48 protein-coding genes and 1 pseudogene are annotated in these 57671 nt (G+C 68.7%); 29 read left to right on the top strand and 20 right to left on the bottom strand.

What is annotated here, in order from left to right:
- The first annotated feature begins 95 nt into the window (after positions 1-95).
- Both ABZU75_RS15810 and ABZU75_RS15805 read left to right on the top strand, forming a co-directional pair.
- Positions 96-653: a hypothetical protein gene (locus tag ABZU75_RS15810; protein ID WP_355554465.1), complete on the top strand. Its 558-nt coding sequence runs from the start codon at positions 96-98 to the stop codon at positions 651-653.
- 457 nt (positions 654-1110) lie between these two features.
- Complete coding sequence (locus ABZU75_RS15805; protein ID WP_355554463.1) at positions 1111-3204, top strand: C2 family cysteine protease; 2094 nt, start codon at positions 1111-1113, stop codon at positions 3202-3204.
- Positions 3205-3382: 178 nt separating this feature from the next.
- Here the strand turns inward: ABZU75_RS15805 and ABZU75_RS15800 are convergent, their stop codons facing one another.
- Complete coding sequence (locus ABZU75_RS15800; RefSeq protein ID WP_355554461.1) at positions 3383-3991, bottom strand: hypothetical protein; 609 nt, start codon at positions 3989-3991, stop codon at positions 3383-3385.
- A gap of 273 nt (positions 3992-4264) precedes the next feature.
- Positions 4265-5218 carry a LysR family transcriptional regulator gene (locus ABZU75_RS15795; RefSeq protein WP_355554459.1) on the bottom strand — a complete coding sequence of 318 codons (954 nt, stop codon included), beginning with the start codon at positions 5216-5218 and terminating at the stop codon, positions 4265-4267.
- Positions 5219-5696: 478 nt separating this feature from the next.
- Between ABZU75_RS15795 and ABZU75_RS15790 the strand changes: the two genes are divergently transcribed.
- From ABZU75_RS15790 to ABZU75_RS15730, 13 genes are all read left to right on the top strand, one after another.
- Positions 5697-8291, top strand: coding sequence for a collagenase (locus ABZU75_RS15790; protein ID WP_355554457.1), 2595 nt, complete (start codon positions 5697-5699; stop codon positions 8289-8291).
- A gap of 746 nt (positions 8292-9037) precedes the next feature.
- Positions 9038-9916 carry a hypothetical protein gene (locus ABZU75_RS15785; RefSeq protein ID WP_355554455.1) on the top strand — a complete coding sequence of 293 codons (879 nt, stop codon included), beginning with the start codon at positions 9038-9040 and terminating at the stop codon, positions 9914-9916.
- Between the two features lie 321 nt (positions 9917-10237).
- Positions 10238-11404 carry a Cmx/CmrA family chloramphenicol efflux MFS transporter gene (locus tag ABZU75_RS15780; RefSeq protein WP_355554453.1) on the top strand — a complete coding sequence of 389 codons (1167 nt, stop codon included), beginning with the start codon at positions 10238-10240 and terminating at the stop codon, positions 11402-11404.
- Positions 11405-11578: 174 nt separating this feature from the next.
- Positions 11579-12103 (top strand): helix-turn-helix domain-containing protein, encoded by a 525-nt coding sequence (locus tag ABZU75_RS15775; RefSeq protein ID WP_355554451.1) that lies wholly within the window; start codon positions 11579-11581, stop codon positions 12101-12103.
- Positions 12100-13257 carry an MFS transporter gene (locus ABZU75_RS15770; RefSeq protein ID WP_355554449.1) on the top strand — a complete coding sequence of 386 codons (1158 nt, stop codon included), beginning with the start codon at positions 12100-12102 and terminating at the stop codon, positions 13255-13257. The genes ABZU75_RS15775 and ABZU75_RS15770 overlap by 4 nt, the downstream gene beginning before the upstream one ends.
- Positions 13238-14455: an aminopeptidase gene (locus ABZU75_RS15765; protein WP_355554447.1), complete on the top strand. Its 1218-nt coding sequence runs from the start codon at positions 13238-13240 to the stop codon at positions 14453-14455. The genes ABZU75_RS15770 and ABZU75_RS15765 overlap by 20 nt, the downstream gene beginning before the upstream one ends.
- A gap of 579 nt (positions 14456-15034) precedes the next feature.
- On the top strand, positions 15035-15703 hold the full coding sequence (locus ABZU75_RS15760; protein ID WP_355554445.1) for a Crp/Fnr family transcriptional regulator: 669 nt from the start codon (positions 15035-15037) through the stop codon (positions 15701-15703).
- A 103-nt stretch (positions 15704-15806) separates the two neighbouring features.
- Positions 15807-16733 (top strand): hypothetical protein, encoded by a 927-nt coding sequence (locus ABZU75_RS15755; protein WP_355554443.1) that lies wholly within the window; start codon positions 15807-15809, stop codon positions 16731-16733.
- Positions 16717-18747, top strand: coding sequence for a hypothetical protein (locus ABZU75_RS15750; RefSeq protein ID WP_355554441.1), 2031 nt, complete (start codon positions 16717-16719; stop codon positions 18745-18747). The genes ABZU75_RS15755 and ABZU75_RS15750 overlap by 17 nt, the downstream gene beginning before the upstream one ends.
- A gap of 8 nt (positions 18748-18755) precedes the next feature.
- The gene (locus ABZU75_RS15745; protein ID WP_355554439.1) at positions 18756-19868 is read left to right on the top strand and encodes a hypothetical protein; all 1113 of its coding nucleotides are present in this window, start codon (positions 18756-18758) and stop codon (positions 19866-19868) included.
- Positions 19861-21192 carry a DUF4407 domain-containing protein gene (locus tag ABZU75_RS15740; RefSeq protein ID WP_355554437.1) on the top strand — a complete coding sequence of 444 codons (1332 nt, stop codon included), beginning with the start codon at positions 19861-19863 and terminating at the stop codon, positions 21190-21192. Before ABZU75_RS15745 ends, ABZU75_RS15740 begins: the two co-directional genes overlap by 8 nt.
- A 70-nt stretch (positions 21193-21262) precedes the next feature.
- Positions 21263-21610: a hypothetical protein gene (locus tag ABZU75_RS15735; protein WP_355554435.1), complete on the top strand. Its 348-nt coding sequence runs from the start codon at positions 21263-21265 to the stop codon at positions 21608-21610.
- A gap of 103 nt (positions 21611-21713) precedes the next feature.
- The gene (locus tag ABZU75_RS15730) at positions 21714-21836 is read left to right on the top strand and encodes a hypothetical protein (protein ID WP_355554433.1); all 123 of its coding nucleotides are present in this window, start codon (positions 21714-21716) and stop codon (positions 21834-21836) included.
- 74 nt (positions 21837-21910) lie between these two features.
- Here ABZU75_RS15730 and ABZU75_RS15725 read toward each other — a convergent pair whose 3' ends face one another.
- Together ABZU75_RS15725 and ABZU75_RS15720 are read right to left on the bottom strand one after the other, a co-directional pair.
- Positions 21911-22234, bottom strand: coding sequence for a hypothetical protein (locus ABZU75_RS15725; protein WP_355554486.1), 324 nt, complete (start codon positions 22232-22234; stop codon positions 21911-21913).
- A gap of 47 nt (positions 22235-22281) precedes the next feature.
- A pseudogene (locus ABZU75_RS15720) lies at positions 22282-22533 on the bottom strand (maleylpyruvate isomerase N-terminal domain-containing protein); the annotation flags it as partial.
- A gap of 95 nt (positions 22534-22628) precedes the next feature.
- Between ABZU75_RS15720 and ABZU75_RS15715 the strand changes: the two are divergent.
- The 4 genes from ABZU75_RS15715 to ABZU75_RS15700 all read left to right on the top strand — a co-directional run bounded on the left by ABZU75_RS15715 (position 22629) and on the right by ABZU75_RS15700 (position 25582).
- Entirely contained in the window at positions 22629-23648 is a 1020-nt protein-coding gene (locus tag ABZU75_RS15715; RefSeq protein WP_355554431.1) for a sigma-70 family RNA polymerase sigma factor, read from the top strand.
- Between the two features lie 24 nt (positions 23649-23672).
- Positions 23673-24047, top strand: coding sequence for a VOC family protein (locus ABZU75_RS15710; RefSeq protein ID WP_355554429.1), 375 nt, complete (start codon positions 23673-23675; stop codon positions 24045-24047).
- Between the two features lie 388 nt (positions 24048-24435).
- Positions 24436-24720 carry a hypothetical protein gene (locus ABZU75_RS15705; protein ID WP_355554427.1) on the top strand — a complete coding sequence of 95 codons (285 nt, stop codon included), beginning with the start codon at positions 24436-24438 and terminating at the stop codon, positions 24718-24720.
- Between the two features lie 475 nt (positions 24721-25195).
- A complete protein-coding gene (locus tag ABZU75_RS15700) occupies positions 25196-25582 on the top strand; it encodes a helix-turn-helix domain-containing protein (RefSeq protein WP_355554425.1) in 387 nt (128 codons plus the stop codon).
- Between the two features lie 13 nt (positions 25583-25595).
- Here ABZU75_RS15700 and ABZU75_RS15695 read toward each other — a convergent pair whose 3' ends face one another.
- The 4 genes from ABZU75_RS15695 to ABZU75_RS15680 all read right to left on the bottom strand — a co-directional run bounded on the left by ABZU75_RS15695 (position 25596) and on the right by ABZU75_RS15680 (position 30044).
- On the bottom strand, positions 25596-26315 hold the full coding sequence (locus ABZU75_RS15695) for a GntR family transcriptional regulator (RefSeq protein ID WP_355554423.1): 720 nt from the start codon (positions 26313-26315) through the stop codon (positions 25596-25598).
- Between the two features lie 127 nt (positions 26316-26442).
- Positions 26443-28137, bottom strand: a complete 1695-nt coding sequence (locus tag ABZU75_RS15690) for a dihydroxy-acid dehydratase (RefSeq protein WP_355554421.1) — start codon at positions 28135-28137, stop codon at positions 26443-26445.
- Between the two features lie 50 nt (positions 28138-28187).
- A complete protein-coding gene (locus tag ABZU75_RS15685) occupies positions 28188-29162 on the bottom strand; it encodes a cyclase family protein (protein ID WP_355554419.1) in 975 nt (324 codons plus the stop codon).
- Between the two features lie 18 nt (positions 29163-29180).
- Complete coding sequence (locus tag ABZU75_RS15680; RefSeq protein ID WP_355554417.1) at positions 29181-30044, bottom strand: carbon-nitrogen hydrolase family protein; 864 nt, start codon at positions 30042-30044, stop codon at positions 29181-29183.
- 153 nt (positions 30045-30197) lie between these two features.
- Here ABZU75_RS15680 and ABZU75_RS15675 point away from each other — a divergent pair, with 153 nt between their 5' ends.
- The 4 genes from ABZU75_RS15675 (at position 30198) to ABZU75_RS15660 (ending at position 35788) form a co-directional block, all read left to right on the top strand.
- Positions 30198-30953 (top strand): SDR family oxidoreductase, encoded by a 756-nt coding sequence (locus tag ABZU75_RS15675; RefSeq protein ID WP_355554415.1) that lies wholly within the window; start codon positions 30198-30200, stop codon positions 30951-30953.
- Between the two features lie 29 nt (positions 30954-30982).
- Positions 30983-32029 (top strand): ABC transporter permease, encoded by a 1047-nt coding sequence (locus ABZU75_RS15670; RefSeq protein WP_355554413.1) that lies wholly within the window; start codon positions 30983-30985, stop codon positions 32027-32029.
- A gap of 25 nt (positions 32030-32054) precedes the next feature.
- Positions 32055-33224 (top strand): substrate-binding domain-containing protein, encoded by a 1170-nt coding sequence (locus ABZU75_RS15665; protein WP_355554411.1) that lies wholly within the window; start codon positions 32055-32057, stop codon positions 33222-33224.
- A gap of 71 nt (positions 33225-33295) precedes the next feature.
- Positions 33296-35788 (top strand): ATP-binding cassette domain-containing protein, encoded by a 2493-nt coding sequence (locus ABZU75_RS15660; RefSeq protein WP_355554409.1) that lies wholly within the window; start codon positions 33296-33298, stop codon positions 35786-35788.
- Between the two features lie 87 nt (positions 35789-35875).
- Here ABZU75_RS15660 and ABZU75_RS15655 read toward each other — a convergent pair whose 3' ends face one another.
- The 7 genes from ABZU75_RS15655 to ABZU75_RS15625 form a co-directional block, all read right to left on the bottom strand.
- Positions 35876-38191 carry a TIM-barrel domain-containing protein gene (locus ABZU75_RS15655; protein ID WP_355554407.1) on the bottom strand — a complete coding sequence of 772 codons (2316 nt, stop codon included), beginning with the start codon at positions 38189-38191 and terminating at the stop codon, positions 35876-35878.
- On the bottom strand, positions 38188-39270 hold the full coding sequence (locus tag ABZU75_RS15650) for a glycoside hydrolase family 15 protein (RefSeq protein WP_355554405.1): 1083 nt from the start codon (positions 39268-39270) through the stop codon (positions 38188-38190). The genes ABZU75_RS15655 and ABZU75_RS15650 overlap by 4 nt, the downstream gene beginning before the upstream one ends.
- Positions 39271-39298: 28 nt before the next feature.
- Positions 39299-40561: a sugar ABC transporter substrate-binding protein gene (locus ABZU75_RS15645; RefSeq protein WP_355554403.1), complete on the bottom strand. Its 1263-nt coding sequence runs from the start codon at positions 40559-40561 to the stop codon at positions 39299-39301.
- A 12-nt stretch (positions 40562-40573) separates the two neighbouring features.
- Positions 40574-41380 carry a carbohydrate ABC transporter permease gene (locus ABZU75_RS15640; RefSeq protein ID WP_355554401.1) on the bottom strand — a complete coding sequence of 269 codons (807 nt, stop codon included), beginning with the start codon at positions 41378-41380 and terminating at the stop codon, positions 40574-40576.
- Complete coding sequence (locus tag ABZU75_RS15635) at positions 41373-42302, bottom strand: sugar ABC transporter permease (protein ID WP_355554399.1); 930 nt, start codon at positions 42300-42302, stop codon at positions 41373-41375. Before ABZU75_RS15635 ends, ABZU75_RS15640 begins: the two co-directional genes overlap by 8 nt.
- The gene (locus tag ABZU75_RS15630) at positions 42299-43561 is read right to left on the bottom strand and encodes an ROK family transcriptional regulator (protein ID WP_350953592.1); all 1263 of its coding nucleotides are present in this window, start codon (positions 43559-43561) and stop codon (positions 42299-42301) included. Before ABZU75_RS15630 ends, ABZU75_RS15635 begins: the two co-directional genes overlap by 4 nt.
- Before the next feature lie 125 nt (positions 43562-43686).
- Positions 43687-44706, bottom strand: a complete 1020-nt coding sequence (locus tag ABZU75_RS15625; RefSeq protein WP_355554396.1) for a metallophosphoesterase family protein — start codon at positions 44704-44706, stop codon at positions 43687-43689.
- Positions 44707-45100: 394 nt separating this feature from the next.
- Here ABZU75_RS15625 and ABZU75_RS15620 point away from each other — a divergent pair, with 394 nt between their 5' ends.
- Positions 45101-46783 (top strand): protein kinase, encoded by a 1683-nt coding sequence (locus ABZU75_RS15620; RefSeq protein ID WP_355554394.1) that lies wholly within the window; start codon positions 45101-45103, stop codon positions 46781-46783.
- A gap of 77 nt (positions 46784-46860) precedes the next feature.
- Here the strand turns inward: ABZU75_RS15620 and ABZU75_RS15615 are convergent, their stop codons facing one another.
- Positions 46861-46995, bottom strand: a complete 135-nt coding sequence (locus ABZU75_RS15615; protein ID WP_355554392.1) for a hypothetical protein — start codon at positions 46993-46995, stop codon at positions 46861-46863.
- 100 nt (positions 46996-47095) lie between these two features.
- Between ABZU75_RS15615 and ABZU75_RS15610 the strand changes: the two genes are divergently transcribed.
- Positions 47096-47872 (top strand): lytic transglycosylase domain-containing protein, encoded by a 777-nt coding sequence (locus ABZU75_RS15610; RefSeq protein ID WP_355554390.1) that lies wholly within the window; start codon positions 47096-47098, stop codon positions 47870-47872.
- A gap of 131 nt (positions 47873-48003) precedes the next feature.
- On the opposite strand, the gene ABZU75_RS15605 is transcribed toward ABZU75_RS15610, so the two are convergent.
- The gene (locus ABZU75_RS15605) at positions 48004-48201 is read right to left on the bottom strand and encodes a hypothetical protein (RefSeq protein WP_355554388.1); all 198 of its coding nucleotides are present in this window, start codon (positions 48199-48201) and stop codon (positions 48004-48006) included.
- A 24-nt stretch (positions 48202-48225) separates the two neighbouring features.
- Here ABZU75_RS15605 and ABZU75_RS15600 point away from each other — a divergent pair, with 24 nt between their 5' ends.
- Positions 48226-48555: an HAD hydrolase-like protein gene (locus tag ABZU75_RS15600; protein WP_355554386.1), complete on the top strand. Its 330-nt coding sequence runs from the start codon at positions 48226-48228 to the stop codon at positions 48553-48555.
- On the opposite strand, the gene ABZU75_RS15595 is transcribed toward ABZU75_RS15600, so the two are convergent.
- The 3 genes from ABZU75_RS15595 to ABZU75_RS15585 all read right to left on the bottom strand — a co-directional run bounded on the left by ABZU75_RS15595 (position 48542) and on the right by ABZU75_RS15585 (position 51842).
- The gene (locus tag ABZU75_RS15595; RefSeq protein ID WP_355554384.1) at positions 48542-50107 is read right to left on the bottom strand and encodes a GMC oxidoreductase; all 1566 of its coding nucleotides are present in this window, start codon (positions 50105-50107) and stop codon (positions 48542-48544) included. The two genes, ABZU75_RS15600 and ABZU75_RS15595, sit on opposite strands and share 14 nt — an antisense overlap.
- A gap of 164 nt (positions 50108-50271) precedes the next feature.
- The gene (locus ABZU75_RS15590) at positions 50272-50766 is read right to left on the bottom strand and encodes a carboxymuconolactone decarboxylase family protein (protein WP_355554382.1); all 495 of its coding nucleotides are present in this window, start codon (positions 50764-50766) and stop codon (positions 50272-50274) included.
- Positions 50763-51842, bottom strand: a complete 1080-nt coding sequence (locus ABZU75_RS15585) for a dihydrodipicolinate reductase (RefSeq protein WP_355554380.1) — start codon at positions 51840-51842, stop codon at positions 50763-50765. The genes ABZU75_RS15590 and ABZU75_RS15585 overlap by 4 nt, the downstream gene beginning before the upstream one ends.
- A gap of 241 nt (positions 51843-52083) precedes the next feature.
- On the opposite strand from ABZU75_RS15585, the gene ABZU75_RS15580 reads away from it, so the two are divergent.
- From ABZU75_RS15580 to ABZU75_RS15570, 3 genes are all read left to right on the top strand, one after another.
- A complete protein-coding gene (locus ABZU75_RS15580) occupies positions 52084-52500 on the top strand; it encodes a hypothetical protein (RefSeq protein WP_355554378.1) in 417 nt (138 codons plus the stop codon).
- A 7-nt stretch (positions 52501-52507) separates the two neighbouring features.
- Positions 52508-56905, top strand: coding sequence for a CHAT domain-containing protein (locus ABZU75_RS15575; protein WP_355554376.1), 4398 nt, complete (start codon positions 52508-52510; stop codon positions 56903-56905).
- A 326-nt stretch (positions 56906-57231) separates the two neighbouring features.
- The coding region (locus ABZU75_RS15570) for a discoidin domain-containing protein (RefSeq protein WP_355554374.1) at positions 57232-57671 on the top strand (440 nt) is incomplete at its 3' end.

The raw sequence follows: 57671 nt of genomic DNA, 5'->3' as shown, positions 1-57671 counted from the left end.
ATTGCCGACAACCGGCGGCCGGTCTCCGTACGGTCTGGATCGACCGAGCGACGCGGTGGCGTACAAGGAGCGGCTGGCGGAGCTACCTTGTCCACATGCGACGGGTCGTCGGTTTATTCGCCATCGGAGCACTTGTTTTTGGAACAGCCGGATGCACCGTTCCCAGCAACGGGATCACCGGCATCACCATTGACGCCATGGGAAACCTCGTTGTCGTTCTCACCTGGTGTGGCCGCCAGCCCGACGCAGTGATTGTCTATCACGATCGTTCCTCTGAGGGGGCCGCCGCCCCTTCAGAGTACGAACCTTCCTCTGGCGGCTCATCCATAAAGGATGCCGTCTACGTCGCTCCTCGTATTGAGGGTGGGATCGCGTCCTTCCGCCTTGACGCACCCGACAGCGGATGGGAAGCCGTGCTCAAGCCTTCGGCGTTCGATTCGACCATCACCTACAGCGCATACGGTGCGACCAATGACAACAGCTATTCAACACGTCATGTCCGGTTTCGAATAGGTGATGCGGAAGAGCTCAAGCGCAGGCCGGGCACCGTGCTCGACAATCGGTACGATCTTCAGACGGGGGAGGAGTCCAACGTGTTCGTGCCGCGGGCGGAGTTCGATCGGCAAGGCCAGGAGGAATCCTGCCTGGAGTAGAAATCCCCCAGTCCGTCGGCCGCGACACCGGAGAACGTTGATATCCGGGCGGTCCGGTGAAGAGAACCCGGCCGGGTCAGGGAGCATTCGAGGAAATGGCCCTGAAACGGGAGCCCTGTGCCGGCCGGGGTGAAGTGTCAGGGGACACCGGGCCGGAAGCCAAGGATTCTCAAGACGGAGCGCGTTCCGGACTGGCGGCGGCCACCGCCGCATCGGCCGTCGTCAGCGTGACGCCCGCCGAATCGGCCGACCCTGTTCACATGGTTGCCCGGAGTCACAAAGATGTATCCATTCATTGACCGTATACAGGCCAAGTGAAAGGATCTGCCGACTCGATCGGAAATACGCCCCGGAGTGGCCTGTGAACGGAACATTCATCAGCGAGTCTGGATTTACCCCTAATGGTAGTAAAACGCCCAAAATTCTCCCCGTCGGGATGGTCTTCACCTTCGCCGACATGCCTTTTAAGCTCGAAAATGGAAACGTCCGGATCACGATCGGCAGCGAGACCGGCTGGGTGGACGCCGCGGCGGTGGTCTCCGACGCCGACGCGGCCCAGGTCGAGGCACTCGTCACCGTCGGATCCACGCCGTCGATCCAGGACGTCACGAGCGTGCCGGAGTTCGCCGCCCACTGCGAGGCGGTGCAGTCCGCCATCACGAACCTGACCGACGCCGTTCCCGGCCGGGCGATGCTGAAGGGACAACTGGAGAAACACCTCGACCGGTTGTCGGGTCTCCTGCTGACGGTCAGCGCCGTACGGAAGGTGGCCGAGCAGGCCGCTCTGCACTTCGCCACCGAGGACAGCGCAGGACGGTGGCCGACCATGTTGCGGCTGTGGGCCGGCCGCACGAAAAAGGAGCGCGAGGCGGCGTTCAAATGCATTCCCCCCGAGCTCGCCGAGGCGCTCACCGATCTGATCGAGGTGTACGCGGACGGGGCGGCGGACTTCGACAGCGCGGAGGCGGAACACAGTGAGCTGTCCATCACCCTTCGGGTGGCGCTCGACACGGCGACGCTGCGCCCGGGGACCTTCCTGACAGACGAGATGCAGGCGAAGGCGGCGTACGCGAAGCTGCACCTGCACGGACCGAACCTCTTCTCCACTCAGAACGGTTTCATGGTCGAGCTGCCCGAGCCCCGTGTCGCCAAAGGGCTCACCGTCCACTCCAACGACGTGGTCCTCGACAAGCCGGCGGAAGTCCCCGACGAGAAGCTGCCGAAGGTGGTAAGCCTGACCCAGGAGAAGGAGAAGCTGTACCTCGGGGGCGGGCCGAGTGGCGATGACGTGTGCCAGGGAAGCCTTGGCGACTGCTATTTCCTGTCCCTGCTCGCGTCCATCGCCGACCACGACCCCGATCAGCTGAAGCGGATGATCAGGAAGAGCGAGTCGGCCTTCCTGGTCACGTTCACTCGGACGATCTCCTTCATGGATCGATCGTTCCGGCTGCCGCAGCTCGTCGAGGTCGAGCCGCTCTTCGCGCAGAGCACGACCTTGGGTGCGAAAAACATCCTGCTGGGGGCCCGAGCCAGGGCCATATGCGGGAACTCCGTGGTGCGGCGCCGCAGGACCCTGGGGGGCGACGTGTACCTGGAAGAGGCGTTCCCGGTGACGACGGCCATCTGGGTGCCGATCATGGAGAGGGCGTTCGCCGCCTTCGTCGCCGCCTACGGCCTCTACTTCACCGACGCTCCCACCGAGGACGCCCCGGAGGAGGACGGCTATCGCCTGATCCGCGAAGGCATGCAGTTCTCCGAGGTACTTTTCGCCTGCCTGTACGGTCACCGGCTCCGCTACAGCCACGGCGTGAAGGTGGAACCGTTGGGCAAGGCGGTCGTCGAGCGCCCGGAGCGGCTCGACCTGGTGACCGGCGAGCTGTTCAACATGCTGCTCATGGTGGCCGATCAGGCGGCGGGGAAATCGCCGTGCATCGCGGTGCCGACCGCCTCGGTGAGCTGGCGAAAGGTCGGTGCGGAGCTGATCGCGCTGGGAGAGCGGTACGAGGGCCCGTTGGCACAGTACTTCGCCGAGATCGGGAAGAAGCTGCGGCCCGTGCTCGACGAGGAACGTGACACCGTCGCGACCCTGACAAACGATGCCGCCTTCCAGAACGCGTGCGCGCAGGTCACGAAGACTCTGCGGCCGCTCCGGCCGAAGGACCTCTGGGCGGACAGGGTCGTCAGGCTGCTCGCGTCACTGGCGGAGCCGATGGCCGAGCATGGCCCATGCCCCTACATCTTCGCCCGCCACGAGTATGCGATCAGCGGGGTCCGCCTGGTGCTCGCGGGAGACTCGCCGGCCCCCGACTACGTGACCAACCCCGCGCTGGGCACCGCGCTGACGAACGCGGCGTCACTCGTCAAGGCGGTCGCCGCTCTCGACCTCCAGAAGTCGACCGTCACCCTGCGCAACCCGCACCACCGAGGCTCCCCCGACCTGGACGGGAACCTCCCCTTCGAACAGAACACCGGGCTGTTCACCCTGTCTCTCCAGGAGTTCCTGAACTTCTTCCACGACGTCCAGTACGCCGTCGTCAGCCGCCACGCCTGACCACACCCGCATGGCCCGCAAAGGTCCAGGCCGTCGCGGCTGAGGGGCCACGGCGATTCCGGGCGCCGAGCCGGTCGACTCGGGTGGCTCATGGGCCACCCGGCGGCATACGGCGCCCCCTGCCGGCACTGCTCGACACCGGCGAGGGGTACATGGGTCTTTTCCCGAAACGGGCGACTTACCCGCACACCCCGGGCAGGTCACACACCTTCTTCGTCATCCTCTTCGCCTGGTTGACGATTTTCTTGCCCGCTCTCGGGCCGTTCCCGATGTCGGTGTAGAAGAACAGCGCGGCGCCCCGGCGGGCGACGATCCCCAGCTCGGCGGGCTCACGCTCACGCTTCCCCTGCTTGTACAAGTGACCTGTGACAGACAGGGCCTCGTCTCCGACTCGCAACGGCTTGCCGACGTAGCCGAACCCGGAGCCGGTGTCGCCCTTCGCCGTTGCCCGCCTCGGGCACCTGGCCAGGTCCGCCCGAAGCTTACGGAACGCGGCCTGGGCGGACCTGGTGCTCCTGTACAGCACGAGCTGTTCGCTGCTCCCGGAGGGAGCGCTGGTCGAGTATGTGATGGTGCGCATCGCGACCCGGCCGTCGCGGGGTTTCCCCTTCGTGCCACAGGGATTGAGTTCGAGCTGCCGGGACAGACTGTTGCTGATCTTCCACCACTCCTCGCCCTCCACGATCGGTCCCGCGGTCACTGCGGGCTCGGTCAGCAGGAACCCCTTGGGGATCTCGGCGGTGCCCGCGCGGGCCACGCCGGTTCCGCCCAGCAGCGATCCGATCACCAGTACTGTTGCCGTCGCTTGGTTGATCACAACTGTTGAGACGTGAGGCTTTCTCGACGGGTTCCCCGCTTCCTCACGACGAGTTGGGCGTAGGAGGAGCCTCCCGCGACTCGCCCCTGGCGAGGGTTTGAGCTGGCTGCCGGGGTTGGGGTCTCCCGGGACCCATCGGGGATGGCCCCGGCGCGATCTTGCACCTCGGCCGGGCGCACCGTTACCGCCCTTCGCCAACGGCTCGAAGCTCGTGGGCGGACAGGAAGAGGAGGGCGAGCGGCCTCACACCAGCGGATGCACCTCGGGGTGTGCCTCCCACCAGCGTCCGAAGAGAGGATTGTCGTGCACATGGTCGATGAACGCCGCGGCGAGGCCGCGATAGAGCGCCCCGGCGGTCGCATCGCCCAGGCGGTCCCTGTGCCACGCGACGAGCAGCCGTGCCACCTGCGGCTCTCCCATGAGCGGTCGTACGGCGGTGCCCGGCGCCGCGGTCCAGCAGGGATCGACCAGCCGCACGCCGTGCCCGTCCGCCACCAAGGGGCGGCCGGCGCCGCTCGGTGCCTCGAAGCGTAACCGGGGTTCGAAACCGGCCGCCCGGCACGAGGCCCGCAGCGCGGCAAGGGAGCCGTCGTCGGCTCCCGGAGGGCTGATCCACGCCTCGTCCTTGAGGTCGGCCAGCCGGATCTCCTCGTTTCCCGCGAGCGGGTGCCCCGCCGACACGGCGACGAATATCGGATACCTGTATACCAGCGCCCGGCTGGTGACCGGTGGCGCCAGCGTGACTTCGAAGCCCTCGATGACGCCGAGCAGCGCCGCGTCGAGCCGCCCGTGCGTGAGCGCCTCCGCCAGCAGCGCCGTGGAGGGCTCGATCCGCAGTGAAATCTCGCGCCCGGGCAGGACGTCGCCGACCCGGTTGACGATGCTGCCTACGCAACCGACGTGGACCGAGCCCAGCCGCAGGGATCGGGCCTCCGACGGCCCATGCAGGTCGCCGAACAGCGCGTCGACCTCGGACAGGACGATCCGGGCACGGGCGATGACCTGGCTGCCAAGCGGTGTCGGCTCCACCCCGGAGCGGCTGCGGACGAAGAGGTCGCCCCCGACGAAGGTCTCTATCCGGCGCAGCAGGTTCGTCATGGCCGGCTGGGAAAGCCCCACCTGGGCCGCCGCTCTGGTCAGGCTGCCCGACTCCGCTATCGCACAGATCATACGGAGGTGACGGATATCGAGATCCATAACCAAGAATTATGCGGCAATTAATGACCAGCACCTGAATTTTCGGACAAAATTCATTTCTCCCCCTTACGCATGACTGCTTCTTCCTCCTTCCCGCCCCCGTCTCCACCAGCCCGGGGATGCCCCGGCGCTTCGTTCCGGCGCGCCGCGAGTCCGGCCACGGGTTCACGGCGGCGCTGTCGGCGGACGACACCCACTTGTTCACGCCGAACCAACCCGCTCCGCCGCAGCTCGGACTGGGCTGCAACAGGGTCATAACCAAGAACTATGTGCGCCTTTATGACCGCTGGTTTGGTTTCGTCACCAAACTACGGGCGGCAACACCTCTTCGCTCTCCGAAATCCCTGAGCCACGTGGCCCGCCGGTCCGACAGGACCCGGCGGAGCCCCCGCCGCGTCCTGGCCCGTTCCGGCCGCCGCGGCATCCCCTGTCACATCCAACCTCACGCTCGTTCTTCCACACCCCCCGGAGGTTGCTCGTGGGAATCACCCCACCCCTGCGCACGCTCAGAAAATCGTCACTGGCCGCGCTCGTCCTCGTCCCGGCCCTCGGCCTGGGGCTCGCCCTACAACCGGCGGCCGCATCGGCCGCCACCGAGCCCATCGCCAAGCCCGTCGTGACGGCATCCGCGGGTAAGACGCCGCCCCCCGCGCCGGCGCTGCTCGCGACCGACGGCGCCGACCACGTCCGGCGTTCTCCGCTCCCGGTCAGCGAACGGGCGCCGATGCCCTCCTCCAACGAGCGGCTGCGCCATGACTACGATCGGCCCGAGCCCGCCCCGGCGCACCCGCGCCCGTCCATGCAGGAGAAGGCGAAGTCCGCCGCCACGGTGCAGGCGGCGGCCGCGTGCAACGTGAGCGACTTCACCGGCCGGACCGGAAGCGCCCTGGTCCAGCAGATCAAGTCCTCCACGACCGACTGCGTCAACACCCTGTTCAGCCTCACCGGCAGCGACGCCTACTACGCCTTCCGCGAGGCGCAGATGAGCAGCGTCGCGTACGGCCTGCGTGACAACGGGTCGTACTACCCCGGTGACAACTCCACCGGCACCGCTCAGCTCGTGCTCTACCTGCGCGCCGGCTACTACGTGCACTGGTACAACGCGTCCACCGTGGGCACGTACGGCTCGTCGCTCAAGACCGCGATCGAGGCGGGCCTGGACACCTTCTTCGGCAACTCCAAGTCCTCGACGGTGAGCGACGCCAACGGCGAGGTGCTGGCCGAGGCGGTCACGCTGATCGACAGCGCCGAGGAGAACGACCGCTACCTCTACGTGGTGAAGCGGCTGCTCAACGGCTACAACAGCTCCTACAACGCGAGCTGGTGGATGCTGAACGCGGTCAACAACGTCTACACGGTGCTCTTCCGCGGCCACCAGCTCCCGGCGTTCGTGACCACCGTCCAGGCGGACCCCAGCGTGATCGACACGCTGTACGGCTTCGCCGACAACAACTGGAACCTGCTCGGCACCGACCAGAGCTACCTGGCGTCGAACGCCGGCCGGGAGATGGCCCGATTCCTTCAGGAAACCACCCTGCGGTCGAAGGTGCGGCCGATGGTCAAGGCCCTGCTCGACCGCGGCAACATCTCCGGGACGACCGCGCCCATGTGGGTCGGCGTCGCTGAGATGACCGACTACTACGACAAGGCCAACTGCTCCTACTACGGCACCTGCGACCTGCAGGCGCGGCTCGCGGCCGCCATTCTGCCGATCCGGTACACCTGCAGCTCCAGCATCACGATCCGCGCGCAGGCCTTGACCTCCGCGCAGCTCACCACCGCCTGCAACAGCCTCAAGAGCCAGGACGCGTACTTCCACAACCTGGTGAACGACGGCAACCGCCCCGTGGCGAACGACAACAACACCACCATCGAAGTCGTCGTCTTCCACTCCAGCACCGACTACCAGAACTACGCCGGGACGATGTTCGGCATCGACACCAACAACGGCGGCATGTACCTGGAGGGCGACCCGGCCGCGGCCGGTAACCAGCCGCGCTTCATCGCCTACGAGGCGGAGTGGCTGCGGCCCGCGTTCGAGATCTGGAACCTCAACCACGAGTACACCCACTACCTCGACGGCCGGTTCGACATGTACGGCGACTTCACCGCCGGCATCACCACCCCGACCATCTGGTGGATCGAGGGCTTCGCCGAGTACGTGTCGTACTCCTACCGGAACGTGACCTACGACGCGGCGATCACCGAGGCGGCCAAGAAGACGTACACGCTCAGGACGCTGTTCGACACCGACTACTCGCACGATACGACCCGCATCTACCGCTGGGGTTACCTGGCCGTGCGATACATGTTCGAGAAGCACCCGGCTGACGTCACCACCGTCCTCGGCAACTACCGGACGGGCAACTGGAGCGGCGCCCGCACCTTCCTGACCAGCACCATCGGCACCCGCTACGACAGCGACTGGTCGAGCTGGCTCACCGCCTGCGCGTCCGGCTCCTGCTCGGGCGGCGGCAGCACGAACAAGCCGCCGACCGCGAACTTCACCTTCACGGTCAGCGGCCTCAACGCGACCTTCACCGACACCTCGACCGACTCCGACGGCACGATCGCCTCGCGCTCGTGGGAATTCGGCGACGGCACGTCCTCGACCGCGGCGAACCCCACCCACGCGTACGCCACGGCGGGCACCTACCCGGTGAAGCTGACCGTCACCGACAACGGCGGCGCCACCGCGTCGACCACCAAGCAGGTGACCGTGACGTCCGGAGGCGGCACCCTGCCCGAGTGCACCTCGTCCGACACCAGGGAGCTGGGCAAGAACTGCCAGCGCGGCAACGTGTCCGCGACCGCCGGCAACCACGCCTACTTCTACCTGTACCTCCCGGCCGGCACTACCAGGATCGTCATCACGTCGTCTGGCGGCACCGGGAACGCCGACCTCTACTACAGCCCCAGCACGTGGGCCACGAAGTCGGCGTACACGCAGCGGTCGACCAACTCCGGCAACAGCGAGACCCTGACGATGACCAACCCGGCGGCCGGCTACCACTACATCAGCCTGTACGCCACCACCGCATTCTCCGGGGCCTCGGTGAAGGTCGAGTACTGACGCTCACCGTCGCCTCATCACGGCTGATCATCCATGCCGGGACCGGGCCTCACGTCCGGTCCCGGCCCTCGGCACCGCCGGCCGGGTCTCGACGCCACAGAGATTTCACCGCGGCACCGGCACGACGCAGTACCGACACACCCCGGCCGGGACCGGCTCTGCGATTTCATATATGGACTTCGGCTTTTGGGATGAGAGGCTGAGATCATTCCGGTCAATGCACCTGCGCATCGGCCACTGCCTGACCGGCCGAGCGGTGTCGCACATCGGATAGGGCACGCGCCCGAAGAAGACCCGGAGAAACCTTCTCATCCAGCTGATGACGATCGTCTAAGTTGTCAGTGGTGCTTTGAAAAGTGCGATCGGGGGTGTTCGCGGTGACCCCTGGACGGCAGGCGGGTCGCGGTGCCGACGGCACGGACGTCGCCGACAGTGTCCTTCGAAGCCGCGATCGGGAACCTCCCGTCCCGGTACGGACGCGGGTGAAGCGCCGTCCCCGCATGATCGCGGCCGCGCTGCTCATGGGAGTCTGCGCCTGCGGACCCGCCGTACCGTCGTCGGCCACCGACGGACAGGCTCCGAGCGTCCCTTCCGGAGAAGGTGCTTCGCCGAACACCGCTTCGCCAGGGTGGCTCGGCCCGTCGGAGACACCCCCACCCGTGCCCTCTCCCGTTCGGAAGGCCGAAACGCCTTTCGCGCGGGCCTATCCCCGGGCCAGGATCCTGTGGATCCCTGCCAAGGACACGATGTCCCGTTCCGTCGTCGGCGTCCTGCCCAACGGGCGGCTCATCGTCCGCAAGTTCTCCCCGTACCTCCCGGACCTCGACCACGTCGACATCCTCGACCCCGTCACCGGCCGCAGCACGCTGCTGCAACGCAAGAACAGGGAGTCGTACACCGCCGCCGCCGCGGCGCACGGCACGCGCGTGGTGAAGCTCCTCGGAAACGACGAGCCGGGCGGATGGATTCTCGAGGTCACCGACATGCGCACCGGCCTGACCCGGCAGATGATGAACACCTGGGGCGTTCCCGGGGGGTACTGCGGGACCGGCTGGCAATACCCCATCGACCTCCAGTTCCATCGGGGCGAGCTCTACTTCTCCCGGTGCGTCACCGGCACCTCCGGAGACGTGGGCGTCTACCGCATGGGCCCCGGCGACAGGACTCCCCGGCTGTGGCTGCAGGGGCTGTACGACATCGCCTGGGAGGGCGACACCTTCCTCGCGAGGTCCCCTGTCATGGTGCCGGATTCATCGGATCCGGGGGAGTTCACCGGCTCGCCGCCGGCCCGCTACGGCCCGGACGGGGCCAGGCGCGGCGTTCCCGATCCGGCCTCGTACATCGCCCGGGTGGACAGCGACCGGGATCGCCTGGAGTACGGCGACGGCACCGTCGCCGGCCTGAGCCCGCGTGCCAAGAACGTCGATATCTCGCGGCACGGGCGCTTCGCGGCGTGGCGCGAGGGCGGGGTCGGATGGCTTCTCGACGCCCGGACACGTACCGCGGTGCGCCTGCCAGGCCGGGAGACGGACAAGGTGAGCATCTCCAATGCCAGGTACCTCCATTGGAAGACGGCGGGCGGCTACCACGTCCTGGATCTGGCTGCCCTGAACGACCGGGGTTGAGCGCCCTCATCTCGGGGGGAACCTCAGCACTTCGCGACGGCCTCGTTTGCGAAGTCCTCGACGCAGGCTGCCGAGCAGGTGGTCGGGGTCGGTGAACCGGGAGGAAAACCAATGTGCGCAGAGTGGTTCGACTGAGTATCGTGCTTGCCATGTCGAGCCCAGAGGCATCCAAGGTGGGGGCTTTCGGTCACCCGTCAGCCCCCTGAACCACTGAACAATCCTGTTCTGCCGCACGGTGGCGGCAGATGACAGGAGTAGTCGGGCCGCTGACCGCGGTGACGAGACGTTTCATCTGATCTCTCATCACCTCGGAGTTTCTCGATGCCTCTACCTCTCTATCTGCTTGCCGTGGCGCTCTTCGCCATGGGCACGTCAGAGTTCATGCTCGCCGGCCTGCTGCCGGACATCGCCGCAGACTTCGGCGTTCCGGTTGCGACGGCGGGACTGCTCACATCAGCCTTCGCCATCGGAATGGTGGTAGGTGCCCCGCTCATGGCGGGCCTTGCGCGCCGGTGGCCACGGCGATCCAGCCTGCTGGGCTTCCTCGGCCTGTTTCTGGCTGCACACGTCCTCGGCGCCTGCACCGGCAGCTTCACGGTTCTGCTCGCCACCCGAATCATCGCAGCGCTTGCCAATGCCGGCTTTCTGGCGGTCGCGCTCACCGCAGCCGCTGAACTGGTCCCCTCCGACCGGAAGGGCCGGGCCCTGGCCGTCCTGCTGGCGGGCACCACGGTCGCCACCATTGCAGGGGTCCCCGGTGGTGCCTTGCTAGGGACACTGCTCGACTGGCGCGCCACCTTCTGGGGGATGGCGATGTTGTGCCTACCCTCGGCGCTCGGCGTAGTGCGTGGCATTCCCGCCAAGACAGAACGACCAGACGAGCCGGCAGGCCCGGATCTACGTCGGGAGCTCACTGAACTACAGCGTCCGCGACTGCTCCTGGCCCTGCTGCTGGGCGCACTGGTGAATGCCGCAACGTTCGGCACTTTCACCTTCCTCGCTCCGATCGTCACCGATGTCGCCGGGCTGGATCCGCTGTGGGTCTCTGTCGTGCTGGTGCTGTTCGGCCTAGGGTCCTTCGTTGGCGTCACCGTCGCCGGGCGGTTGTCCGACCAGCGGCCCGGTGTCGTCGTCGCAGTCGGCGGGCCGTTACTGCTCGGTGGCTGGGTCACCCTCGGCCTCGTCGCGTTCAACCCGATCGCTCTGCTGATCCTTGCGTTCACCCAGGGTGCGCTCTCCTTCGGCCTTGGGAGCACGCTGATCGCACGCGTGCTGTATGAGGCCGCAGGAGCGCCGACCATGGCAGGCTCCTACGCCACCGCCGCTCTCAACGTCGGGGCTACCGCCGGTCCCGTCATCGCCGCCGCCACGTTGAACACTTGGCTGGCCGAACTGGGACCCGTCTGGGTCAGTAGCGCCTTGGTCTCAGTCGCACTCCTCCTCGCGCTGCCCTTTCGCCAGGCGCTGCCCGTAGGAGTGGCGGAGTAGCTGCCCCGGTTGTTGTACGAGCTCACACAGGTGCCGGCGGAGACGTCTTGTCGATTTGTGCCACGGATTCACACACGTCGGCTCCCGGGTTGGCGGACGCGTCCGGTCAAGCCGATCCGCTCATGTGGCTCCAACCCCTTTCCCAAGATGTGTTGGAAATGTCATAATCCCAACATGTCTTGGGAAAAGGGTGACGGCCTGGTGCCGCTGCGGGCGCTGGCGAACCCGCTCCGGATCCGCATCGTGTCGCTGCTCACCGGCGCGTCCATGTCGGCCACCGAGGTCGCGGAGGAGCTGGGCATCGCCCACGCCTCGGCCAGCTACCACCTGCGCCAGCTGGCCGAGGCCGGCTTCCTGCAGCAGGTGGACGAGCGGCCGGCACCGGGCGGCAAGGGCAGACCCCGCCGGCTCTACCGTTACGACCCCTCCAGCGGCGCGCGGCTGGACCGCGTGAACGGCCGGCAGCTCCTGCACGAGGCGCTCGCCACCGACCTGGCACGACGCCTCGCCCAGACCAGGCTGCAGCGCATGTCCATGGACGCCGAGGTATGGCTGGATCGCGCCGTGTGGGAGGAGATCGTCGGGCTGATCGAGCAGGCGGTCGCGCTGGCCCACGACAAGGCCGGGCCGCCCCGCTCCGGCGACCGGGTCAAGGTGAGCATGACCGCGATCCTGCTGGAACTCGACGACGTGCGATGACCCGCCTGCTGATGGCGTGTGCGGGAGCGTGCTTCCTGTCGCTCGGGCTGCTCATCCCAACGATCCCCAAGTACGTCACCGGCCCGCTGGACCAGGGTCCGGGCCTGGTCGGCGGTTGCTTGGCGATCACGGCCGGGTGCGCTGTGCTCTTCCGCCCACTGGCCGGTCGGCTGGCCGACCGGCGCGGCCGCAGGGCGGCGGCCTGCACCGGCGCCGCGCTGCTGGCGATCACCTCCTTCGCCGTGCTCATGGCCGAGTCGCTGCCGCTGTTCCTGGCGTGCCGGGCCGTCGCGGGAGCGGGGGAGGCCCTGACCTACGTCGGTCTGGCCGCCGCGGCCAGCGATCACGACCGTCCGGGTGCCGCGATCAACCGCTTCTCCATCGCGGTCAACGCCGGCCTGCTCGCCGGACCGGCGCTAGCCGAGGCCGGCCATTCCGTCGCCGGCCTGCGGGCCACATGGGCGCTGTCCGGAGCCGTCGCCCTCGCGGCCTTCGTGGCCTGCCTGTTCCTGCCCGCGGGCCCGGCCGTCGCCGGCGATCCCGCCGGCACGAGGAAGGCCGGGCCGCTCGTGCATCGCGCGGGACTGCGTCCCGGGCTGGCGTACTGGGCGTCGGTGTGGGGATACACCGCCTTCGGCGCCTTCCTCCCGCTGCACGTCGCCGCGCTGGGCGGCAGCGGCAGCGGCCCGCACTTCCTCGTCTACGGCTGCGTGCTGCTCGCCGTGCGGCTCGGCGGCCAACGATGGACGGACCGGATCGGCCCGCGTGGGACGGCGACCGCGGCCCTGCTGGTCACCGCGGCCGGGCTGGCCCTGCTCGTCGCCTGGCCGTCCGTGACCGGGGCGCTGGCCGCCGCGGCGGTGATCGGCGCCGGGCAGGCGCTGGGGCTTCCCGCGTTCCTCACGATGGCGGTGACCGGTCTGCCCGCCGCGCAGCGCGGCTCGGTGGTGGCTACCACGACGGCGTTCTTCGATCTCGGGTTCATGACGGCCGCGCTCGCGCTGGGCGCCATCGTGCAGTCGTCCGGCCTGGCCTACGGCTTCGCCGTCGCGGGCTGCGTGCCGGCCCTGGCACCGCTGCTGTTCCTCTCCCGCTCTCGCAAGGCCCGCAGGACATCCCCCCAAGGAGACAGCCATGACCATTCCCACCGCTGAGCTGGCCGGCTACGCCGACGTCGTCTTCGATGTCGCCGTACCGGTCGTCGCCGGCGACCGGGTGCTGATCAACGCCGAGATCGAGCACGCCCCGCTCGCCCGCGCCCTGACCGAGGCGGCATACGCCCGGGGTGCCCGCTATGCCGACATCTGGTATTTCGACCCCTACGCGAAGCGATCCCGGGTCCAGCACGCGGACGCGGCCACCCTGAGCGAGGTCCCGGCCTGGCTGGACGCGCGCAACGAGGAGCTGGCCCGCCACTGCGGCATCCTGCTCAACATCCGCGGCGTCGCGGCACCGGATCTCCTCGCCGGGCAGGACCCGGTACGGGCGGGCCTGGACCGCATGCCATACCTCACGTCGAGGCAGCGGCTGCAGCTCGGCAGCCTCGTCCGCTGGGCGATGGTCCCCTGCCCGACCGCGGAATGGGCGCGCGCGGTCTTCGGGGAGCCGGACGGAACCCGCCTCTGGCAGCACCTGCGCCCGATACTGCGGCTGGACCGGCCCGATCCCCGCGCCGCCTGGGAGCAGCGGATCGCCGAGCTGCTGGGCCGCGCGGAGGTGCTGAGCGGGATGCGGCTCGACGCCGTCCGGTTCGAGGGGCCGGGCACCGACCTGACCATCGGCCTGCTCCCGGACGCGCACTGGACCGCGGCGCGCCTCGAATCCGTGCGGGGGCACCGCTTCCAGGCCAACCTCCCCACGGAGGAGGTGTTCACCACGCCTGACTACCGCCGGGTGGAGGGCACCGTCCGTTCGACGCGGCCACTCGCACTCAACGGGAGCGTCATTCGCGACCTGGAGCTGACCTTCACCGGTGGGGTGGTGACGGAGGTGCGGGCGAGTGCCGGCGCCGACGTGGTCCGCACCCACCAGGCGACCGACGCGGGCGCGGCCCGTCTGGGCGAGCTGGCCCTGGTCGACGGCTCGTCGCCGGTCGGGCGATCGGGCCTCACCTTTCTTGAGACCCTGCTGGACGAGAACGCCACCTGCCATCTGGCCTGGGGTGCCGGCCTGCCTCCGGGCGTGCCCGAGCATCTGCGCGAGCGGGACGCCGCCGGGCTCGATGCGGCCGGGGTCAACCTCTCCGGTGTGCACGTCGACTTCATGGTGGGCGGCCCCGACGTCACCGTCACGGGGATCGGGCACGACGGCGGCGCGATCGAGTTGCTCCGCGACGACGAGTGGCAGGTCTGAGTCGAAGACGAGTCCGCGGATCCGGTCACGGAGCCGGGTCCAGCCGGTTTCAGACGGTCTCGTGCTGCCGGCGTCCGAAAGATCGTGCGTCGCATCCCAACGGACGCGCCAAGGATCAACCGACACAAGAATATCTATTGTGCACTGAGTTCACGATGTGCTTTACTCATGACGCACGCTCACCTTCGAAAGGGAACCCCGCGACAGCCTCGCCCTACAGGTGCGTCTCGCGTGGCCTCCCATCGCGATCACCAACCGAGCCTTTACGAGGACCCCGACTTGCCGACAGCTTCCCGCACGGCAAGACGAAGCGTCTCGAGCAACAGCGCAATCCCAGAGGAGATGCCTGATGTTCCGCCAGGTCACGCCAATCACAGGAATATTGTTCCGCTCTCCCGGAAATTTCGACCCACCCTTTTAGGTAAGCCGGACAAACGCCATATATATACACCGATAACCATCTAACCTGGCAACCATATATTCCAGGGTGTAGCTTCTAACAGCTTCACATCGATGACTCAAGGCGCTTAATCCGTGATAAATGATCAAATCCCCGTCAGGTGGCCCATTGGCACCCTCATGGACAGACTCAGCCCAGAGGAGCGGAAGGAACTTCTGGGTCTCGTACCGTCGTCCCCTCGACAGGCCGGCGAACCACTCATATATCAAGGAGATCGAGAGAGGTCCGAGGTCTATCTACTGAGGTCCGTCCCAGGTCAGCGGCTCACGGCGTGCGTGAAGGTGACGACCTACCTGGAATCGGGCGGAGCGGCCATATTGGGCATCCGCGTCAGCGGCGATGTGGTCGGCGAACTGGCAGCTCTGCGCAGAGAGCCAAGATCGGCCATGGTGACCGCGTGCAGTCCGATGTTGGTGCACGTCATCCGCGCAGAGGCGTTCACCGACTTCCTCGATCGCCATCCGGCGGCATGGAATGCACTGGCCAGGATGATCGCCGACCAGCTCGACTGGGCCAACCGCAGAAGAACTGACTTCGCCCAGTTCAGCGTTCCCGTACGGGTCGCGAACGTGCTCGTGGAACTTTCTGGCCGACATGGAGTCGACAGGGTAGACGGAAAACGGGACCTGGGAGTCGATCTTACCCATGAGGAGATCGCCAATCTCGTCGGGGCCAGAAAAGACGCTGTCTTCAAGGCCATCCGACGTTTCAAGGAGCTTGAACTGATCGACCCCGGTCATCGCAGGAAGCTCGTCATCGACCCAATCGGTCTGGCCAATTACCGGTAAAGCGTACTGGTACGTCTTGAGGCGATGCGATCTTCGCCAGACTCATCCCCGGCGATCTCCCCACCGCTCTGGTGGATCTTTCTCGCAACCACAAGGTGACGTGATGCTCGATTCTGATTTCAGCCGCCGCTTGGTCATGGCGGTCGATGCGGAGGGATACGGCCGCGGCGATGACCTACGGCACGACTCGATCCAGTCGGGCCTGGCCCAGGTCATGGACCGTGGCGCACGAGAGGCCGGCCTGCGCCGCGAGACCTGGGCCCGCCAGGAAGCCGGCGACGGTGAGGTCATTGTCCTTCCCGAAAGGGAGGGCGAGCTTCGGGTCATCGACGACCTGGTTCGCCGCGTGCGCAAGGCGCTCCACGACCACAACCGCGAACGCCGAGACGACGCCCGCCTGCGGATACGCATCGCAATCGGCCACGGCGTCGTGAAACGCGGCGCGATGGGCTTCGTCGGCCAGGTCGTGGTGACCACCAGCCGGCTGCTCGACGCGAAGGCCGCCCGTACCGCCCTGAAGGTGAACCCGCGCGCCGACCTGGTGCTGATCCTCACCGATCGGCTCTATGAGGACGTCGTCCGACAGCTCCACACCTCCTACCAACCAGAGTCGTTCACTCGGTTGGAAGTAGCGACCAAGGAACGCACCGAAATCGCCTGGATGTGGATTCCTTCAGAAGACCTGGATCAGAAAGGAACTCTCGACATGGACAACCTGCCCGAGGTCGCAGACACCCTGTGGGCCCTAATCGCTGGGGGCGCCATCGAACGTCTCGGCGCTTACGGCACCGAGACCGGCCTCGGTGGAGCCCGCAGGCTGCTCGCGAAGATCAAGAAATTCCGGTCCGAGCAGGGCCAACCGACCACCCCGGAGTCGCGCGACGACTTGCTGGAGTCCCTGGAGAAGCTGGTGCGAGTCGACCCCACTGCGAAGCAGTTCGCGCAGCAGTTCAATGCCGAGCAGATGACCATAAACCTGATCACCGCTCCCATTTCCGGTGAGGAGATCAACTTTGGCATCCGAAACTGATTCGCCGCCCGATGGCGTCCTGATCGGCGAGGCAGCCACGCCGGTGGATCTGACTGATCAGGCCGAGGCGACGGACGAAAGTTTCGCGCAGGTCTCCCAGGTCCAGACCGTCATCAACCACATTCACGGCAACGTGGGGGACGCCTCTTTCGGCATCTCGGGTTCCCGCCCCAGGTCCCGCCGCACCGCAGGACCCGTATCCGCTGACGAAATGGCGGAGGCCCGCACCTGCTACGTGCGCCATGCCACCTACGAGGCCGCCGCCGAACAGCTGGGCAGATGCAACTTGGTGGCCTTGATCGGCAATGCCGGCACCGGCCGCCGGACGGCGGCGCTCAATCTGCTTCATGACTTCGTCGAGGGACAGCGCGAGGTGGTGGAACTCAGCCCGGCCTACACGCTGGAGAAGCTGGCCGCCCGCGAATACCGGAAGGCTCACGGCTATTTGCTGTGCGACTGGCCCAAGGACGACATCGACGGAAGCATCGCTGACTTTCACGTACGGGAGATCAGGCGCCGCGTGCGCGATGCCGGGGCTTACCTGGTGATCACGACGACGGCAACCTCGCTGCCCGAAAGAGACCAGATTCTCTGGCTACCGCCGCCGGCCCGCGACGTCCTGCTGGCTCACCAGGTGGCGCCCGAGGTCGCTGACAAGGCGGCCGCACAGATCACCACCGACCATGCAATGGCCGACGTGGTGACACTGGCGCGTGACCTGGCCTCGGGGATTCCGCTGAACAGTGCACTCGGCAGGCTGGAGTCCGCCGGGCGGCGCGATGTGGTCGCCTGGTTCGATGGCTCGCGTACTCGAGGGGAGCTCTTCGAGATGGCCGCCATGGCCTTCACCGCCGGCCTTCCAGAAGCCGGCTTCGAGTCGCTGCTCGCCCGACTGGAGTCGATCGCCGGTATCGGCGCCGAGAGTGCGGTTGCCGTTTCTGCGGATGATCCGATGCCGAGCCGCCGCCTGCTTCGGGTGGCAGAGGGCTCGCTTTTCAGCCTGTCGCCGGGGCGCAGGCTGGAGTTCAAGGTCCCGAGTCATCGAACGCATGTGATGCGAGAGCTGTACCGGCGACACGGCATGCGGTTGTGGGAGCCGGTCACCGAATGGCTCCATGAGTGCGCGGCTCTACGCGACCCGAGTGCACAGGCGGAGATCGCCAGGGGCGTGGCGGTTCTTGCCTCTGTCTCGGACTACTCGTACGTCGAAAGCACTTTTCTCACCCCCTGGGCCCGTGGAAGAGGCGTCATGCGCAGCCAGGCCACCGCCGCGATGGCCATCTCATGGTTGTGCCTGGACGAGACGACCCGTCCGGAGGTGCTGCGTACCGTCAGCTTGTGGACGAGGGCGTCCGCCGCCAGGCCCAAATTCACCGCCACCCTCGCCTGGTCCGGTGAGCTGGGCATCCGGTTCCCGCTGGAGGCGGTCCGGATGCTTTGGATACAGATCAGAGGCAGTGAGAAGCCTGTCCGGCATGCAGAGATCGCGCTCGCCCGTCTGTTCGCAGCGCTGACCGAGGCTACCGGTAACGCTCTGCCGATGCTCGACTGGCTGGCGCGTCAGATCAGCAACGACAGGCGGATCGGCCGTGCGGTCGATCCGCTGATTCGGGCGATCTTGAGTGTCCTGTCGGCTCGCGCAGATGGCGTCGGGACCCCCACAGTCACCGCTCATTTGCGCAGTTGCCCTGGTTCCGCTGTCCCCCTCGCCAAACTTTGGTCTGCGGTTCTCGTCAAACGCCCTCACCGCAAGGATGCGCTGGCCGCCCTGTACGACGCCGTCTGCGCCTTCGATGAGCGCGATGGCGATGACCGCGACCATGTTCATGCCCTGTTCGCAGCGCTCGTGGAGACGCTCCCCGCGAAGGAACGGCCGCTACTCGCCCACGACCTGCGGCGTTATGCCATCTCCCGCGACACCGACGAGAACCGGCTGGAGATTCTCCTGTCGCTACTCCGGGTCTTCCTGAGCCCGGCTGTTCTGTCCCTCGACACCATCGGAAAGCGTCCATGAGCTACCCCATGATCAGCCAGATCTCCCTTGATCCTGTCGCCAAGCAAGGGTTCCTGAGCAAACCCCGGCGCCCGATCTCCAGCCTCCCCCGCCAGCTTCCGCACCAGCGACTCGTCTTCGAGTACGACGGCACGTTCGTGCTGGGCGACCGGCTGCTGCGCGGCGACGAACCGCACGTGCTGCACGCCGCCAGCGTCAGCGTCGTGGACGTGGCCAAGGATCACCCCACCACAATCCATGTGCCGATCAACTCCTCCGGCGCCCATGACTTCACCGTCGCGGTCCAGTTCCGCTGCACGGTCGACGAACCGATCGAGGTGGTGCGCGCCGGCCTGACCGATGTCACCGAGCACCTGGTCACCTACATCCAGGCCCACCACAAACTCCTCGAACTCGGCCGTGGCTACGGATTGCACGAGGTCCACGAGTTGTGGACGCTCGTGCATGCTCAGGTGAAGGCTTACACGACCGTAGTGCCGTGTGTGCTGCCCGGCATGACGGCCGAGTTCTCCGGCCTCAACGTGTACGCCCCCGACGAGATCGCCCAGGGGCGGCGACGCTACGAAACCAGCCTGCACAACATCCAGGGCGAACATGGCCTCCGCGACGTCAAACGCAAGCTCGATCGTGACTTCGAACTCGATGAACAGGATTTTCTGCACACCAAGGGTCACAGTGCGAACGACTTCACCCGGCAGGAGGCGGCCCTCGACCGGGATCAGCAGATCACCGAGGCCACGAAGATCAGGGACCTCCTCAACAGCGGTCCCGGCGCCGCCGACGGCCTGTACGTCACCGTTCGCGGTCTCAGCGACCAGCAGGTCGCCGAACGTTACGCCGCCCTGGGCGACCGGGAATACAGCGCTATTCAGCGCGGAATCCAGCTCGAGCACGACTTGCAGGTCGTTCAGGCCCGCGCCCGGGCCGATGTCGTTCGGACGGCGATCGCCCAGGGCTTGTTCAACGAAACGACCGGCAAGGAACTGCTTGCCACCTTCGACGAAGTCGAGCCGGAAGCGGAGGCGAAGGACCTCGAAGGACCCACTTACGAGGCCCGTGCCGAGGTGACGGCAGGTGACACCGACGACGATTTCTTCATGGAGGAGGACGTCCGTGGTTGACATCCTCCACGGTCCCAAGGCGGCCGAGCAGCACAGACGGCACCCCCGGCGTCGGGAGAAGCCCAATCTTGGGATGTTCCTCCGTCGGTTCACCGGAGTCGACGAGAAAATCCTCGCGAGTGTTCCTCAGGAACGCTCCCGCTACACCAGTCTCGGCGGAGTCGTGGTCAGCACCGCGCTTATAGCGGGCACCTCCGTGCTGGGCGCGCTGACACTGCTTTCGCAAGCGTCTCCGCTGTATCTGTTGCCGGTGGCGGTGCTGTGGGGCCTGATCATCGCCAACATCGACCGATTTCTGATCACCAGCCTTACCGGTGACAGCGTCGGCTGGTCCCGCTGGGGCAACCTGCTGATCCGGCTCGCCCTCGCCGTCGTCATCGGCGTCTTCATCGCCGAGCCGCTAACTCTCAAGATCTTTCAGGAACGGCTCGACCGGCAGATCATGGTAGAACGCGACCAGGTGATCAGCCTGACGGAGAGCCGGTATAAGCAGTGCAACCCCCTCAAAGGGTCGGCTCCCGCGGGTGTCAACTGCGCCGATTTCATCCTCGACGGCGGCGACCAGGCACTCGCCGTCGAAGGCAACATGACGCAGAGGCAGAGCGTCCTCAAGGCCGCGGAAGATCGGCTGGCAGCGGACATAGAAGAGCAGGGGAAGCTGGAGGAACGCAGCGGCCAGGAATGCTATGGCCTCAAGGTCTCGAACCGGACCACGGGCGTGTTCGGCAACGGCCCCGAGTGCAAGGTCCGGAAAAACGAACTCAACACCTTCATCGCCAATCATGACATCCCCCAGCAGCGGGCGGAGGTGGCGAAACTCAAGGCGGAGCTCGGCTCTCTCGCGGCCGATCGCGCCAGTGCCGAAACGGAACGCGCGACGGCACTCAGCAAGAAGATCACAGAGCGCGTCGAGGAGAAAAAACGAGCCTACACCGACATCGGGCTGCTTGACCGATGGGAGGCCTTGGGCACGGTCGCGGGCCAGAGTGGCATGGTCAACTTCGCTCACTGGTTGTTGCGCATCATCTTCGTGCTGCTCGACTGCATGCCGATCATCTCAAAGATGCTGAACGGCAAGACCGAGTATGATCGCCTTCTCACTCAGGAGCTGCGCGCGGGCTCAGCCTGCCACGAAGCCGAACTGAACTTCACCACCCGGCAGAGGACCGGCGAGTACGAGATCAGACTGCGCGAGGAAGAGCGCCGGCTGAAAGCCGAACGCGGCCGGATTGACCGAGATCAGCGCGTGGACGAGGCTTCTAGGGACGACGAAATCGATCGCCTCGCCCGTACTTTCATGAGCTCGATGCCTACGCACCGATAAGGACCGGAGACTCTATCCCCTCGCCCGCGCGGAGGTCACCGCGACATACCCGGCACTGGCGGAGGACGCCGTGTGGCACCCCGGGGTACGCCAGGCGATCGGCGTCTGGACGGTGGACGTGACGGTACGCCTGCTCCCACGCACAGCAGACGACAAACCACTGCACCCGACCCGGCGCCCCACCCCGACGATGCGCCAACTTCTGACCCACCGCTGGGAAATGGCGAGCACCCTGAACGACTTCCCCGCGTTCTCGGAAACGATGCGACTGCTCCTGGCGGAGGTGGCGGGCGGGTGGAACGTGTCTCCGCTGCCCGGGTACCCCGCGTTCAATAAGGCGATGCGCATCGACGTCCTCGCCCCCCTGGTCGAATCCGCAGCCATGCACGACCGTTTCGGGGCCGGCGAGCAGGGCTGACCAGCAGTGACTCACAGCCCCGGCGTTGTTCCGGCTTGACGTGACAGGTGCCGGTTGGCCCGTTCGCCATCTGCGGCAACTTGCAAAACGAGTACGACTCCTGATGATCCGTCGCAGCGACAACGGTAACTGGGCCGTTCCCGGCGGCGCGATCCACCTGGGCGACAGCGCGGAGTCCACTCTGCTCGCCCTGGCGGAGTGGATCGCCGGCCACCGTACCCGCTGATCACTCGGACCTGTCTCCGGTACGCCGGGAGCGCCGGTCGAGCGTTGCTCCGCCGCCGTCACCGGCTTCAGGAACTACCGGGAGAACCGCGCCGCGGTCTCACCCGTGAGCCGGCCCGGCGGCAGACGTCGCCCGCAGAGGACGAGCAGCAGGTCCTGAGCCAAGCCCCGGAGCGGTGTTCCCTCACCGTGGCTCCAGTCGAGGTCGGTCGCCCGCAGCGTGACCCCCGCGAGGTCGGTTCCGAAGAACGCGATGTTCTTCGGCCGCATCCCGGCCAGCACCATGGCCACCCGTTCGGACGGAACCCGGCGGTCGAGTCCCAGACCCACCGTGATGTCGAGTCCGTGGATGACGTCGTGCGCGAGCGCCCGTGGACACCGCCGCCGGGAGGCGTCCACGGATGTGCGACGTTGTCCCGCAGCGAGGCGAGCAGCCTCTCGGGCGGCAACCTGACGGCGTCGCGGCGCGCGCACCGATCGGCCATGCGATTGACGTCTCCGCGCGCCTTCACCAGCTCCGCCAGGGTCCTTCCGAGTGAGGTACGGAAGGGCATCGTCGTGTGGGCGACGACCTCGCGGACCCTCCAGCCGTCACACAACGTGGGCGCATTCCACTGTTCGGGGCGCAGGGCGGCGAGCAGGTCCGCCTGTTCACCGCGTTCCGTCACCAGTGCGTCCCGAAGGTGATCTTCGGTCATCAGAACCTCCTCGCGCTGTTCAGCGCAAGCGCGGAGCCGGAAAGTCATCGGTCTCCCCCGCGTGATGTGTCGGTGACGGCGCATATGGTCGGGGGATGGCGGAGACACTGACCGGTGCAGGTTCCCGGCTGGAGCCGTTCCGGGCCGAACTGACCGGTTACTGCTACCGGTTGCTCGGCTCCGGTTTCGAGGCCGAAGACGCGGTGCAGGAAACGCTGCTGCGTGCCTGGCGGGCGTTCGACCGCTACGACGAGCGACGGGCGTCGCTGCGTACCTGGCTCTACGGCATCGCCACCAACATCTGCCTCGACATGCTGCGCAGCACGCAACGCCGGGCCTTGGCCATGGATCTCAGCCGGGCCGCGGACGGCGGACCGAGCATCGGTGAGCCGGTCTCGGAGCGGATCTGGATCCAGCCGGTTCCAGACGGTCTCGTGCTGCCGACGGACGGCGATCCGGAAGAGCTGGCCGTGCGGCGGGAGACGATCCGGCTGGCATTCGTCGCCGCGCTGCAGCACCTGCCGCCCCGGCAGCGGGTGGTGCTGATCCTGCGCGACGTGTTGCGGTGGAAGGCCGGGGAGGTCGCGAACCTCCTGGAAACCACCGTCGCGTCGGTGACCAGCGCGTTGCAGCGGGCAAGGTCGACGCTCAAGACGGTTGACGTCATGCCCGGTGAGCCGCTCCGGCCGTCCGACCCGGGCCAGCGCGAACTGCTCGCCCGCTATTGCAGCGCGTTCGAGCGTCACGACATCACCGCGCTCGTCGCCCTGCTGCACGAGGACGCGACGATGTCGATGCCTCCCTTCACCTGGTGGCTTCGCGGCCGCGACCGGATCGAGCAGGCGCTGCTGGACCCGAACGCGTCCTGCGCGGGCGCGCGCCTCGTCCCGGCCGCGGCGAACGGCTCGCCGGCGTTCTGGCAGACCAGACCCGGCCCCGACGGCGTTCACGTTCCCTTCGGACTGGTCCTCCTGGACGTGTCCGAGGGTCTGATCAGCGGCATCACCACATACCTGGACGCCGACCGGCTGATCCCGCTTTTCGGCGCTCCGGCCGAGTCCTCCCGCACACCGATGAGTTTCGTGACGCCACGGCGTATCACCATGGACGACTAGTCACAGCAGACCGGAGGAGCGGACATGACGACTGTCCAGCCCATCATCATCACATCCGACCTGGATCGACTGCGAACCTTCTACGAGCGCCTGCTCGGCGCGGTGGAGGTGAGCCGTTTCCCCGACGACGAGCCCACCTTCTTCGTGAACCTGAAGCTGGGCGACTCGGAACTCGGACTGGTCAACGAGGCGGCGACCGACCTGTCCGCCCCGCAGCGGATCCTGCTGCGCGTGCAGGTCGACGACGTCGACGGTCTGCTGGACCGGGTCGAGTCGGCCGGCGGACGGGCGCTCGGCCCGTCGACCGACATGCCCTGGGGAGAACGTGTGGCCCACATCCACGACCCTGACGGAAACATGGTCAACCTGACCCAGTACCTCCAAGAAAGCGCCGGATAACTCAGGCGATGACGCGCTGCGGCGACCGTGTCCGGCTTCTTGGAGCTTTAGCCAACCCCACTCTGACCAGGGGCAGAACAACAGAGCACCGGATGTGAGCGCCACGTGCCCGTCGCTCGCCTGAGCCGGCCGGCGAAAACCCGGTCCGCGATGCGCGGGAAAAGGCCCCGGCAGGCCGGTGAAACCCCGCTTGACCAGCGTGGTGGCCGAACGGTCGCGGCGACCCGGCCAAGAAAACACACCGTAGCCAGCCATACGAACACCGTGAAAAATTGAAACTGACGGTTGAAAAGATTCAACTCGCTGACTATGCTCAAAGTAAAGATCCAGTCGACAAAAAGAAAGGTGAAGTGTGAGGCGCCGGAAAAAATTACTTCGAGTGACTTCAGTGGCAATTCTGGCCGGGGCGATGTTCGCCTCCTCACCGGCATCGGCTTCCGCAGCGCCGACGCCGGGCGATGTGCAGATACTTGGATGCGGCTCCTACGAAGGAGCCGTGAAAAAGCAAATCATCTACTGGTACGCGCGGGTCTACAACGCGTGTGGCTCATCGAAACAAATGCGCGCGGTGGTCAACGGGTGGCCCGACGGCCCATGCGAATGGGTAGGAGCGTACAGTCGCGCGGATCTCTACGCCGGCGTGTACCAGCCGAGCGGCACCGCCGACTGCTGACAGGCGGCACCGCCTGCGACCCGGTTCCGGCGGTGGGGCTCCGGACTCAGCGGCCATTCCCCATTTCGTGGTTCAGGTGATTGTCCCTCGCGATGTGGAGGTCTGACGCCTCACCGTCATTCTTGTGTGACGGGCCCTCCCGGAACCCCCGAGAGGGCCCGTCACTGTTTAATCGGGCTCCCGCAGAAGAGATAACGGTAAGACAATCAATCGAAGCCTCGAAACGGAGGGCTGCCCCGGAGCCAATGCCGCCGAGTCGGTGCTCTCCTTTTCAGGTCAGGGTGGTCGTGCGGAGCCATTTCGCTGGGCGTGCCGGCTGCGGCATTCGTCTCATGTCTGACCGAAGCACGTCCGCACTCAGGTGCGCGCCCCGAAGATGACGATGCCGCTCATGTCACTCCGATCTGGCCGCGTATGTCTCCGCCAGACAGGACGGTATCCAGGAGATACTGGTTACCTCAGAGATCTCGCGTTCATGGTCGAACCCCTGGACCCGCAGATGTTCGACCCGGTGTGCCCGTCCAACGCCATGCCGATACGGATCGGCGACAAGTGGACCGCGATGGTCGTGCTCTGTCTCGAAAGCGGCCGGCGGCGGTTCAACGAACTGCGGGGACCACTGCGCGGCATCACCCCGAAAGTGCTCACCCAGACCCTGCGGGCGATGGAACGCGACGGTCTGGTCACCCGCACCGCGTACGACGAGAACCCACCCCGGGTCGGGTACGAACTGACCGCACTGGGACGCAGCCTGCTGCCCCTTATCGCGGCCGCACGCGCCTGGAGCAGGGAGCACCTCCCCGCGCTCCTCGAAGCCCGCGACGCGCACGACTCCGCACCCGGCCCGTCACCGCTGGGATAGATCGCCCGAAAGGCTACGTGCGGTCCTGGTGCGGGAAGGTGGGGAGAGTCGGGGGTTCGAAGTCGGCGCCGGTCCGGGGGTCGCCGGTGGACTGGGTCAGCAGCAGGCGGGTGGTCTCCAGCAGGTGGTCGTGCATGGCCTGCGCGGCGCCCTGGTTGTCACGGGCCCGGATGTTGTCGAGGATGCGCTCGTGGACCCGCCAGATGTCGGCGAGAGTCCGCGTCTGGGTGGTGGACAGGCCCCGGGCGGACATCTGGGCGCGGGTCGTCGCGACGGACTGGGTCACCCGTGCGTTGCCCGCCGATTCCAGGATGAGCTGGTGGAACTTCACGTCCTCCTCCTGGAAGAGGCGCTCGTCCCCGGCCTCGCCCGCCTGGCGCATCTTCTCCAGGGCCGTGGCGACCAGTGCCATCTGGACCTCGTCCATCATGGTCGCCGCACGGTACACCGAGGGGACCTCCAGCAGGAAGCGGAGCGAGTAGATCTCCTCGATGTCACGCGTGGTCATCTGGAGGATCCGGACACCGCGGCTGCGCTCGAATCTGACGACTCCGTGCGTGGCCAGCTGGAGCAGGGCCTCCCTGACCGGGGTTCTGGACACGCCGAGCTGGGCCGCTATCCCCACCACGGAGTGCAGCGTCCCGGGAGCCAGCTCGCCGGTGATGATGGCACGGCGAACCACCTCGAAGGTCCGGGCCGTCAGCGATGCCTGGTCCACCGAAATCTGTTCCATCCGACAAGACTCCCGGGGGGATCGGTCCGGCGCCCGACTGAATGATCAGGCGCCCCTGGTTGGGCAAAAACGGTACCACGCGCACAGTAGTGCAGCATGCAACATGCAGCATTACCGCTCTGCGGGATCAGAGGAACGACAGATCGGCGCCCTCACCCGCGGGGAGAACCGTCTGCGCGTACAGTCGCCGCCAGCCTCGCTCGGGCAGCTCGGGCGGGGTGAAGTCCGCCCGGCGGCGCTCAAGCTCGTCCTCGTCGACCAGCAGATCGAGCCGTCGCGCCTCGACGTCCAGCCTGATGAGATCGCCGTTGCGGACGAGCGCGATCGGCCCCCCGGCGGCGCTCTCCGGGTCGCAGTGCAGCACCACGGTGCCGTAGGAGGTGCCGCTCATCCGCGCGTCGGAGACCCGCACCATGTCCCGGATCCCGGCGCGGGCCAGCTTGGCCGGGATGGGCAGGGCACCGGCCTCGGGCATGCCCGCGGCGATCGGGCCCGCGTTGCGCAGCACCAGTACGTGGTCCGGGGTGACGTCCAGATCCGGGTCGTCCAGGATCCGCTGCGCCTCCTGCGCCGAGTCGACGACCAGGGCGGGGCCGGTGTGGTTCATCAGGTGGGGGCTCGCGGCGGCGGTCTTGATGACCGCTCCGCCCGGGGCCAGCGTGCCCCGGAGCACGGCCAGGCTCCCCGCGGGTCCGAGCGGGTCCTCCAGGGGGCGGATCGTCGTCTGCCAGTCCTCCCGCGCGGGGGTCTCGGCGAGCAGCGATTTCAGGCTGTCCCCGGAGACCCCGACGGTCTCCGGTTCGAGCAGCGGTTCGAGGACCTTCAGCAGCGCGGGAAGCCCTCCGGAACGGTGGAAGTCCTCCAGGTACCCCGAGCCCGCGGGCTTGCAGTCGACCAGGAACGGCACCTCGGCACCGATCACGTCGAAGTCCCTGAGTTCGAGCTCCACGCCGGCCCGCCGGGCCACGGCGAGCAGGTGGATCAGCGCGTTCGTCGAGCCGCTCATCGCCGAGAGCACCCGGATGGCGTTGCGGAACGCCGCGGGGGTCATGATCTCCTTGGGCACCGGGCCGCCCGACCGGGCGAGCTCGACGGCGCGGCGGCCGGTCTCGGCGCCGTGCCTGAGCCGGGCACCGGTGGCGGCCGGGGGCGTCGCACCGCCCGGCAGCATCATGCCGAGGGTCTCGGTGACGCAGGCCATGGTGGAGGCGGTTCCCATCACCGCGCAGGTGCCCGCGGTCGTCACGAGCTCGTTGCGCACACTGGTGATCTCGGCTTGGTCGAGTTCCCCGCCCCGGTGCCTGCCCCAGAAGCGCCGGCAGTCGGTGCAGGCTCCGAGCCGCTCACCCCGCCAGCTGCCGGTCATCATCGGGCCGACGACCTCGAGCAGTACCGGCTTGTCCGAGGAGGCCGCGGCCATGAGCTGGGCCGGCACGGTCTTGTCACACCCGCCGAGCAGCACCGCGGCGTCCATCGGGAGGGCGCGGATCATCTCCTCGGTGTCCATCGCGAGCAGGTTGCGGAACAGCATCGTCGTCGGGGAGGTCAGGATCTCCCCGAGCGAGATGGTGGGGAACTCCATGGGCAGGCCGCCGGCCTCCAGGACCCCGCGCCTGACCGCCGCCAGCAGCGCGGGCATGTCGCGGTGGCAGGTGTTGTAGTCGGAGTTGGTCACCGCGATGCCGATGATCGGCCGGTCCAGCGCCTCGTCGTCGTACCCGCTGGAGGCCAGGAAAGCACGCCGGAGATATTTGCTGAAACCGTCATCACCGTAGGACGTACGACTCCGGTCGATGACCGATTCAGTGGGTTTGGCGTGCATGGTGGTAATGCCTCCGGGGGTCAATCCGATCAGGGAAGAATGGGGCCGCGTCAGGGGCGGAGCGGCATGGCCAGCGGGCGCATCGGGGCGCCGGTCGCGCCGCGCAGTTTCATGGCGGCGGCCACGAAGGCGAACTCGTAGAGCCGCTCGGCCGAGATCTGCTCGCAGTCGACCACCTCCATGATGGGGATGCCCGCCTCCCCCAGCAGATAGGTGTGGACGACCTGCCAGTTCTCCTCGTCCGCGGCGGGCATCTGCTCCAGGGCGAGGGTGTCGCCGCCGATGACCGACGCGCCCAGGTGGGCGAGGAACCGCGCCCCTTCCAGGTTCAGGCCGGGGCTGTTGTCGATGTAGGCGTCGATCTTCGGCCACGCGCGCATCCGGCCGGTACGCACCAGCGCCACGTCACCCGGCCGGAACTCGACGTTCTGGCGTCGCATGGCCTCGCGCAGGTCGTCCGCGCCGATCCCGTGGTTGTCCGGGAGCACGTCGACGTCGTGCAGCGCGGCGATGTCGAACAGGACCCCGCGGGCGATGATGGGAGGGATCTTGTCGGCGCCGCACTTGGTCCAGTGCCGGGAGGTGATGTGCTCCTCGGCGGAGAACCCGTTCCAGATCCGGCCGTTGTACCCGAAGTGGTTGAGGGTGTCGATGTGCGTCCCGCAGTGGGTGTACATCGAGATCGCGTCACCCGAGTAGGAGACCAGCTCGTTCTGCGCGCGGCCCATTCCGGTGATGTCGTCCAGGACAGTGCCGGCGGGCGTGTGCGTCATCCACTGCTGGAAGCCCGGGTCGCCGGCCTTGGTCCACGAGGGCATCCCGACGAAGTAGTCGACCGACAGGTCGATGACGCTGCCGCCGTCCGCCCGCCGCAGCACCTCACGTGACGCCTCGGGGGTGAGCAGGTTCAGCATGCCGATCTCGTCGTCGGGACCGAATGGGCTACGGGTGACCTCGCGGAACTTCGCGCAGTACGCCGCGATCTTGTTCCTGGTCGCCTCGCTGATGAGTGCCGGCCCGCACATGTGGTGTCCGCCTTCCTGTTACCGGTCCGGGGTCACCGGACGGGTGATCTCGCCGTACATCTCGGGGCGCCGCCCGGAGAACACCGGGAGCTCGAACTCGCCCGGCCTGATGATCAGCCTCTTCGTCCGGGATTCCCGGACGTCGATCGCCGCCCCGAACAGCCCTTCCTTCTCCCCCGCGTCCACCAGCACCGTCCCGGAGGGGGCGATGATCTGGCTCCTGCCGATGAAGCGGGTTCCGGACTCGGAGTCGGCGCGGTCCGCGACCGCGAGATGGACCAGGTTCTCCAGGGCGCGCACGCGGACCATGTGGTCGGCGAGGATGTCCGCTCCCTCCGGCCAGTTGGTGGGCATCGCGATGACGTCGGCGCCCTGCAGCCCGAGCTCGCGGGCGGATTCGGGGAAGCGCAGGTCGAAGCAGATCATCACGCCGACCCGGCCGAAGGGGGTGTCGACCACCCGTGGCGCCGCGTCGGTGCCCGGGTCGACGAACCGGTCCGCGCCCAGGTAGGGCAGGTGCTGCTTGCGGTACCTGCCGATGATCCCGGTGGGTCCGAGCACCAGGGCCGTGTTGTGGACGCGTCCGTCCGCCTTCTCCAGCAGGCCCACCACCGCGTGGGTGGAGTACTCGCGGCAGGCGTCCACGATGCGGCCGATCCTCGGGTCCCCCGCGCTGATCGCGGCGGCGTGCGTCTCGGCCCGGGAGCCGAGCAGGTACCCGGTGAGCACGCATTCCGGGAAGACCACCAGTTGCTGCCCGGTCGCGGCACCCTCTCGCAGGGTGTCGACGACCCGATCGACGTTCGCCGCCACATCGGTTCGGTCGACGCCGACCTGAGCCACGCCGATCCGGATGCCGGTTTCGGTATCTGCGCCGGGCAAAGTGCCACCCCTTGGGTCCGCCGTGAGTTGAATACGCCCCAGAGTGGCATGCAACATGTTGCACGTCAACGCAGCCTTCATCATTGACATGCAGCGTGCTGCATGCCAGTCTGGCCGACCAAATCGGACATTGTGCTTGAGAGGGATTGAGTCGTGCCGGAAGTAGTGATCCTCAGTGGCGCCGGAGGCGGGATCGGCGCCGCGACGGCCCGCGAATGCGCGGCGGCCGGCGCGTCCGTCCTGCTCACGGATCAGCGGGTCGAGCTCGTCGAGCGGCTCGCGGCCGAACTCCGCGCCGACGGTGCCGACGCCGTGGCACACGGGCTGGACGTCACCGACGAGGAGGCGGTCGCCGGTACGGTACGGGTCGCCGTCGACCGGTGGGGCCGGATCGACGGGCTGGTGAACTGCGCCGCCACGATCGTGGCGAAACCGCTGGTCGACACCACTCTTGACGACTGGAACCGGGTCATGACCATCAACGCGACCGGGACCTTCCTGCTGTGCAAGCACGTGGTGACCGCGATGCTCGCCCAGCGGACCCCCGGGGCGATCGTCAACCTCTCCTCGATCTCCGGGACGGTCGGCCTGCCCAACCAGCCCGCGTACTGCGCCTCCAAGGGAGCGGTGCTGCAGCTTTCCCGCCAGATCGCCGTCGACTACGCCGCCTCGGGAATCCGGTGCAACGTGGTCAGCCCCGGCTCGGTGGCCACCGAGCAGCTGGCCACCTACCTGCGGTCCCAGCCCGATCCCGAATCCGCCCGGCAGAGCCTCATCGCCGGCCATCCGATCGCGCGCCTGGCGGATCCGCACGAGGTGGCCAAGGTGGTCGCCTTCCTGCTGAGCTCCGCCGCCGGCTTCATGACCGGCGCGGACGTGGCCGTCGACGGCGGCTACACCGCCATCTGAGCACGGATTTCCAGGAAGGGACTCGGAAAATGTCTCGGCATACGACCTTGCCTCCGGCGGAGCGCGCCGGTCCTGGTGGGCTGCTCGACCTGCGCCGCCTCAAAGGCGGCCGGTTCTCCTCGATCTGGCTGATCACGCTGCTGCTCTTCGCCGTCAGCCCGCTGATCTCACCCGGCAGCCTGTCCGGATCCGCCGTGCTGTCGATGCTGCCGTTCGCGGCGGTGATGGCGATCGCCGCGCTCGGGCAGACCCTCGTCGTCTCGCACGGCGGCATCGACCTGTCGGTGCCCGGCGGGATGGCGCTGGCCGCGGTGCTGGCCACCAAGCTGCCCGCGGTGTCGGGCGTCCCGGTCTGGGCGGCCGTCGCGCTCGGGCTGATCGCGGGCGCGCTGGGCGGACTGGTCATCGGCATCGCCGTGGTCCGGCTCTCCATCGCGGCGTTCGTGGCCTCGCTGGCGGTGAACTCGATCCTCATCGGTGTGGTCCTGCAGGTCTCCAAGGGCTTCCCCGCGTCGGCCGGTCCCGCGCTGAGCGCGTTCGCGGTCGGCTCGGTGGCCGGTATCCCCAACCTGCTGCTGGTCGCGGTCGTGGTGATCGGCCTCGCGCACTGGGGCATCCGGCACACGGTGCTCGGCCGGCGCTTCATCGCGGTCGGCGCCGGACGGCCCGCGGCCCGGCTGCTCGGCCTGCCCACCGGCTCCTACGAGGTGGGCGCCTACGTGGTGGCCGGAATCTGCTACTCGCTGGCCGGAATCCTGCTGGCCGGCTACCTGCGCACCCCGGACATCCTGCTCGGCGACACCTACCTGCTCCCCACCATCGCGGCCGTCGTCCTCGGCGGCAGCCTGCTGTCCGGCGGCATCACCAACCTGGCCGCCACCGCCGTCGCCGCGCTGTTCCTCACCCAGCTGAACCAGGTGGTCCTCGCCGCCGGCGCGTCCACCGCCACCCAGCTCCTGGTCCAGGCCGGCGTGCTCGCGCTCAGCGTGGTGGCCCGCGGAGTGCCCTGGAGCTCCGTCCGCGCGCGGCTGCGAAGCCGCTCCCTCGAACCCGCTTCCACGCTGTCCTCGCCCTAGAGGCCTCCCCCAACAGGAGATCACAATGCCCCTCACCAAAACCCGCCTGCGGGCCCGTCAGTCGGTCGCCGTCCTGGCCCTCGCCGCCCTCGGTGCGGCGGGCTGCGCCGGTGGCCCCGGTGAACCGGCCGCCGCGAACGGCGGTGTCGAGGCCGTCTACAACGACGCGGCCCGGACCGGAGACGTCTCCGCCCTCCGCCCCATGGCGGACTTCTGCGGCACCAAGCCGGTGAAGGTCGCCCTGGCCGACGGCACCGGTGACAACGCCTTCCGCAAGACGGCTCGCGCCGAGTTCGAGGACGAGGCGAGCAAGTGTCCCAACATCACCGTGCTGCCGTACGCCGACGGCCAGAACAACCCGCAGAAGGCGATCAGCGACGTCAAGGCCCTGGTCGCCCAGGGTGTGGAGGCCCTGGTGGTCTTCCCCGACGCCGGCGAGGCGCTGCTGCCCACCCTGCGTGAGGCGTACAAGGCGGGCGTGCAGGTGGTGCCGTGGACGGCCAACCCCGGCGGCAAGCCGGGCACGGACTACACGACGTTCGTCGGCCACAACACGGTCAACGACGGCGTGACCTGGACCCGCTGGATGTGCGAGGCGCTCGGCACCAAGGGCGGCAACGTGGTCTTTCTCGGCGGTACGCCGGGCAACACCCAGAGCCTCACCGAGCTGGTCGGCATCGAGAAGGAGCTCAAGGAGAACGCCGGCTGCTCGGCCGTCAAGCTGCTGAACGACCCGGGCAAGCCGATCGACACCAACTGGAACCCCGCCCAGATGCAGAAGGTCGTGTCCGGACTGCTCACCAAGTACCCGACCATCGACGGTGTGATCACCGACTCCGGTGACGCCTCCCTCGGTGGCATCCGCGCCTTCCTGCAGGCCGGCCGGCCGCTGCCGCTGTGGACCGCCAACGACCTCAACGGCTTCGCCTGCGCCTGGAAGGACAACTCGGGCAAGCAGCCGAACTTCCAGACCGTGACCGTGTCCTCGCGTACCTGGATCATCCGTCTCGCGCTGCGCAAGGCCGTCGCCGCGCACCAGGGGATCAAGAACGACGAGCCGGAGATCATCAACATCCCGATCTTCGAGAACACGCTCGACAAGTCGAAGCTCCCCAAGTGCGACCCCTCCCTTCCCGCCAGCGCGATCCTGTCCTCCGAGCTCACGCCGGAGCAGCTCAAGCAGGCCTACAGCTGATCACTTGTCGTCTTCCGCCGGGCGCGCGCCCGGCGGAACGCACTGAGCCGGAGTAAGGAGTGATCCTTCGCATGGTCGAATCGACCGCTGGACTGGTTCTCCGTGGAGTGACCAAACGCTTCCCCGGCGTGGTCGCGCTCGACGGGGTCGATTTCCAGGCGCACCCGGGCGAGGTACACGCCCTGGTCGGCGGGAACGGCGCCGGAAAGTCCACGCTCATGGCGGTGGCCTCCGGTGCGCTGGCGCCCGACGCGGGCACCGTCGAGATCTCGGGCTCGCCGATGCGGCAGTCGTCCCCGATCGCCGCCCGGGAGCAGGGCCTGGCCATCGCCTTCCAGCATCCGGCGCTTCTCCCCGATCTCACGGTCACCGAGAACCTCCTGCTGAGCGTGCCGAAACGGCTCCGCCCGTCCTTCCGCGACGCCCAGGACTGGGCCAGGGAAAAGCTGCTGCCCATGGGGGTGGACATCGACCCGGCCGCCGCGGCCGGCCGGTTGACCCTCGCCGAGAAGCAGGCCGTCGAGATCTGCGGAGCCCTCGCCTGCGAGCCCGGCGTCCTGATCCTCGACGAGCCCACCGAACCGTTCATGGTGGCCGAGATCGAGAGGCTGTTCGAGCAGATCAGGAAGCTCGCCGCCGACGGGATGGCGGTGGTCTACATCAGCCACCGGCTGCCCGACGTGATGGCCCTGTCCGACCGTCTCACCGTGCTGCGCGACGGGCAGATCCGCGGCACCTTCCTCGCCTCGGAGGTGACCGAGGAGGAGATCGTCACCCGCATCGCGGGACGGGAGATCGACGCGCTGTTCCCGCCGCGCCCCTCCTCGGTCGGCGACGTCGTGATGGAGGTCCGTGACCTGCGCTCGGACCGGCTCCGCGGGATCACCACCACGCTGGCCCGCAACGAGGTCCTCGGCCTCGCCGGGGTGGAGGGCAACGGGCAGCGCGAGTTCATCCGCGCGCTGGGCGGAGCCGACCCGGTCACCGGTGGCGCCGTCACCGTCGACGGCCGGACCGTCGAACTCGGCAGCCCCCGCCGGACCCGGCGGGCCGGGGTGGTGCTCATGCCCCAGGAACGGCACGTCGAGGGCGTCGCCACCGTACTGTCGGTCAAGGAGAACCTGGGCGTCGCCGCCACCGGCAGGACCGCGGTCGCCGGAGTGGTACGGGGCTCGGCGGAGAACGCGATCGTGGCCGAGGAGATCAGGAAACTCGGCATCAAGGTGGCCTCACCCGACTCCGCCGTCGACCACCTGTCCGGCGGCAACCAGCAGAAGGTGGTACTCGGCCGGTCGCTGCTCTCCGCGCCCAAAGTGCTGCTCTGCGACGAGCCCACCCAGGGCATCGACGTCGGCGTCCGCTCCGACATCTACCACCGGCTCCGCTCCACCGCCGACTCCGGGACACCGGTGGTGGTGCTCAGCTCCGACAACGTCGAGCTCGCCGGGCTCTGCGACCGGGTGCTGGTCTTCTCCCGGGGGGAGGTCGTCCGCGAGCTGATCGGGGACCAGATCTCCGAGCACGCCATCACCGAGGCGTCCCTCACCGCCGCGACCTCGGCGCGGAGCGCCGAGACCACCGAGCGGGCCCGGGGCACCGGCCTGCTCGGCGGGTTCCGCAGGCTGCTCTCCAGCGAGCAGGCGCCCAGCGCGTTCCTCGCCGTCGCGATCGTGCTGCTGGCCGCGGTGAGCGCGACCCGGAGCGACCGCTTCCTGTCCGAGTTCAACATCGCCAGCATGCTGGGGCTGCTGGCCCCCGTGCTCTTCCTCGCCGCGGGCCAGCTCATCGTCATGCTCACCGGAGGCATCGACCTGTCGGTCGGCCCGCTGAGCGGGACCCTCGTGGTCATCGCGTCGTTCTACGTCCTCGACGGGTACGGCGCCGGATGGTGGGCCCTGGGCTTCCTGCTGATGGTCCTCGCGGCGACCGGCGTGGGACTGACCAACGGCATGCTGGTGAGATTCGCCCGGGTGACCCCGGTGGTCGCGACGCTGGTGACCTACACCGCGCTCCAGGGACTCTCCCTGGTCATGCGGGACTCGCCCGGAGGATCGATCTCCACCTCCGTCACCGAGGCGCTCGGCGCGCGCATCGGCCCCATCCCGTACGCGGTGATCGTCGGCGCCGGTGTCCTCGTCGCGCTGGAGGTGATGTCCAGGCGCTCCATGACGGGGCTCCGGCTGCGCGGGGCCGGCTCGTCCGAGCAGGCGGCGCGAAAGCGCGGCATCCCGGTGGCCCGCGTCCACCTCGTGGTCTACCTGGCCAGCGCGCTGTTCACCGTGGTCGGCGCCCTGCTGCTGATGGCGCAGATCGGCGTGGGCGACCCGACCGCCGGCGTCAGCTACACGATGGCCGGCATCACCGCGGTCGTGCTCGGCGGGGCCTCGATCTTCGGCGGCCGGGGCAGCTTCGTCGGCGTCCTGTTCGGCGTCATCCTCCTGCAGGTCATCCAGAACGCCACGGTCTTCCTCGGCCTCTCCCAGTCGTGGCAGTACTGGATGCTCGGCCTGATGGCCCTGGCGGCGACGGCCGTCTACTCCCAGGCCCGCACGGCGCGGGCCTAGGCATCGTCGTCGGAGGTTCGGATGCCGCACTCCGGGAGCGGGCATCGTCCGTGGGCGTTCCTCAACGGATCGCGGGGGGTGCTCCTCTCAGGGTTCGAGCACAGCGGATTCGAACACGGAGGAGAGGCTCGGCCAGCGTTCCGCCGCGCAGAGCACGGGAGGCCGGTCGACGGGGGCGGGCAGCGTCACCTCCCGCGAGCCGCCGAGGACCGTGCCGGTCCAGACGTCGACCCACTCCCCCTCAGGGAGGTACACCGATATTTCCGAAATATCCGGTGCGGTGACCGGGGCGACGAGCAGCGCGTCCCCGAGCTTGTACTGCAGCGGGAAGTCCCACACCCGCGGGTCGCGGGAGTGGTCGAAGAAGAGCCCGCGCATTAGCGGCGCGGCCCCGCCGACCGCCTCGCGAGCCTGCTCGGCGAGGTACGGCACGAGCCTCTCGCGGATCTCGACCAGCCGCCTGAACACCGGCACGACCCGCTCGTCGCCGGTCTGGGCGGCGATGTTCCACGGCGTGCGGTCCCTGCTGGGCGTGCGGTGGTGGTTGAACTCCGAGTGATACTGCATGATCGGCATGAACGCCGCCGCCCCGGCCGCCCTGAGGTAGAGCTCCGCGCTCGGCACCTCACCGGAGAAGCCGGCCAGGTCCCACCCCCAGTAGACGATCCCGCAGGCGGACGCGGTGATCCCGGCCCTGATCGAGGAGCGGAAGGCCTCCCAGGTGGAGTCCTCGTCCCCCGCCCAGAACGCGCCGTGGGGCTGCGACCCGGCGAACCCGGCCCGGCTGAACGTCACCGGAGCCCTGCCGTGCCGGCGCAGCAGATCGCCGAAGGCACGGGCGTAGTGCACGGGGAACAGGCCGTTGCCGTCCGCGCCGCGCCGCCCGTCGGCGTAGCGCAGGTCGTGCCCCCAGGCGTGCTCGCCGCCGTCGGTCTTGAAACCGTCGATCCCGACCTCCTCGACCAGGTAGGCGCGCTTGGCCGTCCACCAGTCGCGCACCTCCTGCGACGACAGGTCGGGCATCAGCGCGAGCGGGAACCACCAGCCGCGGTTGCGGTACGGCCTGCCGTCGGCCTCCCGCACGCCGTACCCGCGCTCGACCAGCTGCCTGGCGTCGACGGCGGCCTGGTGCCTCGGGTGCGGGCGCGTCTTCTGCAGCGGGATCTGCCAGAGCAGCACCTTGACGTCACGTTCGTGGAGCTCGTCCACCATGCCCTTGGGGTCCGGCCACGGCCCGTCGGCCGGGAAGGTGTAGTCGGCGAGCCGGTGCGGTTCCTCCGACGGCTCGTACTCGGCACCCCTGAACGCGGTGAACGTGCTCTCGTCGCTCCACGCCTCGATCACCACGGCGCCGACGGGGATGCCGTGCTCGCGGTGCCGGTCCAGCTCGGCCAGCACGCGCTGCTGGGTGTTCCACTCGTTGCCGCTGGCCCAGAGCCGGAACACCCAGGAGGGCAGCTCGCTGGGCCGCCCGACATCGTCGAGGAAGGCGTGCAGCACGTCACCGGGGGTCACCCGGGGCGCGCCGTCGGGGGTCGGACCGGAAGCCGTCGCCAGGGACGCGCTGTCGTAGACGCGCAGGGCCGGCTCGGCGTCGGGCCCGACCTCGGCCTCGACCCGGAGCCGGCCGGGCGTGCTCGCGCCCACGTCGTACCAGGTGCGCCGGGATGTCTCGACGTGCAGCCCCCAGCTCTCCTCGCCGCCCACCACCAGGGCGAACGGCATCGGCAGGTACGTGCGGCCGTGCGCGCCCTGCGTCTTGTACTGCTCGAACACCACCGCGTCGAGCTCGCGTCCGCGCTGGTCCACGGCGTCGAAGCGCTCGCCGAAGCCCACCACGTGCTCGCCCTCGGCCAGGGCCAGCTCGAACCGGACCCGCCGCACGTCTTCGCCGTCGCCCAGCCATCGGACGCTGCCGGGTACGACCCGGTCGCTTCCGCGCACGTGGAGCACCCCGCCGGTCTCCGACCAGGTCGCCGCCGTCACCTCGAACCACTTGCCGCGCCGGCTTCCTCCGCCGTCCAGCGCCGCCACGAACCGGTAGGAGTAGTGATGCCCGCTGCGCAGCACGGGTGTCGTCACCACCCACGACCCGGACGCCGCTCGCGCGGCCCGGGCCTGCGCGGCGGCCAGATGCCCTCCGTCGACGGCCGTGCCCCCGCCGCTCGGGGCCGGGGCGGCGGAGGGAACGCCCGGTCGCGCGGTCGAGCCGTCCGCGCGGCTGAGCGGGAGCTCGACCCGAGTGGTGTGGTCCACCAGCCACTCGCAGACCACCGCCGTCACCTTCGCCGACGCGCGCACCCGCAGCTCCACCGTCTCGCCGTCGAGCGGCAGAGCCGGCACGCGCTGGTCCTCGGTCGTGGCGTACGGATGCCCGGACCCGTACGGACGATGCCGGATCATGCCCGCACCCCCAGCTCGTCGGCGAGAATCAGGTACATCCCGTGCGACCACAGCAGGGGCGTGGCGACCGTGCCCCACCGAGCCACCCACTCGTCATGTCGTTCGGGAGCCAGCAGCACGTCCGACACCTGCTCGGGCAGATCGCCCTCGGAGGTCGCCTGGGCCGCCATCCAGTCGAGGTACCGGGTGGCCTCGGCCGTCCGGCCCGCCCGCGCGTGGTTCCAGCCGAGGAACCCGGCGAGCAGCACCCACCGGCCGCCGCCGTAGAAGGTGTCGGCGAGGTACCGGAACACGCCGCCGTCCCTGGCCAGTTGCCGCTCCACCTCGGCCACCGTCGCGGCGCCCACCGGGTGATCGGCCGGGTAGAGCCCGAACGGCTCGACGCAGGCCAGCAGGCTCGCGTCCACCGCGTCGGTGCCCAGCCACTTCGTCAGGTGGCCCTCGACGACGCCTTCGGCCGCGACCAGCGCGGCGATGCCCGCCACGGCCTCGGCGGCGGCCTCCGCCTCGGGGCCGCTGAGGACACCGAGGGCCAGGGCCGCCCGCAGGCCGGCGTGGACTGAACCGAGCGTCGCCACGTGCCGCTGCTCGACGTGCTCCTCCCACCAGTCGTAGCAGGGCAGCTGCCAGAACGCCGTCAGGTACCTGACCGCGGTCCTGACGCCCTTCTCGACACCGGGAACCGCCCTGCCGTGCCGGCGGGAGTGCTCGCGCAGCGCCCACAGCCAGGCGCCGTAACCGTCGAGCTGGAAGTCCCACCATTCGTCATCGCCGTCGACGCCGTCCAGGGTGAACCTGGTGGGCAGCATCTCCGCCGGCGAGACGCGCTCGCCGCGGGCCGCGCGGGCGACGAGCGCGTCGACCTGGCCGGCGCGGTCGCCGAGCACTCCGGCACTCCAGGCGTGGAAGGCGTCCGCCCCGGCCACGTCGCCGTGCCGGCTCACCCCCTCGGCGATGAACGCGCCGTCACGCAGCCACGAGTAGCCGCGATAGGCGGAGAAGGTGGGCGACGCCGGGTACGCGCCGGTGTGGGACTGGAACCTCTTGATCACGTCGAGGCTGTGCGACACGAGGGTCACGAGAACGTATCTCCTGGAAGTAGGGAAACTAGCCGAGCAGGGCGTCGACCGCTGCGGCGGCGGCCTTGAGCGCGTCGGGCACCGGCTTGCGGCCGGCCGCGGCCTCGCTCAGTTCCTTGGTCACGGCGTCCTGCATCTCCTGCTGGCGCTTGATGACCGGCGGCAGCGCGATCGACTTGAGCGCGTCGAACACGGCCTGGCGGTTGGCCGGCTTCGGGTCCTTGAGGTAGCCCGACAGCACCGCCTGGTCGGAGACGGGCGGCAGCTCCCACGACGACTCGATGCGGGTGGTGGCCGCGGTGCCCGAGGATGACAGGAAGCGGGCCCAGGCCCAGGCCTCCTTGCCGTGCTTGGTGGTGGAGGACGCGGCGACGGCGTTGTGGAAGACCGCGCTGGCCCGGGTGGCGTCACCGGGCTCGACGACCACGTCCCACTCGAACGGCACGTCCTTCAGCCCGGCGAACTGCCAGATGCCGTTGTGCCACATCGCGAGCTTGCCGGACTTGAAGAGGTTGGTGTCGTAGTCGGCGGTGCCGCCGATCTCGGCCTCGGTCGGCATGGTCTTGCCCACCTTGGACACCAGCCACTGCGCCGCCTTGACGCCCTGCGGGCTGTTGAAGGCCGACTTCTTGCCGTCGGCCGTCAGGAACTCGCCGCCCGCCTGCTTGAGCGTCTTGTAGAACTCGAAGAACTGCACCGGCTGGAAGTCGCCGAACACGCCCTTCTTCTTGTCGGTCAGCTTCGCCGCCGCGGCCTGCTCCTCGGCCCAGGTCCAGTCCGCGGTCGGGACGTCCACCCCGGCCTTCTCGAACAGGTCCTTGTTGTAGAAGAGCACGACCGTGGAGAAGGAGGCGGGCAGCGCGTACTGCTTGCCGTCGCGCTTGAAGGCGTTCAGCGACTCCTGCGCGTACACCGACGGGTCGCCGTCGCCCGCGACCGAGCCGAGGTCGAGCAGCGAACCGGCGCTGGCGTAGGTGACGAAGTTCTCGTAGTTGAGCTCGAAGGTGTCGGGCGCGGTGCCGCCCGCGATGCTGGTCTGGAGCTTGGTGAAGTACTCGTCGTAGGGCGCGGTCTCCACGACCACGTCGATCTTCGGGTTCTCCCGCTCGAACGCGGCGACGATCTTGTCGAGGTCCTTCACGTGGTCCGGCGCCGCCGAGAAGGTGAAGTAGCGCAGCGTCGTCTTGCCGTCCTCACCCGACGAGGTCCTCGTCGCCGAGCCCTGCGAGCATCCGGAGGCGAGCAACGCGGCCGTCAGCACGGCGGCCATCTGGAACTTCCTGGTGTGCATGGGGGGATTCCTTTACTTGAGCCCGGACTGAGCGACGCTGGCGATGACGTGCTTCTGCGCGAAGACGTACAGGATGAGAATGGGGACGACGCTGATCACCGAACCGGCCATCACCACGTCCCACTCGGTGGTGAACTGGCCGTGCAGCGTGGCCAGCCCCAGCGGGAGCGTCATGAACTCGGGCGACTTGATGATGATCAGTGGCCAGAGGTAGCTGTTCCAACTGGCCATGAACCCGAAGATGGCGAAGGTCGCCAGGGCGGGCCTGATCAGCGGCAGCACGACATACACAAAAATCCGGAAATGCCCGGCGCCGTCCAGCACGGCCGCCTCGTCGAACTCCTTCGGCACCTGGTTGATCGCCTGCCGGAGCAGGAACACCCCGAACGCCGAGGCGATGGTCGGCGCGAGCAGCGCGAAGTAGGTGTCGACCAGGTTGAACGTGCGCATCTCGATGAACAGGGGCACGACCAGCACCGGCAGCGGCATCATCAGCGTCGCCAGGTAGACCGCGAACAGCGCGCCCCTGCCGGGGAACGGCAGCCTGGCGAACGCGTAGGCCGCCATCGCGCTGGTGACGAGTTGCAACGCGGTCGAGGCGGCCCCGATCCAGGCGCTGTTGGCCACGATCCGCCAGAACGGCAGGGTCTCCAGGAGCTTGCCGTACGCGTCCAGGCTCGCGTTGTCGGGGGTGAAGTCGGGCGGCACGGCCAGCACCGCGTCGCTCGGCGTGATCGAGGTGATCACGGCCCACGCGAACGGGAACAGCATCACCAGCGCGCCCAGCCACACCAGCAGGTAGCGGATCGCCTTACCCATAGGTCACCCACCGCTTCTGGCCCCGGATCTGGACGATGGTCACCAGCAGCACGACGGCGAACAGCAGCCACGACAGCGCCGAGGCCGCGCCCGCCCTGCCGTACCGGAAGGTGAGGTCGTAGATCTGCGACACGACGACCTGCGTCGCGCCGGCCGGCCCGCCACCCGTCATGATCTTCACCTGGTCGAACACCTGGAAGCCGTTGATCAGCGAGATCACGATGACGAAGAACGTCGAGGGGGAGAGCAGCGGCAGCGTGATGTGCCGGAACCGGCGCAACGCGGTGGCGCCGTCGACCATGGCGGCCTCCTGGTACTCCTTCGGGATCGCCTGCAGGCCCGCCAGCAGGATGATCATCACGAAGCCGAGGTCCTTCCAGGCCGAGGCGAGGATGACCGACGGCATCGCCCAGCCTGGATCGGTCCACCAGCCGGGCCCGCTGATCCCGAAAAGGCCCAGTGCCCAGTTCACGATCCCGCTGGCGGGGTTGAGCAGCCACTTCCACATCAGCGCGACGACGACCCAGCTGGTGATGACCGGCAGGAAGTACACGCCGCGCAGCAGGCTCCGCCCGGCCATCGCCCGGTTCAGCAGCACGGCCAGCCCGAGCCCGCCCAGGTACACCAGCGGCAGGTAGCCGGCGATGAAGTACAGGGTGTGCAGGAAGGCCGCCCTGGTCTGGGGGTCCCCGATCAGCTCGGCGTAGTTGCCGAGGCCCACCCAGCGCATCTCGGTGATGAGGTCCCATTCGTGGAGGCTCGTCCAGAACGACCAGATCATCGGGATCAGCGTGTAAAGGAGCAGCGGGACGAGGCTGGGCAGCAGGAACACCGCCACGGTGGCCGCGTACCGCAGCCGCCGTCTCGGCGCCCGCCGCACGTGCGCGGGCCCGGCCTCCGGCCGGGCCGCGATGAGGGTCATGCGATCGCTCCCTTACTCGTACGGCGGGCGCTCACCAGGCCGCCCTCGATGAGGCGGGCCCTGACCAGGCGGCCCTGTTCCCCGGCGGCTCCGGCGGCGTCGAACGGCGTGGCCAGCACCAGCGCGGCGGCGCCCTGGGCCCAGCTGGTGTCGTCCCAGCTCTCCACCTCGATCGAGATGTCGCGCCGCCCGGGATACAGCTGCGCCCGCACGGCCCGGTCGAACCCGGCCTGCCAGAGCGGCCAGTCGGCCGTCCCCTCGCCGAGCAGGACGACGACCTCGGGGTCCACCACGTTGATCAGCCCGGCGGTGGCCCGGCCGAGGATCGCCCCGGCCTCGGCGAACACGGCCAGTGCCGCCCGGTCCCCGCCCGCCGCGGCCCGCCCCAGAGCGGCCACGGCACCGAGGGGGTCCGTCTCGTCCTGCCGGCCGCCGTCGCGCTTGGCGCGGGCCGCCGCGAGGAGCCCCGCGGAGCCGACGAAGGCTTCGAGGCACCCCCGGGCGCCGCACCCGCACACCGGCCCCGAGGGATCGACGGGGAGGTGACCGAACTCGCCGGCCCCGCCCCTGGCACCCCGGTACACCCGGCCGTCGGCCACGATCGCCGCGCCGACGCCCCGGCCGATCGTCAGCACCAGGAAGTCGCGGTGCGTCCGGCCCCTGCCGTACAGCCGCTCGGCCGCGGCCAGCGCGTTCACGTCGTTCTCGACCAGCACCGGCAGGTTGAGGCGGCGGCGCAGCCGCTCGCCGACCGGCATGGCCTGCCAACCCAGGGTGGGCGCGTTGACCGTGCCCACCGCCTGGTCGTCCACGCTCCCCGGGACGCCCACACCGATGCCCAGCAGGGGCGGTGCCTGCCCGGCCGCCGGAGCCGCCGACATCACCGACTCGACCGCGTCGGCCAGGTCGCCGAGCGCGTCGAGCGAGGCGGGGTCGAACGGACGCTCCCAGGAGCCGAGCACCTCACCGTCGAGCCTGACGTCCACCAGCACCAGGTGGTCGGCCGTCACCTTCACGCCAAGCGCCCTGCCCGCGCTGCCCACCAGGCCGAGCCGCTGGGCGGGCCGGCCGCCGCGCGACGGCTTGAGGTCGAGTTCCTCCAGCATGCCGTGGCCCATGAGCTCGCGCGTCAGCTGCGTGACGCTCGCCGGGCTGAGGTCGAGCTCCCGAGCTATCTCGGTACGGCTAAGCGGGCCGACCGTGCCGAGGAGGGCGAGGATCGCCGTCCTGGTGAGGTCGCCGCGGTCAGTGCCTGCCATGAGGGACTTTCTATAGAGGTAAAGTTAGTGGTGAAAATATGACCGCCCGAAACGTCGCTGTCAAGCCCCCGAAACACGCGAAAGGCCCCGGCCCGCGAGTGCGGGCCGGGGCCTGGGGCAGGTGGTCAGGGCCCCTTCAGGCCGATGGGCGGTTCGGGCACGGCCAGCCCCAGCGCGGCCGCCATGTCGATCGTTCTGCGAGGGGTCGAGCACCGCCTGGCCAGGCCGGCCTGGTCGAGCCGGCCGTTACGGGCCTGGAACAGGTACTGCGCGGCGGGATGCCGTCGCAGCTCGTTCGTGGTGAGCCCGTCGGCGACGCGATGCGCCGCGGCCACCAGGGCGGGAAACAACGACCGCAGATCCGCGGCCCACTTCTCGACCGTCTCCAGCCAGCCGCGCGCGGCGGCGTCGGGCGTCGAGGAGAATCGCACGATCGCCTCAGCCAGCTCTGACCAGGTGAAGTCATGCCAGGGCTTGGTCTTCAGGACGGGCAACTGCCACTGGCGCTTGGCGATCGACCAGTGATCCGCGTGCGCCTCCACCGAGTGGACCGTGAATCCCGGCACGCACAGCGCGGTCAGGTTCCAGCCGTGACAGGCACCGGTGTCCAGGCCGAAGATCCTGCCGTCGCGGATCATCGGCTCACGCCCGGTCACATGATGGCCGAATACGACCGGCTTGACGTCGGTGTAGTGGTCGTGCCAGTGGCCGTCCGGGAACAGCGCGGTGAGCTCTCGTTGGCCGCTGGTCGAGCCGCAGAGGATTTCCTCTTTCTGGTCGGCCGGCGGAATTCCGGGCAGCATCGCGGCGTGGACGACCCGGACATGCTCGTTCTCGAAGTAGTACGGCAGCGTCCGCATCCAGTGGACCGTCTCGGCGTAGCGGTCGCCCAGCTGCAAGCGCGTGATCTCCTGCGCGTAGGAGAAGATCCCGCGCACGTGCTTCCTCTCGTGGTTGCCCATGACCACGACCGAGTTCGGACGCTCGCGGAAAAGCCTGACCACCTCACCGGGCGCCGGGCCGCGGTCGACCAGATCGCCGACGCTGACCAGCAGGTCGTCCGGGCGGAGGTCGACTTTCTCCAGCAGTTCGAGCAGTTCGTCGAAGCAGCCGTGGATGTCACCGACGATGATGGTACGTCGCACCCCGGCGAGCCTAGGCGGGCAGCGGTTCGGCGTGCAAAGGATTATCCACCGCGTGCGACTCTCAAGCACTCCCATGGGCGGGCAAGACCTCCCGGACATATTGCCGCAATGACGGCAACGTCGGCTTCGCTGCGGAGCTCGGCGGCCTCACCCTCGACCCCTTGCGCTCTCGGGTATCCGGTCAAGAGGCGAAACTCCGTATTCGTTTACGCACCGTCGCGCTCTATGATCCTTACTCGGCAGAGTGCGTCACCTGGGCCGCCGTTCACCTTGAGTGGATCGGTCGGCCCGATGAGCTGATCCCACGGGAGAATCCAGCAATAGATCGCCATTTCTTTTATTTCGAGGGATTCGTTAATTTGATAGCTCGCCCGGTGCGGCGAAGGGGGCACGCGTGACGGCTGACGGTCTTGAGGCGCTACTCGCCGGCCGGTACGAGCTGCTGGGAGAGATCGGCACCGGAGGAATGGGCACGGTGTGGAGAGCCCGCTCGGTGGCCACCGGCGAGCCGGTGGCGGTGAAGGCTCTCCACAAGAACCTCAGCTCCGACGACGGTTTGGTGCTGCGGTTCGTGCAGGAGCGCAATGTGCTGCGCGCGCTGCACCATTCCCACATTGTCACGATGCGCGACTTTGTAATGGGGGGCGACCAGCTCGCCCTGGTGATGGATCTCGTCGACGGCAAGGATCTACGGGCGCTGCTGCGTGAGCGTGGCTCATTACCTCCCGCCGAGGCCGTACGCCTGATCGGCCAGATCGCCGACGCACTGACGCACGCCCACGCCCACGGCGTGGTTCACCGTGACGTCAAACCGGAGAACGTCCTGATCGATGCCGCCGGACAGGCACGGCTGACCGACTTCGGCGTGGCGCGTCTCGCGCACGGCCCCGGTCTGACCCAGACCAGCTTGATCCTCGGTACCCCTTCCTACCTGGCGCCCGAAGTCGCCGATGGGCAACCTGCCACCCCTGCCGTGGACGTCTACGCGACAGGCCTGGTGCTGTACGAGCTGCTGGCCGGACGTCCGCCCTTCGTCGGCGACCATCCGATGGCCGTGTTGCGCCAGCACGCGATCTCGGCCCCACGCAGGCTGGCCGGGATGCCCGATGCCGTCTGGTCGATGATCACCGCCTGTGTCGCGAAAGACCCGGCGCAGCGGCCCTCCATCGATCACGTGGCCGCGACCGCACACGCCCTGGTGCCGGCCCTGGCCGGCTTACCCGCGCTTCCCCCGATCAGCCGGACGGCCGACCCCGCGATCACCCGCGAACCCCTGGCCCCCGATATGGCCCCCGATATGGCCGCCACCTCGCCTCGTCCCCGTCCCGAGTCACGATCACGGCTCAGGCGGCGCCTGATCGGCGCGGCGGCGGTCACGACCGCGCTGACCGCCTCAGCCGCCGTGGCCCTGGTCGTGAACTCCGCCGGCGAGGCCGGTCTCACCGCGCCGGCAGAGCGTTCCACGACCGCGGCCGCCCTGGCTCCCCCCATGACGGCCCGGAACACACCACCGATCCCGCAAACCGACGCCCCCGCCTCGGAAGAGTCCCCTCTACCCGAGCCCAAGACGGTGCCCAGCACCCCGCCGACCACCGCCACTGAGCCCGCCAAGAAGGACGAGGTCACCGCCAGGCCGTTGCCGAAACCCGCACGGCCGAAGACGGAGGTCGCACCGGAAGCCGAAGGACCGGCCGACACCCCCGCTTCCGAACAGCCGAAACCCCAGTGGCGGTGCAGGTCGTGGCTCTCCGCCGGAGATGGCACCGGCACACAGATGTCACCCTGCATCGCCCTGGTCGGCGACGTCTTCCATCTCCTCGGCCGTATCCGGGGCGCCGCCGATGTGCGCTCGGACATACATGTCCAGCTGTACAACACCGACGCCGATACCAACGTGTCACCGCCCATGATCTGCACCGGTCTGTCACCGGCCGGCGACGGCGCGGTCGCCACCTGCGGCCCGTTCACCGTCACCGCTCAGCGCGTGGGTGCGAAACTCGACGTCCGGCAACGCTGGCGCAGGAGCGGCACCTCCGCCTTCGGCGGGGGCAGCGAAAGCCCCTGGGTGTTCTGGTAGCTCTGGTTCCGGCGGTCGCCCCTGAAAGGTCGTCGCTCGGGTACGTTGAGACCGATGAGTGATCAGCGCGCGGGGATTCACAGCCACCGACCGAGCGGGCGGGCGATGCCCGTACCGCCGGCCCTGCGCACAGGCCGGTGGAGACCGATGGCCGCGGCGCTCGTCAGCCTGGCCGTGGCGACCTCGGGCTGCGCCGCCTCGTCTGGTGCCACCTCGTCTGGTGCCGCCTCGTCGAACGCGCCGAGCCGGACAGCTCCGAGCGAGACGGCTCCAGGTCGGACAGCGGCACAGCCGGCTCCGGAGCAGTCGGCGGTGTCGCAACCCGCCCTGCCCGATCCGAAGGCGGCGATCCCCAAGGACCCCGCGAAACTGGCCCGTTCCCTGACCGGCACCGTCGCGGAGCTTCGGCGCGCCACCGACGACTGGATCCGCGACGGGGACCCCGGCAAGGGGCAGCCCCCCGAGCCGGTGGTGCTGCTGGCCCTGCAGCAGCAGCGCGTCTACCGCTATCTCGCCCGCAACCCGGAGGTCGCCTCCCGCACCTACGCCAGGCTGTCGAAGTCCCTGGCCGCGCAGGCGAAGGACAACGTGACGGCCATCCGGAACCTGCTCTCCCTCGTCCACCCCATCAGCGGGTCGGCGAAGTTCCGCGTCCAGCCGGCCAAGCCCGCCGATGTCCTGCTCGGCCACTTCAAGCACGCCGAGCGCCGGTTCGGCGTCGACTGGGAGATCCTGGCGGCGGTGATGTTCGTCGAGACCAAGTTCGGCCGGGTACGCTCACCGAGCCACACCGGTGCCAAGGGACCCATGCAGTTCATGCCGGGCACCTGGGCCGCCTACGGGATGGGCGGCGACATCCAGGACACCCGCGACGCCCTGCTCGCCGCGGCCAACTACCTGCGTGCCTCGGGAGCACCGCGCGACTACCGGCGAGCGCTGTACGCCTACAACCACTCCTGGGCGTACGTCGACGCGGTGCAGCTGCACGCCCGCCAGATCAAGCGGGACATCAGGAACTACTACGCGTACTACAACTGGCAGGTCTACGTGGTCACCACCGACGGCGACCGCCGCCTCACCGGCCCCTGACCCGGGGGTGCTCACCGGCGTTCTTACGAAGGGGGCCGGCCGTCAAGGTGCTCCGCGGGGAACCCCCGACGCGGGAGTCACCGCCCCGGGAGGTCCTCATCGCATGGCGCCGCCACCGGGCCCGATGGCCGCTAGGGCAGGCCGTCCTTGTCCTCAAGCTTGGTGGTCACCTTGTTCGCGGGCGGAGCCTTGATGGAGCCCCTGCTCCCCCAGCCGGTGAAGCGGGTTCCGAGCAGGACCGACGCGGCTCCGCCGAACTCGATGTGGTCATCCGAGACTGGACGGTCCCTACCGAGCGGCAGCGATGAGTCGAAGGCATTTCCGTACACCAGGTCCCATGGTCTTGGAGCGCTGTGCGCGTCCGGAGCCACGATCGTTGGCAATCATTCGGAGACGACCTCATAGCCGATATCGGCGGCGGCCAGACGGCCGGGCTGCGAACGATCCGGGTCGACCGGGGCACGACCACTCAGCTGACCATGTCGTCATTGACGCCATTCAAGCGACGGAGATCCCGGAGACAACGAGGATCGTACGGACGCCTGGGTGCGGGCCGAAACGGGCCGGGCAGCGAGGCGAATTCCCCGGAAGCAGGAGGACGGCCATGCGCGTCCCGCGGGGAAGGGTCGGCCACACGCGCCCGTGGCCGACGACATCATCGGGTCGTCGCTACAGGTCGGTAGCGATGATCTTTTCGATGTTCCGTTCGGCCAGGGCCGTGATGGTGACGAACGGGTTGACGCTGGTGTTGCCCGGGATCAATGAGCCGTCGATGACGTACAGGCCCGGGTAGGCGGTGAGGCGGCCGTAGTTGTCGGTGGCCTTGTTCAGGACGGCGCCGCCGAGGGGGTGGTAGGTGAGGGTGTCGTTCCAGATCTTGTAGACGCCGAAGAGGTCGGTCCGGTAGATCGTCCCCTCCTTGGAGTTGATCTTGTCGAAGATGGTCTTGGCCATGTCGATCGACGGCTGCTTCCAGGCGAGCTGCCAGTTCAGGTCGACCTTGCCCGTGGCAGCGTTCCAGGAGAACTGGGCCCGGTTCGGGTTCTTGGTGATCGACAGGTACAGCGAGGCGAAGGTCTCGATCCCGGTGGGCAGCGGGGCGACCTCGGCGAACGCGCCGCCGGCGTCCCAGTTGTCGATGCCGGAGCAGGGGATGGTCGACTGGAGACTGCCGGTCGGGTCCCACAGGTGGTTGGCCCGGCCGCACATGACGTTGCCGTTGTCGCCCCAGCCCTTGCCGATCTCGTTGTTCAGGTTGGGCAGCGCGCCGGTGGCCTTCAGCTTGACCAGCAGCTTGCTGGTGCCGACGCTGCCGGCGGCGAAGAACACCCGGTCCGCGGTCACGGTCTTGGTGGTCGTGACACCACCGGTGGTGTTGAGCTGGTCGATGACGACCGTGTAGCCGCCACCGGCCGCCGGGGTGACCGAGGTGACCTGGTGCAGCGCCGAGACGGTGACCCTGCCGGTGGCCTTGGCCTGGGCGATGTAGGTCTTCTGCAGTGACTTCTTGCCGTGGTTGTTGCCGTAGAGGATCTCGCCGGCCAGCGCCGACTTGGTGACGGTTCCGGCCGCCTCCTGCTTCATGTAGTCCCAGTCGTACACGTCGGGCACGAAGACGAACGGGAAGCCGGAGCGCTGGGCGTGCTTGCGGCCGACCCGGGCGTACTGGTAGCAGGCGGTGGAGTCGAACCAGGCCGGGTCGATGCTGCCGACCCCGAGCCCGGCGTTGGCGCGCGGGTAGTAGGTGTTGTACATCTCGTCGGCGTTCACCGACGGCAGGATCGCGGCGAAGTTCTCCCGCTTGGGAGTGACCGCCATACCGCCGTTGACCAGCGAGCCGCCGCCGACGCCGCGGCCCTGGTAGACGGTGATGCCGCCGAACTCCTCGGCATCCAGGATGCCGGTGTAGCGAGAGATGTCCCGGTCGATCGGGAAGCCGAGGAAGAAGTTGAGAGGTGCCTTGGTCCTGGTGCGGAGCCAGTAGGAGCGCTGGTCCGGCGAGGTCGTGTTGCAGAAGATCTTTCCGTCGGAGCCCGGGGTGTCCCAGGCCATGCCCATCTCGATCATGTGCACGTCGACGCCCGCCTGGGCGAGGCGCAGGGCGGCGACGGAGCCGCCGTAGCCGGTGCCGATCACCAGGGCCGGGACATGGGCCCCGGAGGCGATCGGAGCGGCTACGCGTGCGGCTTTTGCCTGGGCTGCGGTGGCGGGAGTCGCGAGGGCCGCGACTCCCAAGATAGAACTGGTTCCAGCGATGAATCCACGGCGTGATATGCCTTCGGAACCTGTCCTACGCGAGGCTTTGTCACTCATGTGATTTTCCTCACTCTTGACGTATTAGAACAAGTTCTACATGTTTCTCGGATGTTAAGCCACCACGTACCAGGAAGTAACTTGTGTCAGATCGAGGGTGACCGGCCGCTGGGCAGCATGCACACGGTGTCCAGGCCCAGCACGTGGTTGAGCCGGCCGAACGCCAGCCAGGAGCCGATGCTCATGCTCAGCTCCACGATCTCCAGCTGGCTGTAGTGCGCGGTCATCCGGGTCCAGAACTCGTCGTCGAGGCCGTGATGGTCCAGGGCGTACCGTTCGGCGTACTCGGCGGCCAGCCGGGTGCGGTCGTCGAAGGCGTCGGTGGTACGCCACTCGGTCACCGCGTCGGCGAACTCCTCCTCGACCTTCCGCCCGTCCCGTTCGGTCCGCCAGTCGAGGCAGAAGACGCACCCGTTGATCTGCGCGATCCGCAGCCGGGCGGCCTCGAACTCGCGGAGTCCGAGGGTCGTGTGGGCGTACACCGCCATCGAGAACTTCGAGGCGGCGACCCCGATGCCGGGGACCATCTCACCCCACACGTAGCCGATCGCGTCCTTGCCCTCGGGAATGTCGATATTCATGGTTCTCTCCTTACGAGTTTGCCGACCGCCGGGCGCAGCGGGACGTCGAGCGCGTCGTAGAGTCCGGGTTCCGCGTCCACCAGCCAGTCGATGGCGCTCACCAGGCGGCCGACCGCGGTGGCGTTCCCGCCCGCCGACCGGTTGCCGCCCTCGTCGGTGGCCTCGACCGTGACCTCGATGCGCGGGCGGCCCTCGATGATGACCCGGTGGGCACCGACGCCGTCGGGCGGCATCGGCCAGTCCGGGGCACAGGAGGCGTGGATGCGGGTGACGTGCTCGATGACGATGCGGGGTTCGCCCTCGACGATGCCCTGCACCTCGAACCGGACCGCGCCCTGGGTGCCGGCCTCGAACTCGCCCATCGTCTTGGTGCTCACCGTGGCGTCGAGCGCGCGCCGGTCCAGGGTCTCGCGGATCTCGTCGAGTTCGACACCCAGCGCCCTGGCCATCAGCCGTACCTGCCCGCCCCAGACCATGGTCGGGACCGTCGGCGCGGTCATCGGCGGTTCGTAGTCCATCGGCTGGCCCATGCCGACCAGGTAGCGGACCGAGTCGGGTTGGTCGTAGGTGGAGTAGTCGAAGATCTCCTGGCAGCGGATCACGTCCACGACGGTGCCGAGCCCGCTGATCAGCAGGGGCAGTACGTCGTTGCCCCAGCCGGGGTCGACACCGGAGACGAAGAGCGAGCCGCCGCCGTCCGCGATGGCGGCCAGCACCGGTTCGCGCAGTTCCGGCGGGGCGCCCCGCTGGTCGTAGAGCGCGTACAGCGAGGGGGTGACGACCACGGCTCCGGCCCGGATCGCCCTGATGATGTCGGCGAGGGCCTCGTCGGGGCGGATGTCGCCGGACGCCGCGTACACCACGGCGTGCGGACGGGTGGCCAGCACCGCGTCGATGTCGTCGGTGGCGGCGATCCCCAGCTCGTGGCCGAGGTCGCCGAGGTCGCCCGCGTCGCGGCCGACCTTGTCGGGGTTGTGGACGAGCACTGCCGCGAGTTTCAGCGCCGGATGGGCCTCGACGGCTCGGATGGCCGCGCGGCCGACGTTGCCGGTGCCCCAGACAATCGTGGAGAGCATGCGCGGAGAGTAGCAAGCGCTTGGTTTGGTGTATAGTGCCGCCGCACCTTCCGGACCGCCACTTTCGCCCCCTGGCCGACAGGCCACCACCTGCCGGGGCTGTTCACCGGGCGAGAACGGCGGTGGATGCCAGGAAAATGCGCCTCCTTTCTGCGCCTCGCCAGGAAAGGCCCTCATCTCCACTTCTATCGGCTAAAAATGACATGGGCCATTTTCGCTTGCTCGGGGATGAGGAGGCATCATGCCGGTGCGGATCGTGGTCGAGGGCCGCACGGCCGCGCGGGACGCCGCCGACCTGGCCGCGGAGATCGGCGCGCAGGCCCAGCTCAGCGGGCTTCCGCCGGGCCACAAAGGGCCTCTGGAGGTCATCACCGCGGTCGTGACGCTCGCCGGGACGGTCGTCGCGCTCGCCGACACCGTGTACGGGTGGGTGGAGCGCATCCGCCGGCGCGACGAATCCGAGCCGCCGCCGCGCGTCATCGTCGTGTTCGACCGGTTGGGTTCCCGCCGCGTACTGGATGACCTGTCCCCGGACGAATTCGATTATCTTCTGGCATCAGAACGGGAAGCAGAACAGGAATCGGGCCGGGACTCAGATCCCGGACCGGACCCGGAGGCCGATTCCGGGTCCGCACCCGGCCCGGGCACGACCGACTGACACCACCATGCCGTGGACGCTGAAGATCGCCCTGAAACATGCCGGGCAGCGCCCCGACCTGGGATACCTGCTGACCCACAATCGCGGCGGCGGCGAGGCGCCGTTCAGCGAACGGCTCGCCTACCTCGACCTGCAGAACGCGCTGCGGCAGGCCGACACCGGCTACTACCTGCACGATCCGGGCGAAGACGCCCTGGAACGGGAGAACAGGCTGCGGACACTCGGCCGTTCCCTGTACAAGCTTCTCGACACCGACCACCTCTACCTGTCGGAGTACCTCAAGCGCCGGCCGAACGACCTCGTGGTGATCCTGCTCGACGTGACGGCCGGACTGGGTCACCTACCGTGGGAGCTGCTGCACGACGGCCGGGACTTCCTCATCGCCCGGCCCAACCCGGTGATCCCGATCCGGTCCGTGGACGTGGAGCCGCGCACCCGCGACCAGGCGCGGCATCCGCTCCGGCTGCTGTTCATGGCGTGCGAACCGATCGACGGCCCCGGTGTCCTGAACTACCAGATGGAAGAGGCGATGATCCGGGACGCGGCGGCCGACGGCGGCGCCCCCTTCTATCTGGAGTACGAGCCGACCGGCAGCCTGAGCGAGTTGGGTCGGCGGCTGGGCTTCTACGACCGCGGCCACTTCGACGTGATCCACCTGACGGGGCACGCGCTGCGCGGCGACGGGCGCGGCCTGTTCCTGACCGAGGACCGCGACGGCCGGACGCACCGCGCGTTCGCCGCCGACCTGCACGAGGTCCTGTGGCAGAGCGAGCCGGGCCTGGTGTTCCTGTCGGGCTGCCAGACCGCCGAAGGCGGCGATCTGGGGGCCGCGCCGTCGCTGGCCGAGGAACTGGCCACCATCTCGGCGCCGATCGTGGTCGGCTGGGGCCGCCCGGTCAACGACCGGGCCGCGAGCGAGGCGACGGCCGCGTTCTACCAGCAGCTCATGCTGGGCCGCAGCCCGGCGATCGCGCTGGCCCGCAGCTACCAGGAGCTGATCAAGGCGGGCCGTGAGCACTGGCACATGCTGCGCATGCACGTGCAGGGCACTGACATGCCGCGCCCGCTGACCGTCGCGGTGGCGCAGATGCCGCTCGACCAGATCTGGATCGGCCGGGAGCATCGCGAGATCGGCGCGTCGGGGCTGGCCCGGGTGTCGCTGGCGGACTTCTTCGGCCGCAGGCGTGAGATCCAGCGGCTGGACCGGATGCTCAACCCGCTGCGCGAGTTCCGGCGGCCGGGCGCCGTCGTGCACGGGGTCGGCGGGGTCGGCAAGACAACGCTGGTGGCCAACGTGCTGGAGCGCATCACCACGACCCAGGAGGGGCGTGGCAACCCGGTCACCTACGTCTCGATCAACGTGCCGTTGACCCGGGAGATCCTGCTTCAGGAGCTGGGAACGATCCCGGAGTTGGGCGGTGTGCTCGGTTCCGCGCCGCCCGGTAGTGACCTGAAGGGGCTGCTGGTCCGTGCGCTGCGCCGGATGTTCCGTCCGGTGATCATCGTGCTGGATGAGTTCGAGCAGCGGAACATCACCGCGGGCGGTCCCGAGGCGGTGCCGGGGCCGGAGGCCGTCCGCGCGCTGTCCGCGCTGATCGACGCGCTGGCGACGGTCCGCGGGCCACACCGGATCGTGATCACCAGCCGGTATCTGCCGAAGTCGCCGGGTGTCGAACTGCTCGACGACCTGGCCCTGGACGTGCTGCCGGAGCACTTCCAGCAAGCGCGGATCGACCGGCTCGCGGTGCAGGGCCAGGTGGACGCGCGGGCCGTGGAACTGGCCCGGCAGATGGCACGTGACAATCCGCGGCTGCTCACCTTCCTGTTCGACGTCGCTCGCGACAGCCCCGAGACCGGCGAGGAACTGCTGCGCCAGCGCTTCCAGCAGCGTCGCAAGGAGTTCTACGACAAGCTGGCCGTCGACGAGCTGATCGGGCGGCGTGATCCGCAGGACGCGGCGCTGCTGCGCGCGGTCGCGCCGTTCCGGATCCCGGTCCCGGCCGAGGTGCTGGCACGGCTCGCGGGCCCGGCGTCCTGGATCGCCGCACCCGCGGTCCCGGATCTGGCCCGGCAGGAGGCGGTCGAACGGGCCGAGCGTCTGGCGGGCTGGCACCTGCTGGAGTACGCCGAGCGTCCCGGCGGCGCCGACTACCGCGTCCCGGCCGTCTTCGAACCGGTGCTCACCGACCCCGACCCGGTCGCCGGTCACGCGCGGTGTGCCGCCGCGCTCGCCGCGCACCTGGGCGCCTTCGACGAGGTCAACGACCCGGACCTGCTCGACCTGCCCGCACTGGCCGAGGTGCAGCGCCTGGCCACGGCGGGGCGCGGTCACCGGCTCGTCGTGCGCGCGGCGGCGACGCGGGCGGCGGTGGCGGCCCGCCGGTTCCGGTACGCCGAGGCGCAGCAGATCTGCCGCCAGGCCATCGACGTCGTCCCGCATCCGCTGCTGTTCGCCCTGCTGGGGAACGCGCAGGCCGACGAGGGCGACGCGCAGGCCGCGCGGCAGTCGTTCGAGGCCGCGCTCGCGGGGGCCGATGGCATCCCCACGCGCGATCGGGCACGCGTACTGTCCACGGTCGGGTTCTGGAGCCAGTTCTACGATCCGCCGAAGACATTCGCGCTGCTGACCGAGGCGCTCGGGCTGGCGAGGGCCTCGGGTGACGCGTTCACGCAGGCCGACTGCCTGCGGCTGATCGCGGGCGGGTGGGCTCAGTACGGCGCCCCGTCCCATCTGCGCCGGGCGGCCGAGCTGTACGAGGAGTCGCTGGAGCTGTTCCGGACGGTGCGCGGCGGGGACCTCGCCCAGACCATCGTCCAGCTCGACCAGGTCGCGTTCATCGCGATGGCCGAGGGGCGATTCGGGGCGGCGCAGCGGATGCTGGACGAGCTGGCCGGACGTTACACCGGGCCCGGGGAGGAACTGCCGCTCTCGGCGATAAGGGTCCGGCTGGCCGGGGCGTATCTGGGCGACAGCGCGTTCGACGCGGCGGAGCGCGAGGCGCGCGCGGCCCTGACGCTCGCCCGGGAGGTCGGCTGGGGGCGCGGCGAGTTCGACGCCCTCTGTCAGCTCGGCGACATCGCCGCCGCCCGGCACAACGCGGCGGGCGTGCAGACCGAGAGCGAACACGTGCTGCGGGCGATCGCGGTCATGGAGGAGGCGCGGACGCTGGCCGAGCGGATCGGCTGGCCCACCCTCATCCGGGTCGCGCTGGGCCGGCTGGCGCAGCATCTCCTGGTCGCCGGGAGGGAGGCCGAGGCCCGCCGGCTGACCGTCGACCTCGACGCGTTGGAGGCGGCCGAGGCGGTCCCGCCGCACGAGCGGGCGGCGCGGCTGGTCACCGAGGCTGAGACGCGTCTCGCGCTGGACGACCACACCGCGGCGAGTGCCGGGGCGCGCCGGGCGCTGACGCTGCTCGTGTCGTCCGACCACGAGATGCTCGAGACGCGGGCCCGGCGGGTGCTGGCGCAGATCATGGACTTCACCGAGGCGCCGGCGGCCGAGCTGGCACCGCAGCTGGACCGGCTGGAGGAGCTGTACGGGCGGATCTCCCCGCGCGAGCTGGCCACCGTGCACCTTTGGCGTGGCCGTATGCATCTGCGGGAGGAGTCCCCGGGCCAGGCCCGGCACGAGCTGGAGCGAGCGGCGGCGGGCTTCGCAGAGGCCGGGAGCCCAGCTGACGAGGCCGCCACCCACGAGCTGTTCAGCGGCCTGTCCGGCATCTCGGACGAGGAGAAGGCACACGCGATACGGCTCGCGGCCCGGCTGCGGTACCAGGTTCCCGACCACAAGGCCGCGGCCGTCGCCCTGCGTGAACTCGCGCCGCTGCTGGCCTACGGGCAGCGTAGGCGCACCTACGAGGCTGTCGTCCTGCTGGCCCAGGCGTCCGGAGCGCGGGACGTCGAGGGCCATGGGCTGAACGGGCTGGCCGACCTGGCATTCGGATTCGAGGAGGTGGAGCTGCGCGCGCGGGCGCGGCAGGCCACGCTGGAGAGCGAACCGCTGCACCTGGCCGTCTCGACGCCGTTGGGCGAGCTGCTCGATCCGGACAACGGCGGCACGATCCTGGACGAGCTGGCGCAGCAGCGGGAGGAACTGCGCCGAGACCACGGCATCGTCCTGCCGTCGGTCCGCATCTACGACACCTCGGATCTGGGCGATGGGCGCTCCTATCGCATCCACCTGTGGGGACAGGAGCGCGTCTCCGGCGAGATCCGCGGCAGGGGAAAGAACCGCAGGGCCAAGGCCGCGGCGGCCCGTGAGGTGATCGCCGACCTGATCCGTATGGCCGTCTCGGAGGCCGACCGGCTGGACGGGCCCGCACCGGCCTTCGCGCCGCGCACGCTCACCGACGAGGAGCGCCACCAGATCGAGGAAGTCCTCGCCGAGGACAACGACCCGAACTGACCCGGACGTCCCGGGCCTTCGGATCTCGCCCGGCATCGCCGCCGACTCGACCGTTCAGGTCATCACGGCCGCCCCGATCTCTTTCACACCCGGTGTCAAACCAGTTCGGGAAGCCGTTTTTCACCCGTTGACGCGGTCGTAGCACGTATGTAACCTTTGGCCAACACTACGCAAGAATCTTGCAAAGAAAAGTTCTTTTTCTCGCGGCTCTTCGCAACTTCAGGAATGCGCTGCGCCCATGCACCTGCCCCCCATCCGTGTGCGGTGAAGGCGCATGCCTTCACGTCTCGGCCCTGTCGTGCTCGACGAGAGATGGAAGAACGCGAATGAGAAAACCGTACGGACCGTTACGGCTGGTGGCGGCCATGCTGGCAAGCACGGTCGCCACCGGTCTGCTCGTCATGGGGTCGGTCGTGCCGGCCTCCGCCGCGGGCGGACCCAACCTGTCGCCGGGCAAGGCGACCCAGGCCAGCAGTTCCACCGCCGAGTACACGGTGTCGGCCATCAACGACGGCAATCAGAACACCTACTGGGAGAGCGCGAACAACAGCTTCCCGCAGTGGGCGCGGATCGACCTCGGCACCGCCACGAGCGTCGACCAGATCGTGCTGAAGGTGCCCGCCCCGGCCGCCTGGCAGACCCGCACCCAGACCCTCTCGGTCCAGGGCAGCGCCGAGGCCACCACCTACAGCACGATCTGGTCGACGCTCGTGGCGGTGCCGAGGTCGATCCGCGCCCACTGCGGGAAGCTGTTGTTCGCGCTCTC

Source organism: Streptosporangium sp. NPDC005286, from assembly GCF_040607515.1.
Classification (GTDB): Bacteria; Actinomycetota; Actinomycetes; order Streptosporangiales; family Streptosporangiaceae; genus Streptosporangium.
Note: the sequence above shows the minus strand (reverse complement) of the source record. Positions and strands in the feature narration are given on the sequence as shown.

Excerpts from the sequence above, each read along its gene's own strand:
- ABZU75_RS15810 (WP_355554465.1), top strand. The coding sequence starts at position 96 with ATGCGACGGGTCGTCGGTTTATTCGCCATCGGAGCACTTGTTTTTGGA.
- ABZU75_RS15805 (WP_355554463.1), top strand. The coding sequence starts at position 1,111 with ATGCCTTTTAAGCTCGAAAATGGAAACGTCCGGATCACGATCGGCAGC.
- ABZU75_RS15795 (WP_355554459.1), bottom strand. The coding sequence starts at position 5,218 with ATGGATCTCGATATCCGTCACCTCCGTATGATCTGTGCGATAGCGGAG.
- ABZU75_RS15785 (WP_355554455.1), top strand. The coding sequence starts at position 9,038 with ATGTCCCGTTCCGTCGTCGGCGTCCTGCCCAACGGGCGGCTCATCGTC.
- ABZU75_RS15780 (WP_355554453.1), top strand. The coding sequence starts at position 10,238 with ATGCCTCTACCTCTCTATCTGCTTGCCGTGGCGCTCTTCGCCATGGGC.
- ABZU75_RS15775 (WP_355554451.1), top strand. The coding sequence starts at position 11,579 with ATGTCTTGGGAAAAGGGTGACGGCCTGGTGCCGCTGCGGGCGCTGGCG.
- ABZU75_RS15770 (WP_355554449.1), top strand. The coding sequence starts at position 12,100 with ATGACCCGCCTGCTGATGGCGTGTGCGGGAGCGTGCTTCCTGTCGCTC.
- ABZU75_RS15765 (WP_355554447.1), top strand. The coding sequence starts at position 13,238 with ATGACCATTCCCACCGCTGAGCTGGCCGGCTACGCCGACGTCGTCTTC.
- ABZU75_RS15760 (WP_355554445.1), top strand. The coding sequence starts at position 15,035 with ATGGACAGACTCAGCCCAGAGGAGCGGAAGGAACTTCTGGGTCTCGTA.
- ABZU75_RS15755 (WP_355554443.1), top strand. The coding sequence starts at position 15,807 with ATGCTCGATTCTGATTTCAGCCGCCGCTTGGTCATGGCGGTCGATGCG.
- ABZU75_RS15745 (WP_355554439.1), top strand. The coding sequence starts at position 18,756 with ATGATCAGCCAGATCTCCCTTGATCCTGTCGCCAAGCAAGGGTTCCTG.
- ABZU75_RS15730 (WP_355554433.1), top strand. The coding sequence starts at position 21,714 with ATGATCCGTCGCAGCGACAACGGTAACTGGGCCGTTCCCGGCGGCGCG.
- ABZU75_RS15715 (WP_355554431.1), top strand. The coding sequence starts at position 22,629 with ATGGCGGAGACACTGACCGGTGCAGGTTCCCGGCTGGAGCCGTTCCGG.
- ABZU75_RS15710 (WP_355554429.1), top strand. The coding sequence starts at position 23,673 with ATGACGACTGTCCAGCCCATCATCATCACATCCGACCTGGATCGACTG.
- ABZU75_RS15700 (WP_355554425.1), top strand. The coding sequence starts at position 25,196 with ATGGTCGAACCCCTGGACCCGCAGATGTTCGACCCGGTGTGCCCGTCC.
- ABZU75_RS15695 (WP_355554423.1), bottom strand. The coding sequence starts at position 26,315 with ATGGAACAGATTTCGGTGGACCAGGCATCGCTGACGGCCCGGACCTTC.
- ABZU75_RS15690 (WP_355554421.1), bottom strand. The coding sequence starts at position 28,137 with ATGCACGCCAAACCCACTGAATCGGTCATCGACCGGAGTCGTACGTCC.
- ABZU75_RS15685 (WP_355554419.1), bottom strand. The coding sequence starts at position 29,162 with ATGTGCGGGCCGGCACTCATCAGCGAGGCGACCAGGAACAAGATCGCG.
- ABZU75_RS15670 (WP_355554413.1), top strand. The coding sequence starts at position 30,983 with ATGTCTCGGCATACGACCTTGCCTCCGGCGGAGCGCGCCGGTCCTGGT.
- ABZU75_RS15665 (WP_355554411.1), top strand. The coding sequence starts at position 32,055 with ATGCCCCTCACCAAAACCCGCCTGCGGGCCCGTCAGTCGGTCGCCGTC.
- ABZU75_RS15660 (WP_355554409.1), top strand. The coding sequence starts at position 33,296 with ATGGTCGAATCGACCGCTGGACTGGTTCTCCGTGGAGTGACCAAACGC.
- ABZU75_RS15655 (WP_355554407.1), bottom strand. The coding sequence starts at position 38,191 with ATGATCCGGCATCGTCCGTACGGGTCCGGGCATCCGTACGCCACGACC.
- ABZU75_RS15645 (WP_355554403.1), bottom strand. The coding sequence starts at position 40,561 with ATGCACACCAGGAAGTTCCAGATGGCCGCCGTGCTGACGGCCGCGTTG.
- ABZU75_RS15640 (WP_355554401.1), bottom strand. The coding sequence starts at position 41,380 with ATGGGTAAGGCGATCCGCTACCTGCTGGTGTGGCTGGGCGCGCTGGTG.
- ABZU75_RS15635 (WP_355554399.1), bottom strand. The coding sequence starts at position 42,302 with ATGACCCTCATCGCGGCCCGGCCGGAGGCCGGGCCCGCGCACGTGCGG.
- ABZU75_RS15630 (WP_350953592.1), bottom strand. The coding sequence starts at position 43,561 with ATGGCAGGCACTGACCGCGGCGACCTCACCAGGACGGCGATCCTCGCC.
- ABZU75_RS15590 (WP_355554382.1), bottom strand. The coding sequence starts at position 50,766 with ATGAATATCGACATTCCCGAGGGCAAGGACGCGATCGGCTACGTGTGG.
- ABZU75_RS15585 (WP_355554380.1), bottom strand. The coding sequence starts at position 51,842 with ATGCTCTCCACGATTGTCTGGGGCACCGGCAACGTCGGCCGCGCGGCC.
- ABZU75_RS15580 (WP_355554378.1), top strand. The coding sequence starts at position 52,084 with ATGCCGGTGCGGATCGTGGTCGAGGGCCGCACGGCCGCGCGGGACGCC.
- ABZU75_RS15575 (WP_355554376.1), top strand. The coding sequence starts at position 52,508 with ATGCCGTGGACGCTGAAGATCGCCCTGAAACATGCCGGGCAGCGCCCC.